A 46,439-nucleotide genomic window follows, 5' to 3' on the forward strand; every position below is an offset into this window, starting at 1 on the left:
CGCTTGTACGGTGGTGTGAGAGGACGGAGGCCGTGAGGCCTCCTCCTACTCGATTATAGAGAAGGGGATTGACCTTAATGAATGTGGTACGCGATCACAAAATCAATAAACAATCTCACTTTCTCTGGTAGATGATCTTTGTGGTTATAAAGCATGTAGATATCACGAGGGTTAGCGCTCCAGTCTTCTAAGACTTGCACTAAGCTGCCATCTTCAATGTATTCACGAATCATCACGTCAGGCATTAGGGTGATACCTAGGCCTTCTGAGCACGCTTGTCTCACGACATTAAGCGCGTTAGCGTTGAAACGGCCTTTCTCGCTATTTACCACCGTCTCTTCATTCGAATTACTCAGCTGCCACTTAATTAGCGGGTAGCCTTTGAGTAGCGAATGGTTCGCTAGCTCTTCAGCATGGCTTGGAGCTGGGTTCTTCGCTAAGTATTCAGGGCTCGCGATAAGAATATCTTTGACTTCACTGATTTTTCGAGCGATTAGGCTTGAATCACGCTGCGGGCCGACACGGAAAATTACGTCCCACTCCGTTGGATCCAGCTGATCCGCTTGGTTGTTCATCATCAGCTCAATATTGATATCAGGGTATTGAGTCATGAATTCACTGAACATTGGCATCATCATGCGCTTGGTCAGGTTTGAGGGTGCCGTAATACGAATCTTACCGGAAGCGCCTTTGCACACGTCAGTTAACTCTTCTGCAGTAGAAGAGAGACGTTGCAATAGCGGAGAGCATTCATTGAAGAAACGTTCGCCTGCCTCTGTTAAAGAAAGTTTACGCGCGTGTCTATTGAGAAGCCTAAGGTTCAAAGAATCTTCTAAGGCTTGGATGCGTCGTGTGATGGTCGCAACCGGAATCATAGTCTTGCGCGATGTTGCGGTGTAGCTCCCATTTTCAACGACGAGTCGAAAGAGGTTTAAATCATCTAATTTCATAAATCCAGACACATTTGTTTACAATCTCATCTAATTTATACGTAACAGTGAGATCAATGTTTGCGTTACGTCAACTCGTTGCACTATTTACAAGTATTCCAACCCTCGTCACGAATTACCAGCAAAGAGTGCAAATTTGTGTATTTAGCATTTTATTACTAAGTTTTATATTAGTTCTTAGAACAGATAACAATAATAATTCGACTTAGTTTTGTGAGGTTATAGATTATGTACAAAACTCACAGTCAGCCAGTAATGACCTCGGCTCAGGAAGTAATTAACCAAAAATGCGTGATGTTGGTTGATGATGATCCTATTTTTCGCCGTATAACCAGCGCGTACCTAGACAAGGTGGGTTATAAAGTGGTTGAGGCTGAAAATGGACTGGACGCTTTGCAGAAACTTAGAGACTCAGCGCCAGATTTAATTGTGTGTGACTTATCAATGCCAATACTTGATGGCATAGAGCTTGTGGAAGAGATCAGTTTAGAGTACCCGTCACTGCCTATGATCGTTGTGTCTGGCACTGATGATATGTCTGACGTGGCGAAAGCCTTGCGATTTGGTATTAAAGACTTCTTGGCGAAGCCGTTAGAGGATCACCGTCACCTAGGAAGTGCGATTGCGAATACATTGACAGATTCGTTCGATAACATTTCAGACCAACGAGATTTTTCGAGCCAATGGTTCTGTGTGGATGATGGGGGAGAGATCCCTGAAGACCAAGAACTGCATTGGCACCTGAATTACCTTCAAGATAACCCAAGCGCAGCAAAAGACTTACTGCATGCGCTGCTTCCAGAGAAAGATACGCGACAAGGCTCATGGCGTTGCAGTTACCGGTTACTGCAATCAACAGAGATGATGCCACTTGTGTTTGACTATGCGTGGATGATGAACGGGCAGTTTGCTTTTTACCTCGTCGACTCATCGTCGTCTGATAATGGCGGCTCCGCGACAACATTGTTAGTGAGAGCGCTGTTCCACGATTACATAAGAAACAGAAAAGATTTTAATGTTGATCTCAAAGATATTGCTGAAATCTTAGAGAAGGGGATTCGTTGCTCTAAATGCTCCACCCCAGTGAATGCCTTGTTTGGTGTTGCTGACCTTGCCGAGGGAACCATCTCCATTTTGCCTGCGGGTCTAGACGGGCAATGGTCGAATGGTGAATTGAATCAATATATTGCAGCAGGTGAGCGCTTGGGTGAGAACTGCAAGAAGAACTTTATTACGCGGGACCTTCCGATCGAACAGGGCTGCCAACTGTCGTTGAGCCTACTTGGAGCGGCAAGTTTTAGTTTAGACATACACCAAGGGTCTACTGATTAACCCTATATTTCCTCGGTTTTTGTGAATAATTGATTAAGGTATAGTTGCGCAAATGGTGTGGCTATGCCTTTTTTGTTAAATGTCGATTTAGCAAAGCGGGTTTGGTTCGCCGGATACTTACCTTCACTAACAAAAACAAGAAGCAATCATGGCAGATAACAAAGACTTTCAAGACCCGTTTAATGTATTCTACTTTTTAGGATTTTTAGCCGCATTTTTAATGATTCCATTGCTACCAGCAACACTTACGTTGATCCGCGTATTCAATGGTTACGCAACATTCTAGTTAAGCTGTCGTCGCCGATTGGTGATAGCTAACTCAAGGAGGCCACAATTAGCGTTCGAGTTTTAAGCCTCAATATTGCTGGTGGCCTTTGTATATTTCTCGCAGTTCTAGGGATAGTTTTGCCCGTTCTGCCAACCACTCCTTTTCTCCTTCTTGCCAGCGCATGCTTCATGCGAAGCAATCCGAAAGTTCATAAATGGATGCATGAGCACAAAACGCTGGGTCCTTTGCTGAACAATTGGTATCAACACGGTGCCGTCACCAAACAAGTTAAAACGCGTGGCGTATTCTTTATCTTGTTGAGTTTTGCGTTATCCATCTACTTTGCCCCTATCATTTGGGTCAAGGCTTTCCTAATTTGTGTACTTGTTATTCTTCTCACATGGTTTATGCGACTTCCAACCCATGAGTTGGTTGCTGACAGCAAAGAAAATCACTACCATTAAGCCAGTGTGCCTGCTTGTATAGCGGGCGTTTATTATTTCAGCAATCAGAGTTATGACTCTCGTTGCAATGAATACCAATCGTACCTTTCCTTAATTCCGAGCGTTGATGTTTGATTCGTTAACGAGAGTTTGGAAAGCGGCCTAATGAAGTGCATAAGATTATGAACACAGAAAAAATCTCTCTGATCAAAGCAAGCATCAAAAGCATTCCTGATTACCCTAAAGCGGGTATTTTGTTCCGTGACGTAACAAGCTTGATGGAAGATCCAGTAGCTTACAAAGCGACTATCGACCTGCTAGCGGAAACATACAAGGACATGGGCTTTACTAAGATCGTTGGTACTGAAGCTCGTGGTTTCCTATTTGGTGCGCCTTTGGCACTTGAGCTAGGTGTTGGCTTCATTCCTGTTCGTAAGCCGGGCAAGCTGCCTCGTCAAACTGTGGCACAATCTTATGAGCTTGAGTACGGCACCGACACTCTAGAAATCCATACTGATGCTATCGTTGAAGGCGATAAAGTGTTGATGGTTGATGATTTGCTAGCAACGGGCGGTACGATTGAAGCAACAACAAAGTTGATTCGTCAGCTTGGTGGTGTGGTAGAACACGCTGCATTTGTTATTAACCTTCCAGAAATCGGTGGTGACAAGCGCTTACAAGGCTTAGGTCTAGAAGTGTTTAGCATCTGCGAATTCGACGGTCACTAATCCTTTTCGGAATTATTCATGAGCTATCTTGCGTTAGCGCGAAAATGGCGACCAACCAAATTCAAAGAAGTGGTTGGTCAAGCCCATGTTTTAACAGCATTAGAGAATGCCCTTAGCCAGAACAGGTTGCACCATGCATACCTGTTCAGCGGTACACGAGGTGTCGGTAAAACGACCATCGGCCGTTTGTTTGCTAAAGGGCTCAACTGTGAAACAGGCATTACCTCAACACCTTGTGGTGAATGTGCAACCTGTAAAGAAATCGATGAAGGTCGCTTTGTTGACCTACTTGAGATTGATGCGGCATCACGTACTAAGGTAGAAGATACCCGCGAGCTTCTGGACAATGTTCAGTACAAGCCTGCACGTGGTCGCTTCAAGGTTTACCTAATCGATGAAGTCCACATGCTTTCTAGGCACAGCTTTAATGCGCTTCTAAAGACCTTAGAAGAGCCGCCTGAGTATGTGAAATTCTTGCTCGCAACAACGGATCCACAGAAGCTTCCAGTGACTATCTTGTCGCGTTGTTTGCAGTTCCACCTTAAGCCGATCAGCGTTGATAATATTCACGAGCAGCTCGATCATATTCTTGAACAAGAAGATGTGACGTCTGAGTCTCGTGCGCTTGGAATGATTGCTCATGCTGCTGATGGCAGTATGCGTGATGCACTAAGCCTTACAGACCAAGCTATCGCATTAGGTAACGGCAATGTCGTAACAGATACTGTTGCTCATATGCTTGGGACACTGGATACCGACCAAGCTATCCACTTGCTTGAAGCGATTAGCAGTAAGCAGCCGCAACAAGCGATGGCGTGTATCCAAAGCCTTGCTGAGAACGGTGTTGAGTGGGACGGTTTGCTGAATCAGCTTGCGACTCAACTGCATCGTCTTGCGATGTTCCAAGCTTTGCCATCTACACTAGATAAGGCACAGCCTGACGCTGAGAAGCTTGAACTGTTGAGTAAGGCACTAAGCCCTCAAGACATTCAGCTTTACTACCAGATCGTATTGAAAGGTCGTGAAGACTTACCGTTATCGCCAACTGCTCGTGTTGGTATTGAGATGGTAGTTTTACGCATGTTGGCCTTTAGACCTGCTGAACAAGCGGTTGCTACTGCAATCTCGACTCAGTCGGCAAGCCCAGCGCCAGTTCCAGCAGCTCAAGCTCAGAACGTTGCTCAGTCAGTGAGTCAACCTGCGCCAATGGCAGCTCCGAGACAGCCTCAGATGCAACAACAGGCGCCTCAACAGCAAGCTATGCAGCAGCAACCGGTGCAACAGGCTCCGCAGCAGAATCCAGCACAGTATTCAGATTCGCAAGGTTACGCTGATCATTCAGGTAACCAAGGTTATCCAGAACAGGATTACCCGCATAGCCAGTATGACGCGCCTCCTGCTTATGATGAGCGTCCAAGCTACGGTGCAGATCAGCCTCAGCAGCAACAAACGAATTATCAAAACCAGAGCCCGGTTCAACAGCCAAGCGTTGCACCTTCTGCTCCGCAAGAGCAGCCGGCGCGTGCAACTTCGCCTGTGAGTGGTTTACGCCACCAATTACGTTCTCAACGTAGAGGCAGCGCGGCAACAGAAAACAAAGGCTCGGCGCCAAAAAAGGCTAAAGCGACACCAGCTAAAACTTCAGTACTTGATCGAGTTGCTCAGCAACACGGTGGTTCTGAGCGGGTGTCGCCAGCTTCTTTATCAGCCTCTTCGACAGAAAATGTGACCAACGATAATGAACCTTATCGCTGGAAACCGTCTAAACCTGTAGTGAAAGAGGTGAGCAAAGAGCTTACACCTACTCAGATCAAGCGTGCGTTAGAGCATATTAAGACACCAGAAATGGTCGACAAATTGCTTCAAGAGTCGATTGCTCAAGATGAATGGTCCGCCACGATTCAAAAGCTAGAGACAGCCAAGCTTGTTGAACAGTTAGCATTGAACTCAGTGTTTGCTAAAAACGACACATCAATCACTTTAACGTTAAGAGCGAGCCAAGCTCACTTGAATACGGACCGTGCACAGAGTGAATTATTGCAGTCTCTCAATACTGTGCTTGGAGAAGAGTGTCATTTGAGTGTTGAAATCGGTGATGGTGGAGAAACGCCGCTAGAATTACGAGAAAGGTTGTACCAAGGTAAGTTGAAAGACGCGTTTACCGCTTTAGAAAACGATGCCAACGTACAGTTCATTGAAAGACGTTTTGCCGCTGAACTCGACAGAGACAGCGTTCGTCCTATCTAGAACGTTTTCTTGTTTAGTGACCGGCATATCATCCCAGATAAGCAAATCTGAGAACTGAACATCGAGGGGTTGAATCACACTGTTTTAACCCCCATTTAAGCTCGTATAGCTTAATTAATTTTAATAAACCAATTAGACCAGAGAGTATTAACATGTTTGGTAAAGGCGGTATGGGCAACATGATGAAGCAAGCCCAGCAAATGCAAGAGCGCATGCAAAAGCTTCAAGAAGAAATCGCAAATATGGAAGTTACAGGTGAGTCAGGTGCTGGCCTTGTAAAAGTAACGATCACTGGTAGCCACAGCGTTCGCCGTGTTGATATCGATGAAAGCCTAATGGAAGACGATAAAGAGATGCTTGAAGATCTTATCGCTGCTGCTTTCAACGATGCGGCTCGTCGCGTTGAAGAAACTCAAAAAGAGAAAATGGCTAGCGTAACTGGCGGAATGCAACTTCCACCAGGTATGAAGATGCCTTTCTAAGTAACTTATTCTTAAAGGTTAATTCAGGTGGTGGTTTGTGTTGAACAGGCTATTACTTGAACATTAGAACGGTTAAATATGCGTACCAGTCATATGCTGGAGCATTTGATGGAGGCCTTACGTTGTCTACCTGGGGTTGGCCCCAAGTCGGCGCAGCGTATGGCCTTTCATTTGTTACAGCGCGATAGAAAAGGCGGCCTACAATTGGCTGAAGCTCTTAGCCAAGCAATGACCGAAATTGGTCACTGTAATGAGTGCCGTACTTTTACTGAAGAAGATACTTGCCACATTTGTACCAATCCTAAACGTCAGGAAAATGGTCAAATCTGTGTAGTAGAAAGCCCTGCAGACATTGCAGCAATAGAAGCGACTGGCCAATATTCAGGCCGTTACTTTGTATTGATGGGCCACCTTTCACCACTTGATGGTATTGGTCCAAGTGACATCGGTCTCGATGTTTTGGACTACCGCCTGCGTCGTGGTGATATCTCTGAAGTAATCCTAGCGACTAACCCAACAGTTGAAGGGGAAGCGACAGCGCACTACATTGCTGAGCTATGTAATGCCCATGAAGTGAACGCTAGCCGTATCGCTCATGGTGTTCCCGTTGGTGGTGAGCTAGAGCTGGTGGATGGCACCACGCTTTCGCACTCCTTACTCGGTCGTCATAAGATCTAAAAAAGCCGCTTGGTGAAGCATCACTAAGCGGCTTTTTCTTTTATTGCTTTAGACGTTTTTCAGCGCTTAATCTGAACCTCTCACCGCTTTGTATATCATCGCGCCAATCACGGCACCAATAATCGGTGCAACCCAGAATAGCCACAATTGCGAAACGGCCCAATCACCGACAAATACAGCCACGCCGGTACTTCGAGCAGGGTTCACAGAGGTGTTGGTTACAGGAATACTGATAAGGTGAATCAAGGTCAAACAGAGACCAATCGCAATGGGTGCAAACCCAGCAGGCGCTTTTGAATCAGTTGCGCCCATGATCACGAATAGGAATACCATGGTCATGACCACTTCACAGACCAGTGCAGCGGTAAGTGAATAGCCGCCCGGTGAGTGTTCACCATAACCATTGGAAGCAAAGCCAGAGGCAGCTGCATCAAAGCCAGCTTGGCCTGAAGCAATCACAAATAGCACGCCGCCCGCGATAATACCGCCAATCACTTGGGCAATAATATAAGGCGCAACATCCTTGCCATCAAAGCGACCACCACTCCATAGACCGATGGTGACAGCAGGGTTGAGGTGGCAACCGGATATATGACCAATAGCGAAAGCCATAGTGAGTACGGTTAAACCAAAGGCAAGGGAAACTCCGAGTAGACCAATTCCCACATCAGGGAAAGCCGCGGCTAAGACGGCACTACCACAACCGCCTAACACCAACCAAAACGTACCGAACATTTCTGCGATATACTTATTCATAACTATCCTTATTAATCTTTACCAGTATCAATAAGATAGTTTAGATTTCGCAGAAGTGAGAAATCTTGTGTATATAGTTGAAAGAAAGAACAGAGAATCTTATGTAATCACTTCGAACTCGCACTAAAGATCGTTAAGGTCAGTCGTATTCTATCGCTATTTTAGCAAGTAAGAGTGACCTGATAATTAGCCGTATTTGTGTCAGTATTCTTTTTATTTAAACTACGATGAGTTGATAAAAATTAAGTAAGTTCTACTTCTACCAACACCCCAAAGTGATCTGATACAACCGGATAAAAATCGTGATTAAAAATCACCTTATGCTGCTTTACCACTACAGGCTGATTACTAAGTACTAAATCAATGCGTAACGCTTGGCTATTTTGCTCCCAACCATCAATGTTTTTAATGACAGTGGTTCCATCATCTTTGATTTCAGCAACTTCATAACAATCCATCAAACCGCGTTGTAATACGTAATCATAGCCTTCATTACGTATATGGCTTGGGTTGTTGAAATCGCCTAATAGAAAGCTCAACTCTGTTGGTAAAGTTGCCTTGATTCGGTCGAACTGATCCTCAAATGAGTTCTCTGAGTCATTCCACCAGCCACAATGACAATTATAAAGATTAAAATCACCCTGTTGAGAGGTCACTTTAATACGCACTGCTCGCCGATGTTTCCAAAAGCTCACATCATAGTTATCACTTAAATCAATGACCTCATGTTCGACAATCGGTAGTCGCGTTAAAAATGAGAGCCCCTCTTGATATACTTCATAACTTTGATGAACGAAATCCCACGTAAGTTGGTAGTGATGACCGTATTCCATGAGTTTTTTCTGTAATAAATAACCATAGTTATTCGCCAACACAGTGTGATTGGTTAATATATTGGCATCAACGGCCGGGCTATCTTGATGTTGATTCACTTCCTGTAATGCAACCACATCGCACCCTTGCTCGATAATGGCTTGCGCGACCACATCTAACTTTTCTAGCTGTTTTTCTTCTTGCCAACTGTGGGTATTTAGTGTCATTAACTTCATTATTATTCACTTATTTATTCTAGTGAGATAAAACGCAGCGCACGGCTGCGTTTCTCGAGGTTATTTGATCTAAAAAGAATTACGCAGGTTGTACTGAATATTTCTCTATTAACTTAGATTTAATAACATCCACCCCAGGGCCATAAATAACTTGTACACCCTGTTCTTTAATCACAGCACCAAGAGCCCCTGTCGGCTTCCATGACGCATATTCAGCAACCAACTTTGGATCATTAACTGTAATACGCAAGCGAGTCATACAAGCATCAATCTCAGCAATATTGGCACGGCCACCTAAATTCTGAATAATAATGTTCATCTTCTCATCTTCTGACATCGATTCTGAGCTTTCATCCAGGTAGTTACCCATACGACCCGGTGTTGGTAACTTCAATTTCACGATTAGGAAGCGGAACAATCCATAGTTAACCACAAAGAAAACAATAGAAACTAATGCAAAGCGAACCAGATCACCACCGATGCCCGCTGAAACCATCATAGGTATACGAGTGAGTAACTCAATCAAACCAAAGGCATGTACACGTAGGTCCATCACATCGACCAACGCAAATGCAACTCCTGTTAACACAGCATGTGCAACATACAAAACGGGAGCGATAAACATAAACATGAATTCAATAGGCTCAGTCACACCGGTTAATAACACAGCAAGACAGGCAGATAAGAACATTGGCTTATATTGTGCGCGCTTATCACTATCAACACAGTGATACATCGCAAGTCCAATGCCAATCAATGAAGAGGCTGCGATAATAACTTGGCCTGCTTTAAAGCGTGCTGGGTGCACCGTATCTAACAGGTGTTGGTAAGTTGTCGGATCGCTTAATTTAAGATTATTTAAATCGCTGACCCAAGCAAGCCATAATGGATCTTGACCATAAACACTTGAGCCCGCATTCATCCCAGTCAAAAGCTCATAAGTACCACCCAACTCGGTGTAATTCATTGGAATAGTTAAAGTGTGGTGTAAACCAAATGGCAGTAATAAACGCTCTAACGTACCATACAAGAAAGGAGCAGTGATCGGCGCAGTGTCTTTAGAGGTAGCAATCCATTGACCAAAATCATTAAGCGTACCTTGAATTAAAGGCCATATTACAGATAAACCAAACGCAATAATCAGCGAATAGAAAATAACAACAAAAGGTACAAAACGCTTACCGTTGAAAAATGCTAATGCCTGAGGTAAGCGAGCGAAGTCATGATAGCGGTTAAATAAGTTGGCACCTAAATAGCCAGACATAATACCGATAAACACACCCATATTTAGGGCAGGAGCACCCAAAATATTCGTGAAGAATTGAGAGACAGGTAACTCAGAACCAAATAGGCTCATCACAACCGCTTCTGGGTCACTGAGCATAGCGTTATCCACGCCCAATATAACCCCAGTGATACGGTTGATTAAGATGAAGGCAATTAGCGCGGCAAATGCGCCACCTGCACGCTCTTTTGCCCACGAGCCACCAATCGCGACCGCAAATAATAGGTGAAGGTTAACAATGATCCCCCAACCTATGTTTTCCATTATAGCGCCTAGTGTTTCAATGGCACCAAACCCACCCGCATACATTGCGACCACTTTACCTAGTGATATCATGATACCAGCGGCAGGCATCACCGCGATAACAACGATAAGGGACTTCCCAAATCGTTGCCAAAAATCAAACGATAGTAACTTACTCATAAATAGTTCCTTGATTTAAATACAGGCTAACGTTATCAGCGCCTAGCCATAAATATAATTTAGTGCTTTCTTGCAAATATATACGCGGCATAAGCGGGGGCTATTTGCGTTGTTATAAAATCTGAGCGAACGTGTTCATTGTTAATATTCTGATTATCAAGCATTAACTCGCCTAATTGGGTGCAGTCGATATCAACAACGCTCTCTTGTGGACTTAAATTGGTAATAATGGTCCATGTCATATCTTGAGCAACACGTTGATAAACATAGATATTAGGATCGTTAGCTAGCAGTAATTGATAACGGCCAACCACTAAGCTTTCATGTGACTTACGCAAAGCAATCAACTGCTTATAGAAACCTAAGATCGAATTTGGATCTTGCTGTTGTTGCTCAACATTGATATCTGCATACTGTTGATTCACCGAGAACCAAGGTTGCACCTCAGAAAAACCGGCAAAATCCTGGTCATTCCATTGCATTGGCAAGCGACTGTGGTCGCGGGATACTTGATTTAACAAGGCTAAGATATCGGCATCGCTCTGACCTTGTTGCGATAGCTTTTGAATTAAATTTCTCGCAGACACATCGTTAAATTCGTCAAGAGAAGTAAACTGATGATTTACCATACCAATCTCTTGGCCCTGATAAATAAATGGAGTTCCTTTCATCAAGAAATAACAACTCGCTAACGCGGTAGCACTGGCATACCTAGAGTTAGGATCGGCAAAAGTATCAATACTACGAGCTTGATCGTGGTTTTCTAAATAAAGCGCATTCCAGCCTTTACCTTCTAAGGCATCTTGCCAACGCGATAAAATGCGTTTGAACGCCACGAGATCGAAATTCTCGTTGCTTTGTTCTTCCGACCATAGCTTCATGTGTTCAAACTGAAAAATCATGTTAAAAACACCACCTTGATCGTGCTCGGTCGCTTCAGCAACCCAAGGCAATGCGTTGTCGGCCGTCACCCCATTGGCCTCACCAACGGTCACGATATCAAAAGGCGAAAACGCCTGCTCTTTTAACTCATACAGATGTTTTTCAATCCCTGCCACATTCATATGATAATCGAATGAAGAGACATAGTTTTCACCCTTTGGATTGGGTAAAGAGGGTAAACCAGCTTGTTTTTGAATATGGCTAATTGCATCGACACGGAAACCATCAATACCTCGTTCCAACCACCAATGAATCATTTTAAATAGTGCTTGTTTAACTTCAGGGTTTTCCCAATTAAGATCTGGCTGTTTTTTAGAAAATAGGTGCAAATAATATTGTGCAGTTTTGTCATCATATTCCCATGCACTACCATGAAAAATACTTTCCCAGTTATTTGGTTCGCAAGTCGGCTTTTCAGCTGTAGGCTCACAACCATCACGCCAAATATACCAATCACGCTTAGGGCTATCTTTGTTATCTCGCGATTCGATGAACCATGGATGCTCATCGCTAGTGTGGTTTATCACTAAATCCATAATAATGCGAATGCCACGTTCATGAGCAGCAGTGATTAATTTATCCACATCCTCAAGGGTTCCAAAGTCAGGATGAATCGCTTGATAGTCACTGATATCGTAACCGTTATCATCATTCGGTGATGCGTAGAATGGGCAGATCCATATTAAATCAATGCCCAAATCAGCAAGATAATCTAGCTTAGCAATGATCCCATTGATGTCACCAATACCGTCCTGGTTTGTATCATAAAAACTACGGGGATAAATTTGGTAGGCAGTTGCTTTCTTCCACCACGCGAGTGGTTTTGAGTGTAGATTATTAGCGAGTGTCATCGGTTATACTATGTGTGTTATCGTTAACACATAGTGTTAAATGGAACCTATTTGGACTCAATACAATTTCAGAGAAACTGTGAACTTTCTCTCATTCTTATGTCGAATGTGCCTTCAACGGAACTGAAATCGCGCTTGAGCAATTTTTTGACAGCTTGGTAGCCCACTTGATAGTAGTTAAAAGCGACAGTAGTCAGGCTTGGGACTAACAAATCGCTGTAGTCATAGTCACCCATGCCTACAATCCATAAGTTATGACCAATCTTGAGTTGCTGTTCTTTGGCGCGACGATATAAACGAATAGCAATATTATCGGTGGCACAAAAGTAGACATGATTAGGCTGTAATTGAATTGCCTGGTAGCCGGCTTTGTCCTCCGAGTTGGCTAGAGCTTGTAGTGAAAAATTCAACTCAGGGACGGTGTCAGTAATGGTGGCTTGCATCAACTTAGTACGGCTGGAAAGCATACGCTCATCATAAATATAATGTACGGCTGCCAGCGGTGCCTGCTGTTGTTTTAACTGAGTGATGGTTTGGGAAACGAGTGCTTTAATTGCAGCATGGTCGGGGTAATATAAACAGCAATGGTGGGGGGTGTTTTTACCAATAAATAACACATTGTCTAAGGTTTGATAAAACGTCTCTTCGACACTGTGCTTTGAAGCAATAATAATAGTGCCCAATGCATTTAAGCCATTAAACTCTCTCACAGCTTGGCATTCTGACTCATGGTTAAACCCTGAGGCATGAAAAAGCATTCGTACTTGTGATTCATTGGCAGCCGCCAGTGCCCCTTTGATTACTAAACTAGTTGTATATGACTCAATGCGAGGAGCAACGAAACCAATAATATTAGATTGGCTACGAATGGAACGAGCAAATATATTAGGGGTATAATGATTTTCTTTGACGATAGCATCAATTTTAAGGCGATTTTCAGCCGAGACATAACCGTCATTAAAGTAACGTGACACGGTCATTGTTGAAATTCCAAGCTGTCTTGAAATCTCCGCCATGGTCATTTTTTTACTCATCACATTTTCCTTCCATAATGTATTATTGCCATATTATCCAATATATTGGCTGACAACAAAGTAAATAAAAACGCTACCTGATGATATACACATAGTACTTCAAGTTTATAAGATATTGTCCACTTCTTGACCTGAACTGAATACCCGTAGTTACGGCCTTGCTCGCTCAGGTCTTCAGTGCAACGACTGCTAATTTAAAAATGGGCAGGAGATATCACCGACGTAGCTACAAACAAATATTGGCTATAATTAGTTGCCATTATTGACCTTTATTCAAGGCAAGTTATTGGTTGGTTTATGGGTACGAGAATAAAGGCCTCATTGATCTGTGATGTCTTATCGATGGCTTTATTTCGCCGAGAGTTTCCTGAAACGGTTATTACTCATAGCGAGGTAGTCAGTATTGTTTGAAAGACTATTGAGGCCTCATAAGCACCTATAACCTAAAGCAAAGTATGAGTAGGAAAAGAAATTGCTGGGATATAGAAAAGGGCTAATACGCTTAGGTAATAGCTTCTAACTCGATCAGGTTATCAAGGGCTTCTTGGTCGGTTTTACCACAAATGACAGGGCAAGCTTTGAATTGGTGACATACCTTCGGGCGTGAAGGTTGACCAAATAATTTGCAGAGATCTTGCTCATTTAATTGGATGCAGCGTACCCCAGCAGGCTTACCATTAGGCATTCCAGGAATAGCAGATGTAATACTTGGAGCGATACAGCATGCTCCACAACCTAGGCGACATTCCATCAAATTAAACTCACTAAATAACAGGGTGCGCGATAGTAGCAAAAAATGATGAGAGTGACAGCTGTTGATTGAATCAAAGAATGAACAATTATTATCCTTGAACTTTTTATGGGCTAGCGGTATAACACGCACCCCAGTAAAAGAGTAAGAAGTAATCCTATGACGAATCCATTTTGGCAAGAAAAGACACTAGAACAGATGACCGAGAATGAGTGGGAATCACTTTGCGACGGTTGTGGTAAGTGCTGCCTACATAAACTAATGGATGAAGATAGCGATGAAGTTTACTACACCAATGTGGCGTGTAGCTGGTTAAACGACAAAACATGTTCGTGTAAAGATTACCCGAACCGCTTCACTTCAGGTGAAGAGTGTTTGAAGCTGACTCGTGACAAGATCGATGAGTTTCACTGGCTACCAGACACTTGTGCTTACCGCCTTTTATCAGAATCTAAGCCGATTCCTGAATGGCACCCGTTGATCACCGGATCAAAAACAGAGATGCATGCAGCAGGTGAAAGCGTTCGTAACAAAGTGGTATACGAAATCGATGTTGTCGATTGGGAAGATCACATCTTGAACCACCCGAACCGCTAGTTAACGAAGACTAGTCAATCACCCGAATAAAAAAAAGGCTCACATTTCTGTGAGCCTTTGTCGTATTTAGGAGGGTCCAAATCAATGGACTGTGTCATGGCTAATGTCAAGCAAGCGGTAAGTCTGCAACCACCTGATTGAACGTGATACGAGCATTCTGAGCTTGCTCAGATAACTCGATCTTTTTCGCTTGTGCGGCACTAAGATTACTCTCGGCCTGCTCAAGTGCTTGTTGTAGGTTCTCTGGTAACTCGTGAGTTTCCATTTGTGAACCTTGTTCTAACACATAAGCGCGAATTTCTTTCTTCACTGCGGCAAGTTCTGTGTAAGCAACACGCTCAAGTTCTGCGGCTTCTTGTGCTGCATCTCTTTCTTTCTCAAACTGAGCCAACGCCATACCTTCAGCAGACCAAGGGTCCATGTCTGGCAGTTCTTCGATGTTGATCGTTGGCTCGATATACGCATCTTGATGGCGTAGGTCGAGGTTAGTCGCACGAACCGCTGAAATCATCAGCATCACAGAGATAGCAAGCAGTGGTAAGCCACCAACAATCGCCGCCGTTTGTAGCGTACTTAGACCGCCTAAGAACATTAGAATCGTTGGTAAGAACGACAGAGTAAATGCCCAGAACATACGGTTCCAGCGCATTGGCTCTTCGGTCACGTTATTTTGTACAACAGACGCTAGGATGTATGAGATAGAGTCAAATGTTGTTGCCGTGAAAATGATACACAGCATTGTAAATACAGCGATAACCAGCGTGCTCATTGGCAATTGTGCAAGCATCGAGAAGATAGCTTTGGTTGCGCCTTCCGCATTCAAAATGGCAACGACATCTAGCTCACCAGAAAGCTGCAGTGATAGGCCGTAGTTACCTAAGATCATGAAGAACAGGAAACAACCTAGAGAACCAAAGAAGATCGACCCTGACACCATTTGTTTGATGGTTCTGCCGCGAGAGATACGCGCAACAAACAGACCCATACTCGGTGCAAATACTAGCCACCATGCCCAGTAGAAAATCGTCCAGTCTTGTGGGAAGTGAGTGTTTTCGAATGTACCGTAACCACCAAATGGTTCAGCCCACGTTGCCATCACGAAGAAGTTAGACAGTAGACGACCAATTGAGTCTAAGCCTGTTTCTAACATGAAGATTGTTGGACCCGCGATCAGAACGAAAGCCAGTAGACCCATCGCACCCCAGAAGTTGATGTTACTTAGGATCTTGATGCCTTTTTCCAATCCAGCATAAGATGAGTAAGCAAAAATCGCAGTACACACTAAAAGCACCATCACTTGCGTTAGGTTATTTTTAGGTAGACCAAATAGATGATTTAGACCTTCAGTGATCAGAGGAGCGGCTAAACCTAATGTTGTTGCAGCGCCGCCTAATAGACCGAAAATGAATAGGATATCAACGATCTTTCCTGGTACGCCTTTACTACGGTGTTCACCAAGAACAGGCATTAATGCGCTTGAAATCTTTAGAACAGGTTGTTTACGTACGTAGAAGAAGTAAGCGATAGGAATTGCCGGGATTAGGTAGATAGACCATGCGATTGGTCCCCAGTGGAATAGGCCGTAGGTCGCAGCCCAGCGTACTGCTTCTTCACTGCCAGGTTCTAGTTGGAAAGGCGGTGATTGGTAGTAGTAAGCCCACTCAATACAGCCCCAATACAAGATACTTGCACCGATACCGCCACAAAATAGCATGGCAGCCCATGATGCAGTTTTAAACTCAGGCTCTTCATCAGCTTCGCCCAGTTTAATTTGTCCCATATCACTGAATACTACGTACACCATAAATGCACAGGCTGCGAGACCTAGAGCAAGATACAGGAATCCGAGTTGATCAGTCATGAATGTTTTCGCAACCGCAATCCAGTCTGCGCCCTGTGCAGGGAACAAAATGAGCGGGAAAACTATCGTGAGTAGGAGTGCTATAGCACCAAAAAAGGTTGGCTTATCGATAAGCTCAAAAGTGTTTTTCACGAGTATTATTCCATTAAAATGAGAGCGGAATTATGGAATGAACTCGTTTTTTAGACCTAATCGGGTCTATTGTCGTAACGATAAATCGCTTTTATTCTAGAGAATACGATAGGTTGGCAAGGCTAAATGAGTGCGAGAAGAATACCGCCTACGGTTGCCGCTGCGGACAGGTATTGCCCCGCTGAATAAGAACCATCATCTTCTTCTTCAATCTTATCTGGGTGATCCATACCCAAGGCACCATGAGCGAATGACTCAACTTTATCGGTAACTGTCGCGTTTTCTGCTTCGACTTTCTTCGCTTCTTTATCAATTTCTTTTAGGACAGATAAGAGTGCTTTGCCTTCATCAGAAAGCCTAACCGTATTTTGCTCAACCTTAAGCGGTGTAGGCTTTTCAGCTTCGTTAGCTGAACTCTTAGCGTTCATCTGCGAAGGCGAATACAGCTGAGTATTACTCGTTCCTACTGGCGTCATATAGCTCTCCTTACCTATCCTTAAATATAGTATCGGCAGAGGTGTGAAAAACTTGTGCAATTAATCATCGATAGTGATGTTTTTTTATTCGCACATTACATTTTCGTCTGCTTGGTTAAATCGTCTATTTACTAAGCAAGTCTTGTGCCGATAAGAATGTTTGATTTTAGATAGAGTTAGGATGAATGACGGGAACGTGATCAAGTTGTGACGATGGGCTAATTATCTAGGATTAGCCCATCGACTCTTTAGCTTAGAAGAGTGGATCAACAGATCCTACTCACACTCTAGGCTAGCGCTACGTTTTGACAGATGCTTGTATGCCTTCATTCGGTTCTCTTTCTTTACAAAGCGAGCCGGCGGCGAAAGCACTTCAAGCTGATAATCACCGCTATCCGATGAGATCGCTTCAACCGGGCTGATGATGGCGATTTTTAAATCAGGGTTACGACGTAGAATTGATGCCGCCGTCCCTAAACCACCCTCGGTGTGGAACTTGCCAGCCACGTGAATCACTTGTTTATCAGGGTTTGATGCTAGGTAATCCACAATCGACTCAGCCATGGTTTCGTCCCAGGTAACCTGAGCGGCAAACTGCTTTTCTGTTTGCTCTGGCGTACCGTGATGCATAGAAGCCATGAACTTTTCTTTGTAAGGGCTATCGCCAGTATCCACTTCGGTAGCAATCCATTGGCGTTGCTCGGTCGATAATTGGTCTAGGTAAGGCAATCCTTTACGGCCAATACACTGCACGAATGGCTTTGGTGCATTTGCCGCAATAACATCGACGTCGTTGGCTTTTGCGAACTCAACTAACGCGCGGTAATCACTTTCGTAATTTGGCCAAGCTGCCGCTTGAGACATGAGAATTTGTTCGCCAATTTCGCCGTTTAAGTATTGGTCAAGTGTGGCTTGGTGCTCTCGAGTGAACTGTTCCATTGAAAGCGCAATGTTTGATGTTGCGTTGCGGCGCGCTTTTAAGAAGTCGGTTTGGAAGCGGTGAATGGCAGAATGCGTGTGCCATTCGCCAATTAGAACCACATCAGCGTCAATCAGCTGCTCGGGTAATGCATCGAGAGAAAGTGTTTCGCCTTGTGGAGAAGCGAACTGGTAGTCATAGAATGTGGAAACGGATTCCGTTTGAGCCACTTTTTGAGAAGTGTCTTTTGCAGGTTGACTAGCACAAGCCGTGAGAAGAGTAGCTAATCCGATAAGAATAATACGTTGCATGAAATGCCTCCTTGAAGAACACGCATACTAAAGGAGGCAAGATAAGATTTCAATGCAAACGATAATCAATATCAATTAAATTTGTTTGCGGTACACTCGCAGCATAAAGTCAGCTTCACAGTTGAATTGCTCTGCCTCGGTGAGTTGTAGTTTAAACTCTTCACTCGCCTTCCAAGCAAACGGCGTCATCTGTAGCAGGTCGAATGCATCTGACCCCGATAGTTCCATCATATAGTTTAGTTGCTCTTGATGCTCAAGCGTAAAACCTTCGATCACTTCTGGATCTTCGTCGTGCAAGCGAACGCCATCATAAATTGCATCACGCAGTTGATACAGGTGTCGGCTAGCTGGTGTCACGGTGATCACCACACCATTATCTTTGATGGTGCGTTGTAACTCTTCAGCCTTGCAAGGCGCGTAAATGCGTAGAATTCCGTCTAAGCTGTTTTCAGCAAAGGGTAGGCGATGGCTTGATGCAACTGAGAAGTCGACAGCAGGGTAGCGTTTAGCGGCGTATTTGATAGCAATCTTAGAAATGTCTAGGCCAAAAGTAGCCCCTTTCTTTTCTTGAAGATTCACAGCAATTTCGTTGGTGTAATAACCTTCGCCACAACCAATATCCAATAGGCTAGGCGTCTCTTCTGGTAGATAGCGAGAACACAACGTCACCACCGCTTGGCGCATTGGGTCATAGTGGTTACCTTCAAGGAAGCGACGACGTGCCTGCATCATCTCTTTGTTGTCACCTGGATCTTTTGAGCGTTTGTGGTGCGCAGGCATCAAATTGACGTAGCCTTCTTTCGCTAGGTCGAACTGATGGTTCTTTTCACACTTAAACGTACGATCGTTTTGAGATAAAGGTTGGTGACACAAAGGGCATTGGTAAGTCATGGAGACCTCTAAAGGAGAATAGACAGCGCAAGTGTAACGAGCTAAAACCAAAAAGTAAAAGAGCGACATAAAGCCGCTCAAAAATCGTTTTTATAACTGTATTTATACGGTTATTGGGCACTAATCACAGTGATCAGTTGGTGGTTTTCACCCGGCCGGAGCGTTTTACCGGCTTCTAGGCTTGGTGCGTGCAGTGTTGATTCAACACATAGCATGGTTAGGTAACCGTCGTCTTGCATGTCGCCCATACTTGCAGCGCCTTCTGCCCACGGGTTCCACAGTACTGCAGAGTTATGACCGTGGTTTTCAACTGTTAGCGTGCGATCCAGCTTCTTGTCAGCAACAAAGATTTGCGCTTCTGGTTGCGTGTAAACGCGGTCAATCGTGTCGGTCAGTACCAGTTCAGATCCACCTTGGCAGATCTTGCCACCTTGCAGGCTATCAATGTACTCAGCACCCATACCAGTGGTGGTTGTGTTGTGGATATCGCCAACGTTTAGGTAAGTGTGTAGTGCACCAGAGAAAGTCCATGGCTGAGAATCAGTGTTCTTCACGTCCAGCGTTACTTTTAGTTGTTCGCCGATCTCAACATTCAAGCGAGCATCAAACTGATGAGGCCATACTGCTAGCGTCTCTTCGCTTGGCTTCAGACCTAAGCTAACAATCACGCCAGCTTCGCTTTCACGGTGTTCAACCAATTGCCATTCACTTGAACGGGCAAAACCATGTGCTGGTGCTGCAATGCGACCAAACCAAGGCCAACATACTGGAATACCACCACGCAGAGCCGTTTTACCATCGAACTTAGCTTGTTGGCTCATCCAAATTAGGTCTTCTTGACCTTGCGGTTGGAATGACACCACATGGCCGCCAAACAGTGAAATCGCTGCGTTTGCTTTATCGTGGATAACGCGAACCAGTTTTACACCTTCGTGTTCAACGATAGTGACGTTGTCAGAAAGTACCGCCAGTGCAGGTAGAGTAGATAAATCCATTACATGATCCTTCTAAGGAAATTGAATTCAAATGCTGACTAGAGTGATGCTTGTGTTTTCATGAGTAACAAGCAGAGTCAGTATTAGAATTGAATTTTGCGTTTGGGCTATCTTGATGAGCTTAGACAGACGCGGTTTAAAAGATAGCAGGCATTAAAAAGGCGACACTAAGGTCGCCTTTTTCAAAGTCTGCTCAAAACAGTCTTTGCTAATGCTTATCTAAAGCGATTTCTAAAAAGAAATTACTTAGAGATGTGAGCGATTAGGTCTAGAACTTTGTTTGAGTAACCGATTTCGTTGTCGTACCAAGATACAACTTTAACGAATTTGTCAGTTAGAGCAACACCAGCTTTAGCATCGAATACTGAAGTTTGAACTTCACCGATGAAATCTTGTGATACTACTTGGTCTTCAGTGTAACCAAGAACGCCAGCCATTTCGCCTTCAGAAGCTTCTTTCATTGCAGCACAAATTTCTTCGTAAGATGCAGCTTCTTTTAGGTTAACTGTTAGGTCAACTACAGATACGTTAGCAGTTGGTACACGGAAAGCCATACCAGTTAGAAGGCCGTTTAGTTCTGGAAGAACAACGCCTACAGCTTTAGCAGCACCAGTTGAAGATGGGATGATGTTTTGAGAAGCACCACGGCCACCGCGCCAGTCTTTAGCAGAAGGGCCATCTACAGTTTTTTGAGTTGCTGTAGTAGCGTGAACTGTAGTCATAAGACCAGACTCAATGCCCCACTTATCGTTAAGTACTTTAGCGATAGGTGCAAGACAGTTAGTAGTACAAGAAGCGTTAGAAACGATGTCTTGACCAGCGTAAGATGCTTGGTTAACGCCCATTACGAACATTGGAGTTGCATCTTTAGAAGGACCAGTAAGAACTACTTTCTTAGCGCCAGCAGTGATGTGCTTACGTGCAGTCTCGTCAGTTAGGAAAAGACCAGTTGCTTCAGCAACTACGTCTACGTCGATAGCATCCCACTTAAGGTCTTCTGGGTTACGCTCAGCTGTAACACGTACAGTTTTACCGTTAACGATTAGGTTACCGCCTTCAACTTCAACAGTACCGTTGAAACGGCCGTGAGTTGAGTCGTACTTAAGCATGTATGCCATGTACTCTACGTCGATTAGATCGTTAATACCTACTACTTCGATGTCTGCACGCTCTTGAGCTGCGCGGAATACGAAACGGCCGATACGGCCAAAACCGTTAATACCTACTTTGATAGTCATTGTAGTTGCTCCACAACTTAATTTCTGATTAAAGATAACTGGTAGTAAAATTACAGAATCCAGTATACATCTGCAATAGATAATCCGACTTAACTTGTTTAATGTCAAAAAAAAGCGACGCTTTTCTTAACAATTGGGTGTAAGTGGTTGAAAATTGACCATTGCAAGTGGCTCTGTACCCTTCCAGTTGGGTAAAATACCCCTAAATGATGATTCACTTATGAGTGTATATGTACAATGTTTCCTGGTGAGAAAGTATGTGCTACAAAACGACTCATATGCAAGCCTTTATAGAAAAAAGTAAATATAATAACTGAGAATGTGGAGAGATATTAACGTGATTCAAAAGGGAGGAAATATGATAAAGCCTGATGAATACTGGCGTGAGCGCCTAACGGACGACGAATTTTCAGTGTGTCGTGAGCGTGGTACTGAAGCCCCATATAGCGGCAAGTTACTGCACAACCATAAGACAGGCGTCTATAGCTGCACATGCTGTGAAAGCCCTTTGTTTCTGTCGGATAACAAATATGACTCTGGGTGTGGTTGGCCAAGCTTTGATGCCCCAGTGAATGATGAAGCAGTACGCTATATAGAAGATCTAAGTCACGGAATGAAGCGTGTAGAGATCCGTTGTACCGCCTGTGATAGCCATTTAGGTCACGTTTTTCCAGATGGCCCGAAGACCACAGGTGAACGGTTCTGTGTTAATTCAGTGTCGTTAATTTTCAACAAAAATGACGAAAGTACGAAATAACTTGTAACTATTGTCTAATCCTTACAGGTCGCATTTGTCGATTTAGGAAGGCTGAAACGCCCAAGGTTTCAGATTTAACTCTAGTACAAATAAAAACAGCTACTAAAAAGGTAGCTGTTTTTATTTGAAAGCAGGTGAATAACAAGCTTAAGTAAGAACACTATAAATGAAGCGATCAGTAACTCGGGACGATTGAAGGGCTGTAAATTCCATCCTCAATCGCTTCGACGATGTTATCTGCGTCTTTATTTAGCTTCTTATAGGTTGCCTTGTCGAAATGGTACAACACCGTGAGCTCGGCTTCAGAAGCAATCGGCACGTCAAAGTCTTTGGCTACCATTGCCCATACGTACGCCTTTTCTCTATGGCCTAAGCTGTGATTGATGCTAGCCATGGACTTAAATATCTCAGTATTAACAACCGAGTTATTCGACAAGGTTAGCGCATTATTGAGTAGCTTCAATGTCTTGGCATGATCTCTCGTGGTATAGAAAGTCGCTAGAGCATATTGCATCTCCGCCGTATTTAATGCTTCAGTTCCTTCTAACTGTAAGAAGCTGCGTCTTGCATTAGTATCACCAGTTTGTGACCACAAGAAGTAGAGTGTTTCTGGTGTGTCTGATTGAGATAGCTCACTAACGATTCGTTCTGACTCTTCAATACTGTGCATTAATGCCGTAAAGCGACGCTCTTGCAGCTTAGATTGATCGATCGTTTCGATCTGTGCCGCGAGCTCTAGGCACTTTTTGTAGGCAGTGACTAATTCGAATTCTTTAATTTTGTTGATTTCGGTGGGTTGCTTCTGAACTTCAAATCGATGCCAGATGAGGTCGGTACGTGCGACACGACATTGCCCATCGTTCATGTTCAATTGTTCACACTGAAGACCCGGATTGCTTTGGCACAGTTGATCGGTATTTTTGTTCCCTTCAAGACACCCAACCAGAGTGAAAGGCAATAGGCTAATCGCCAACCATTTCATAATTTTCATATTCCTTCACTTGTGATCAGATGCACTTATTATTGGTCAGGTTCTTGACTCAATTCTGTTACGGGTTATTTTCTGGTGAAAATTGTTAAAACTAAGGCTTTACCATGGATGCAGAACAACTTCTTAGCGCAATGACACCCGAGGTCTACGAACGTTTAACCTACGCAGTTGAAACGGGTAAATGGCCAGAAGGTACGGCGCTCTCAAAAGAACAGCGCGACTCGTGTATGCAAGCGGTTATGTTATACCAATCTAAACATAACTCTGAAGCTCAACATATGACAATTGCAGCTGGTGGTGAGATTAGCTTTAAATCTAAGTCTGAACTAAAGAAACAGTTTAAGTCAGATCAAGAAGACATTGTTAGGGTTAACCCGAATCATTAAGCTTAAATTACAACAAAGGGGTGGCAATGTGCCACCCCTTTTAGTTTAACTCGTTTATTTATAAGCAATAAAACGATTTAGTTCACGTTAAGCCGCCGTTACTTTCATAGAATAACTGGCTTTAACGTGAATCCTTGAACAGGTTATAAGCTCATCTCACCGCGCAATACTTGTTGCATCTGAGCCTTCACTTCTTCGTAGCCTAGGTTTTGGCTTAATAGATAATGCAATTTCGCCAGTGCCGCTTCTGGTGTCATATCGTAACCACTCACCACGCCCGCTTCTGCTAGTGCACAACCTGTCGCGTAACCACCCATGTTGACTTTACCAGCCAAACATTGAGTTAGGTTCACCACAATAACACCGCGCTCTGAGGCATCTTTCAGGTGCTGAAGCAGTTCTGGGTTTTGTGGTGCGTTACCCACACCGAAAGTAAGCAGAATCATCGCGTTAACAGGTTGTAATAGCGTGTTACGGATAACTTCGTGTGAGATGCCTGGGTACATTGTGATTACGCCGATAGGTTGCGGAGTAATGTTATGAACCTTGAAAGCACCTTCAGGTTGTTCGTTTACTTTTACATTATTGCTAAGTTGGATATTGATACCCGCTTCTAGCAAAGGATTCAGGTTTGGAGACGTAAACGCATTGAAGCCATCTGCGTGTGATTTTGTGCTGCGATTACCACGCATCAACTTGTTGTTGAAGAACAGTGTCACTTCGTTGATTGGGTAGTTTGCTGCAATGTGTAGCGCATTCAGCAGGTTTGCTTGTCCGTCTGAACGAAGCTCTGCTAGTGGGATTTGAGAGCCCGTAACAATCACAGGTTTGCCGAGGTTTTCAAGCATGAAAGACAGTGCAGAGGCAGTGTAAGCCATAGTGTCTGTGCCATGCAGGATAACGAAACCATCGTACTTATCGTAGTTCGCGCGAATGTCATCAGCGATAGTCTGCCAATCAAGTGGCGTCATATCTGAAGAGTCCATTAATGGAGAGTATTCGTGAATGGTGTACTCAGGCATCTCTGGGCGATGGAATTCAGGCATGCCAGCTAGCTGCTTATCCATGAAACCTGCGACAGGAACATAGCCGTGGTCAATAGACTTCTGCATGCCAATTGTGCCGCCGGTGTACGCGATATAGATGTGTTTTCTTTCCATGGCGATTAATACTTAGTGTGATGTAGGGAACAGGGGGGCGATTATAGCGAATTATCATGCAATAAAAAGAGGCACCTCACACAGAGGCACCCCTTAGTTATTGAGTTATTGGCTCAACTTATTGAACTTGGCAATTTAAGCAGAAAGCGTATCGGCCTTGTGGGTCGTTAAAGTTGCCTAACAGCTGGCTATCTTGAGCTAACTGCTGAGTAACAGGCTGTAAACTGCTTGGTATCATCGATTGAATATCTAGGCCTATCGACATCTGAACTTGGTTCATAAATTCTTGAATAAATTGTTCAGTGGCCGAAAGTGGCTCTTCAACCCAGTAGATGTTGTAGCTTTCAAGCTCTGCAAGTGAAGCCGCAGCTGCAACCGCATCATCGAAATCACCAATCTCATCGACTAAGCCTTTCTGAATCGCATCTTGACCTGTCCAAACTCGACCTTGAGCAATCTTGTCGACAGCATCGACTTCCAGACCGCGATTTTCTCCAACTAGGCTGATGAATCGGCGGTATCCGTTTTCAATGCCCATTTGGAACGCGTCTTTCGCGCCATCGCTAAGTCCAGTTGTAATACCAAGACCTGAGAAAGGTGAGGTGCCAACGCCATCAGTGTAAACACCAATATCGTTCAACCCTTTTTCGAAGGTGGTGATAACACTGAAGATACCAATTGAACCCGTTAGTGTGGTTGGCTGAGCTAGGATCTTATCCGCACCCATCGAGATCCAGTAACCACCCGAAGCAGCAAGGCTCGACATCGACACAACAACCGGTTTACCCGCTTGCTTGATCGCTTCTATTTCATTACGGATAACTTCAGAAGCAAAGGCACTGCCACCTGGGCTATCGACACGAAGTACAACCGCTTTCACTTTATCGTCGTTACGTGCTTGGCGCAGTAGGGCTGCTGTGGTATCGCCGCCAACGGTGCCACGTGGTTGCTTGCCATCCATAATTGCGCCGCTCGCTACAATCACGGCAACGTCGTGTGATTCACTAGTCATGTTTGGAAGCATGGTTGTACGGTATTCGTAGTAACCAAACGCGTTGTAGCTGTCTTGGCCGTCACTGCCGAAAACATCGGCAAGCTCTAGTCGAACTTGCTGGCGTGTCGCTAGCTCATCCACTAAGCCAAGTTTCTCGGCCAGTTTTGCAATGTCACCGTCCACAGACTCAAGTTCTTTCAAGAAGGTGTCCATGCTTGGGTTCAGTGTCTTAGCGTCTATTTGACGGTTGTTGCTGACGTCATCAACGTACGCACCCCATAGTTGGCTTAACCAACGAGAAGCGGACTCTTTCGCTGCGTCTGACATGTCATCACGAATGAAAGGCTCAATAGCTGACTTATAAGTGCCCACACGGAACACGTGCGTGTTTACGTCTAGTTTCTCTAACAACGTTTTGTAGTAAAGCGAGTAAGCGCTATAGCCTTTAAGAAGAACCCCACCATCTGGTGATAGGAAGACCTTAGTTGCGTAGCTGGCTAGGTAGTATTGGCTTTGGTTGTAAAAGTCACCCACCGCATAAATCGGTTTGCCTGTTGCTTTGAACTCATTCAATGCTTTAGCAATGTAGCGTAGCTTGGTCAGGTTGGTTTCTGGCAGCTCTTTGAGAGCTAAAACGATACCAGTAACCTTGTCATCGTCTTTTGCGTAGCGAATCGTTTCAACGATATCAAACAGGATGTTCTCTTTTGGAAGGTCTTTGCCAAGTAGTGAACCTGTGACCGAATCCATCGGATTGATATAGCGGCTTTGTTCCACAATAGGGCCAGACAGATTAAGCACTAAAGCCGAATCCTGAGGAACCGTCGGTTGAGCCGTATCTGAATGGAAGTACACAAAGTAGATGATGGCGATACTGAGTAAAAAGACTAGGTTAACCAGCGCAAGACGTACAAACGTAATGAGCTTCCAAATCCCTTTAAAGAACATGCCTATAAATTTGAATATTTTTTTCATTCTGTCTCCGCAGTGAGATCACGTCGCTTTAACAAGCCGTAGTACCATTAATCTCAATAATATGAACTGCTTAGTATCCTACGATAATTCCCAAGCTCAAACTACACCAAGAATTGTTAATCGATATATATTCTCATTAAGTGTAGTCAAATTAAGGGCTTCTGAACGATTAATACGTGCAGCATTATGATCGGTGTTACAAAAATGTAAACGGTTGTTTGAACTTTTGGTGATTGAACTATACTGTGGTCAGACCACAAGGATAAAATAATAGAAGTGATGTCTGCCATGTACCCACATTTACTTGAACCACTCGATCTTGGATTTACCCAGTTACGTAACCGTGTATTGATGGGATCAATGCATACAGGTTTAGAAGAAAATAAAGAAGGTCTCCACAAACTCGCCGCGTTTTATGAAGAGCGAGCAAAAGGAGGCGTTGGCCTTATTGTTACTGGTGGTTTCTCTCCTAATTTACGTGGCAGATTAACCCCATTCAGTGCTGAATTCAGTAAAGTAAAGCACGCTAAAGCGCACCAAGTTGTTACCGAAGCCGTCCACAAGCACGGCGGTAAAATTGCGCTTCAATTGTTGCATGCAGGTCGTTATGCGATGCACCCATTTGCGCAAAGTGCGTCTGGCATTAAAGCGCCTATCGCTAAGTTCGCTCCAAGTGAGATGAGCCCTCGTCAGATTAAAAAGACCATTGGTGCCTTTGCCAACAGTGCCGAACTCGCCCAAGTCGCGGGTTACGACGGCATTGAGATTATGGGATCTGAAGGTTACTTGATTAACCAATTCATCTGTAAACGTACCAATATGCGTTACGACGAATGGGGCGGTTCTTATGAGAAGCGCATGCGTTTCCCGCTGGAGATTGTTAAATCGATTCGCGAAGCAGTGGGTGACGACTTCATTATTATTTTCCGACTGTCGATGCTGGATTTGGTTGAGCAAGGCAGCACCTTTGAAGATGTTGTTCTATTGGCTCAAAAGCTGGAAGAAGCAGGCGTGACTATTATCAATACCGGCATCGGTTGGCATGAAGCGCGTGTTCCGACTATCGCGACACAAGTACCACGTGGTGCATTCTCTTGGGTGACGGAAAAAGTGAAACCATACGTGTCGATCCCAGTGGTGACATGTAACCGAATTAATACGCCAGAAGAGGCCGAACGTATTCTTAGCTCTGGGCAGGCTGATATGGTGTCTATGGCGCGTCCATTCTTGGCAGACCCGGATTTTGTTAATAAAGCAGCTCAAGACCAAGCTCAGTTCATCAATACCTGTATCGGTTGTAACCAAGCTTGCCTTGATAACGTGTTTAAAGGTAAACGTGCGAGCTGTTTGGTGAACCCACGCGCTTGTTACGAGACTGAAATTGTTGTTCAGCCAGCGCAAGCGACTAAGACCATTGCGGTTGTTGGCGCAGGCCCAGCCGGTTTAGCTTGTGCGACGACACTAGCCCAGCGTGGACACAAGGTTGACTTGATTGAGAAAAATGACCGTATCGGCGGCCAGTTTAGATTAGCAATGCAGATACCGGGCAAAGAAGAGTTCAGAGAAACGATTCGTTATTTTGCTAACCAAATCGATGCATCCGGCGTGAATCTGAAACTGGATACGGAAGCAACGTTTGAGATGTTGTTGAAGTACGATGAAGTGGTGATGGCTGCTGGCGTAGAGCCAAGAAAGCTCGATATTGAGGGCATTGACCAAGAAAACGTGGTCGATTACCAAACCTTGATTCGCGAAAAGACACCAGTAGGCGAAAAGGTCGCGATTGTTGGTGCTGGTGGTATCGGTGTCGATGTGGCAACCATGCTCACCGAGCCGGCGTCACACAGCCTAGATGATTGGCTGCATGAGTGGGGCATCGATAAGAACATGGAACACCCAGGTGGTTTGTATCCTTACCCGGATTCATTCAGCGACAAAACGGTTTGGGTGATGCAGCGTAAAGCGGGGCGCGTTGGTAAAGGTCCGGGCAAAACAACGGGCTGGATTCACAAACGCACGCTAGAGAAACGAGGTGTGAATCTACTGGGCGGTGTAAGCTACAACAAGATTGATGACCAAGGTCTGCATATCAGCGTTGGTAAGAAAGAGCAGGTGCTGGATGCTGACTCGGTTATCGTATGTGCAGGTCAGGTGTCAGTTCGTCCATTCGAAGACATGTGGCAAGAGTTTGGTGGCAAACTGCATGTGATAGGCGGCGCCGATTACGCGGGTGAATTGGATGCAGTACGCGCAATTCGTCAAGGTGTTGAGCTAGCGATTAAGTTATAGAATCAGCTATCAAACTGTAATCTTATCGGTAGATATTGTTACTTAATTTGCTGAGTTAGATTTTGAACAAGGCTCCTAAGTCATAGATTTAGGAGCCTTTATTGTTTCTAATCTAGCCTAAATGGACAGCCGTTGAGATTTATTATCGTTTGTATTCTGTGCTAAAGTTCAAGTATACAAATAATAAAGAAATAGTAAGGACTTCAAATGGATGCTTTGGATCTATTGCTCAACAGACGCTCAATCGCAAAACTCTCTGATCCGGCACCTGAAGGTGTGGCGTTAGAAAACATCATCAAAGCAGGGCTGCGTGCTCCAGACCACGGTGCACTAACACCATGGCGCTTTGTTATCGCGCAAGGTTCAGGCCTACAAAAGCTTTCAGACATCTTGGTGCGCGCCGCTGAAGCGGATGACAGCGAAGAAGCGGTTATCGAGAAAGTAAAAAAAGCGCCGTTCCGAGCTCCGATGGTGATTACTGTGATTGCCAAAGTAACTGAGCACGAGAAAGTGCCTGCTATCGAACAACATCTGTCTGCGGGTTGTGCTGCACAGGCGATGCAAATGGCCGCAGTCGCACAAGGTTTCCAAGGCTTTTGGCGCTCAGGTAAATGGATGTTCCACCCAGAAGTACACCAAGCATTTGGCCTAGAAGGCGACGATGAAATTGTTGGCTTCCTATACCTAGGCACTCCAGGCTGTACACCAATGAAAGTGCCAGAGCGCGACTTCTCTAAGTTCGTTGAGTTTTTATAAAGAAAGCTGAAGCTTGAATAGTTGAATGCTAACTGTATAAACAACCAGTTTTTCTTGATTTATTAGGGCCACATTAGATAATGTGGCCCTAATTGTTTGTAGCATCTGGAAAAACATGTCTCGTCTTATCATTGCTGAAAAACCAAGCCTAGGCCGCGCGATTGCCGCCGCACTACCGAATCCACAGAAGAAAGACCAAGGGTTTATCAAATGTGGTAATGGGGATGTGGTGACTTGGTGTATTGGACACTTATTGGAGCAGGTTGAGCCGGATGCTTATGACGACCGTTATAAGAAGTGGAATTTAGCCGATCTTCCTATCGTGCCGGAGCAATGGCAGCTAAGACCGCGTAAGACTTCAAGCAAACAGCTCACGGTGATCCGAAAGCTATTGAAGGACGCCACTCAAATTGTTCACGCCGGAGACCCGGATAGAGAAGGGCAGTTGCTGGTTGATGAAGTGATTGATTACTGCAAAGTCTCTAAGGCTAAGAAAGAGTCGATGGACAGGCTACTGATCAGCGACTTGAACTTACCTGCCGTAAAACGTGCACTTTCTCAAATGCGCAGCAACCGTGACTTTATTCCGCTTTCTATTTCCGCATTAGCGCGCTCTAGAGCCGATTGGCTGTATGGCATGAACATGACTCGTGCTTATACCTTACTCGGTCAAAAGGCTGGCTACCAAGGTGTGTTGTCGGTCGGGCGAGTACAAACGCCTGTACTTGGTTTGGTGGTAAGGCGCGATGAAGAGATCGAAAACTTTATTCCGAAAGATTACTTCACTTTGCACGCTTTGATCCCTTATCAAAATCACGGCCAGAGCTTTGATATTCGTGCGCGTTGGAAGCCAAGCGAAGCATGTAAACCATGGCAAGATGAAGAAGGGCGCGTGCTCAATCGAAAGCTGGTTGAGAATGTGGCTAACCGAATTGCGAATCAACCCGCGACGGTGACGGAATCAGAGCAAAAGCAAAGTAAACAAGCTGCGCCACTGCCTTACTCGCTGTCAGCCTTGCAGATTGATGCGTCTAAGCGTTTTGGTATGAGTGCTCAACAGGTGTTAGATACGTGTCAGTCATTGTACGAGAAACACAAACTCATCACTTACCCACGTTCTGATAGCCGCTATCTACCTAAAGAGCACTACTCGCAGCGAGAATCGATCGTTGATGCTATCGCTAACAATGCGAAAGAGCTGCAAAGTGGCGCTCAAGGTGCGGACCTTTCTCTTAAATCAAAAGCATGGAACGACAGTAAGGTCGATGCTCACCACGCGATTATTCCTACTCCGAAGAAGTCATCGGTGAACGGCCTGTCTGCCAACGAGATGAAAATCTATCAGCAAATCGCTCGTCAGTATCTAATGCAGTTTTACCCACCTGCGGTTTTTGCTGATGCTAAGCTGGTCTTTGATATCGCTGGTGGCGTGTTCATCGCAAAAGGGCGTCAGCTTATCAACCCCGGTTGGAAGGTGTTGATGGGTAAAACGGATACCGAAGAAAAAGGGGATGGCACGGATACGGTTCCTCCATTGGATAAAGGTACGGTGTTGACGTGCCGTGAAGGCGTGATTGGTGATAAGAAAACTGAGCCACCAAAACACTTCACGGAAGCGACATTGCTTCAAGCGATGACAGGTATCGCGCGTTTTGTTGCGAACAAAGATCTCAAAGCCATTTTGAAAGAAACCGATGGCCTTGGCACAGAAGCAACCCGTGCGGGTATTCTAGATACTCTATTCAAAAGGCAGCTGCTAACGCGCCAAGGTAAGAGTATTCACAGTAGCCCTGCGGGCAGAGGCTTGATTCATGCCTTACCTGAGGATTCTACCTTCCCAGACATGACGGCACATTGGGAGCACCAGCTGCAAGGCATGGCAGAACGAAATCAAGCGTATCAGCCTTTCATGCAAGCGTTAGAAAGCAAGATTGATGGTTTAATGGGTAAAGTAAAAACGGGAGAAGTTCCTGAATCACTCCGCCACCTTCCTAAAGTCGAGAGACCTGCCTTCAAACGCCGTAAAGGCGGTGGGGCGAAGAAGTCTTACGCCAAGACAGGTACGTATGCTAAGAAAGGTACTTCCGCTAAAAAGAGCACTAAAAGCTAAGACTTATTGAGGTTAGGATTAGCGACCGACTTTACGGCCACAACGTTTAAACAGTTGCTGCCAATAGTCAACATGGCGACGAGTGGATGATCGAAAGGCTTGATGTGCATCTTGGATGGGAAAGTAATAACTGTGCAGTTCAGGTTGCGCGTCAAACATTCCTAGTTGCGGGGCTATGTGCTGATAGTAGCCATCCAGTTGCGCCATGTAAGGCTGAACCTTACCTATGTATTGTTGCTCGAACACATTGTTGAGATAGCGGAACTTAGTGGTGTCTCGTTGTTTACCACAGATGATCTTGTCATCAAAAGTTGTCAGCTGTTTGGTGATGGTATCAAGCTCAACTGACGCCCGAGCGAGCGAGTAGTATAAATCCCCAAGGGTCGAACTCTTCTCTAATACTTCTTGAACTTCAGTAGTCTTGCCCGAGACGAGCGGAACGTTTAACGCTTGGTTGATATGTTCTAAAGCATCACTGGTTTGTCGTACCTGATCGCCGATATCAGTGCGTAACCACTGACTACCACGCATCTGAGACTGCATAGCATCGCTGGCATAGATGAGATTCCATTGATGCAGTGGAAACTGTGCGAGTTTCTGTTGCTCAATTTCTCTTAGTAATTCTACGATCTCTGGGTCTAATTCATTACTGGATAAACATTTGCCCACGCCTTCAAGTAGCGCGACTTGATAATCGTAATTACGAAACTCATCCGCGACCTTGCCCAGAACCGAATTTCTTTCTGCAATCAGATTGAACAATCCACACTGACGAAGCTGGTAGCTGTCGATGAGGCCGATAGAGAGTGAGGGCACGTCAAGCAGCAGTTCTCGTTTTCTCGGTAGGCTTTCAAATTCCCATTCCTCTATTATCTCGTCAGCATCTTGTACTCTGGCTATCTTTGTTTGATAGTCGTCGAACAAGTCGCCGGGGCCATCACTGAAACAGCCAGCTAGCATCACTGTTAGACAAAACAGCGTTGAGTGCTTAACTAGGTTTGAGAGATGCCCTGCATTCATCTGTGGATTACCAGTCAATTTCGCTGCCATCGAAATTGAAGAAGTGACCACTCACTTCGGTATTCGCTGACTCGATGACTTCAATCAGGCCGGAAGCTGAAGTGTCGGTGTCGATCAGAGCATTAGGGCCACCCATTTCAGTCTGCACCCAACCTGGATGCAGTGCTAACACCGTAAAGCCATCATCGGTTAAGTCGTTGCTTAGGCTCTTCACCACGGAGTTTAGAGCGGCTTTAGAGGAGCGATAGATGTAACCGCCGCCTGAGGTGTTCTCTGACATACTGCCGACTCTAGAGGATAAACAAGCGACCTTTTTGATATCGCTGTCTTTGAGTAAAGGCAATAGCGTTTCGACAAGCTTTAGTGGAGCGATGGTGTTGACTTCGAATACACGACGCCACTCTTCAACATCGGTATTACCCAGCCCGTAGCCTTTAGGGCCATAGTAGCCAGCGTTGTTGATCAAGATATCAATCGACTCTATTTGCGAAGGGAGTTGGCTTACTGCTTGGTAATCGGTTATCTCTAATTGAATGCAGGTAAGGTTGGTGTTGTGGTCTGCGAGTGAGAGCAGTTCTTTTGCTGAATTGTCATCACGATAAGTCGCGTACACCTTGTGATTACTTTCCAAGTATTGTCGAGTCAGGCTTAAGCCAATGCCGCGGTTCGCTCCAGTAATAAAAATAACGCTCATGGTGATTCCTTTTCAGTTCAATTAGTTAAGTTTGATGGCTTAACACGAGAAAATCAACGCTCCACCAACTGGCCATTAGCATTCCTACAAAAATCATTACTGCTGCCGCTGAGCCGCAGATCACCCCAAAGATGAGTATTACGTTTTTCATTATGGTCTCTACTTTATAATTAATAACAATGATAACCATTATCATTAATTAAGGTTGTCGCCAAGTTTGAGACTGTTATGATTTTGAGAAAGATACGCAATTAGCCTGATTATGATTCCTTTAATTTACCACCCAATCTATTCACAGTTACCTTTACCAGAAGGTCATCGCTACCCAATCAACAAATATCAGTTGTTGCATAGTGCTGTTGAGGCGCTGATGAATAGCGAACCTCGATGGAAGTGCAAGTTTGAAGTGTGCCAACCAACGCTGGTTTCGGTTGAGCAAGTAAAACAGGTACATGATAGCGAATATGTTGATTTGCTCGTGTCTGGTAAGTTACCTGCAGCAAAGATGAGACGTATCGGTTTCCCGTGGAGCGAGCAACTTATCGAAAGAACACTCTACTCAAGTGGTGGAACCTGCTTGGCCGCTGAAATGGCAATAGAGAGTGGTTTAGCGATTCATTTGAGTGGTGGTTATCATCATGCGCATCATGATTTTGGCAGTGGCTTTTGTTTGTTGAACGATTTGGTTTTAGCGGCAAAACACGCGCTGACCTTTGAACATATCGATAAAGTGCTGATCGTTGATAGCGACGTTCATCATGGTGATGGCACAGCAACTCTTTGCCAAGACAACGACGACATCATTACTCTGTCGTTCCACTGCGATAAAAACTTCCCTGCACGAAAGCCGCTATCCGATTTAGATGTGCCATTAAGTCGTGAAACAGAAGATGAAGAGTTCCTACGTTGTTTTGAACAAGTCACTAAGTTAGCGATTGCTCACCATCAACCTGATCTGATTATTTATGATGCGGGGATAGATATTCATCAAGACGATGAACTGGGTTATTTGAATGTCTCGACACAAGGGATATTTGAACGCGACTGTTTCATGATTGAATTAGCGAAATCAGAGTCTATTCCGATGGCTTGCGTAGTCGGTGGCGGGTACCGCACTAAACACCAAGATCTGGTGCCGATTCACATGCAGCTGTTAAAAGCGGCCTATCATGTTCACGGTTAACCTCTCAAATTAGCGGCTGATAGTTCATTGAAATGATGGTGTGAAATAAGCGCCTTTTGCACCATAAAAGACACAGCTGCACCATTATGGATCATTTAAAGTTCTTTTTTATTAATTAGTTACGTATTTGTGTGATTAATTGTGGTCTGTAAATTGCTTTACCCATGTGTCTATAAAAACACAAGGGATAAAAATGAACCTGACGGACAAGGAACGTAGTTGGCTTAATTGGTTTGGCGCAACAGGAAAACTGGCTATGCGCAGAGCTTGTTTCCTCAATAGAAGTAGGACGGAAGAGCTTGAACAAGCTTTTGAAAGTATTGCTCACACGCGAGTTCAACTTCTGCATAATTGGGTCAAGAATCAATGGGATTTTTTAGAAGACTCTGCGGTTTATTTAGCAAGTCGAACGGAAGAACAAGCTCAGGGGACGTTAGCTAGTCTTCTTAAACGCAGTACGGATTTTTCTGAGTTGGCGATCGTCGATGCCAAGGGGATCGCACAAGCATCGAGTTATCATGAACATATAGGGGTTACTCTTGGAGACAAGAAGGCTTTAGTTGAAGGGGCTTCAAAGCGTTATCTTCATGGGCCGTATATGGATCCACGCACGTTGAACGTAGGGGCCTCGAGTTCATCGTTTCATGACCAAGTGACGTTGATGTTTTATGTCCCATTTTCTCGGGATGAAGGGCCACAACAATTCTTATGTGGTCGTGTTCCAAATGATGTTATTGGTGACATTATTCAGAGAGAAGCGGGGCATATTTATAGCGAGTCGGGTGATAACTATATCTTTATGGTCGACTCCATTCATGATCCTCATACTCAGCCGGGTGTTGCGCTCTCTCGTTCTCGCTTTGAAGATAATACCTTTTCACACGGCGAGAACTTAAAGCAAGGGATTCATACTGATTGGGGAACGGTTAAGATCCAGCACCACACCGAATTTGAGATTCGCTTTACAGACCCAGCCACTAATCAGCTTCACCCAGGCGTAAGAGAAACCATTAAAAATGGCAATAACTTGTTTATTGGTTATCCGGGGTATTCTGACTATCGCCACATACCCGTTATTGGCAAAGGTATCACTTTTCAATTGGATGGTTCACCAGATACCTTTGGCATGATGTGTGAGTCCGATTTAGAAGAGGTCTACAGAGACCGAAGTCTAAGTTATACCTTATCTAAGCACTTTATCAGCTGCATGCTACTGCCTCTATTTGTTCCATTACTGTTTGCCAACCTTTATACACTCACACCTTTTATGCAGAGTGGCATTATGTTCGCTTGCGCGTTGCTTTCATTGGGCTTATTCCGTTTAGTTAGCGCCAAACCACTAGCGAAGAAGATTCATGAAATGACCGGGGTAATGCAGACCTTAGCTGAAGGTGATGGCAACTTAAGTCGGAGACTTGATCCCACCACATTCAGTCATAATGAACTTGGCAACTTAGGGCGCTGGACTAACAGTTTTATCGACAATTTAGATAACACGGTGAGTGAGTTGATCCATGCGAGTCACGAAGTTAGAGAGGTTTCGGAATCGATGTTTCGTCGCAGTGTCGTGATGAAGCAAACCAGTGATGATGCATCACAAGCGTTAAGCAATATGCTTCAGTTGAGTCAGTATCAACAGAGCGAAATTACTCATGCGAGTGTCTCAGCAACGCAAATGGACACGGTGATGAAACAAGCCGTCCTGAGCGCAGAGAAGGAGTACAATCAGTCCGTCGAAGGCATGGAGATTGTTCGCAATATCGTAGAAAGCTCGGCGCATAGCGTGAATGAGGTGAATAATGAAATGACTAAGGTGTCTGACATTATAGATATCATTACTGACATTACCGCGCAGACTAACCTTTTGGCCTTGAATGCGGCCATTGAGTCGGCAAGAGCAGGTGAACACGGGAGAGGGTTCTCTGTCGTCGCTTCTGAAGTAAGAACTCTGGCTGACCGAACTTCACAAGCTGCTAACCATATTAGTGACCTAATGAAAGAGCTGCATAGTAAGTCTCGCAGTGCTGTTGAGTCCATGGAGCGAGGTGTCGAGAATGTGAGTAAAGGAAACTTAACAGTCGACTCAAATGCTCGCAGTGAGCAAATTCAATCAGCGGTGAGTGACCTCTTTACCACGATGTCTAACTTAGATGAAAACAGTCAGAAAAATGGACAAACGGCAGATAAAGCCCAACGTTCAATATCTGACTTACAACTGTCTACTAAGCAACTCGCACGTCGAGTGTCCTTGATGGGCAATGCATTGAGCCGTTTAGACCAATTGATTGGGCGTTTTGAAGTGAGCCGAAAGGTGGCGTAGTGGAAAATACGTAAGTTCTTTACGCAAACGCCAGATACAAAAAAGCCGCTGATTTCTCAGCGGCTTTCTTTAATGTGGTGGAGGGATAGGGATTTGAACCCTAGAACCGCTATTAACGGTTGCCGGTTTTCAAGACCGGTGCTTTCGACCACTCAGCCATCCCTCCAATGGCGCGTATAATATAAGGGTGGCTTTCGCTTGTAAATACCCTTATTAACTGACTGCTTTTTTTATGAACGCTTTTTGGTATTTTTGTTCTGAATGATTATTTATTGTTCGGTTTATTAAGAATCCGACAAAATCTAATATTCAATAAGCCAAGTATTCCCAACTTTTGTTATACGTGAAGTGTTTCTGTGTCATAAAAAAGAAAGTATCTAATTGGTTCGCAGGCAAAGTTATGAGGGGAGTGGCTTAGGCATAAGAACTTTCAGCTAGGGACTTTTAACTAAGAGCTTTTAACTTAGAACTCTGAGCTCGGAATTTAAAACTAGGCATAAAGTGAATAGGCTTAAAATGAGGGTGGGTAGAGTCTTGTTAGATGAGCTTTATATTTTAAAAAGCTTCAGATGCAAAAAAGCCGCTGATTTCTCAGCGGCTTTCTTTAAAGTGGTGGAGGGATAGGGATTTGAACCCTATCTAGCCTGAACTCTTTTAAAAACATCCTTAATTTTTTCAGGATGTTACCCGATAACTAGAAAAATCGGATTGAACAAATGTGATTCACATACATCAAATCACAAACCAGATCGTTAATCAAATACTATTTGGCCAATAGTGCAGTGAAGAGGTTTATTTTCGACGTTCTGAAATCACCTTCTTCAGTACATACAACAATGCTAAAACCATCCCAGTAAAAATACCTCCTCCTACACCAATAAGAATGGCAATGTTGCTTTGAATAAAATCGACCATATGTCTTTACTCCTGAATTAGTAGTGCTTAAGCTGAATTTATCCATACCAAGTGTCTGCTATTGCTAAGAGAAGTCACCAAGCTTAATTCGTTGTATCGCTTCAACGACTCGATTAGCTCCACAAGGCGTAGTGAGAGCATCTAGAGGCGTCTCATGGTTGAGGAAATATTTAGGGGTGCAGAGCCATTCCTCCGCCATATCCATATCACTGGCACGCTTTTGGGCAAACACTTATCTGAACCTAATCACATCACAGTTTCTATTTGCGAGCGGACAGTCTACGCACACAATCAAAATCAAACATTTTTTAAAGTTCAATCGGCTAAATTAATACTTTTTTGGGGGTTACGAGCCTGTAATTTAATTATGTTTCTACAGCGACCAAAACCACACAACGATGAGACTCTAGAGAGTTTCCTTATTCGGGTCGCGAACAAAAACGGCTATGAAGACGTACACTGTTTTTGTAATGATCTAGTATATTACTAAATGTACGAAGATAACTGCTAGATGACCAAGAGGGACAAAGGATGAAGATTGCTGTTACTGCCGCAAGTGGGAAGTTGGGCTCTGCTATTGTAGAAGCCACCGTCAAATTAACCTCGAAAAATCAAGTCGTTGCTCTAGCAAGAACACCAGAGCGCGCTTTCGGCTTGGGTGTCGAAGTGCGTCCGGGCGATTATGAGGATGCTGAGCAGCTAGAACAGTCATTGCAAGGTGTGGATGTTGTGTTGCTAGTGTCTGGTATGGATGCTCCGGATAAACGTATTGGACAGCATCGTAATGTGATTGAAGCTGCCAAAAAGGCTGGCGTGAGAAAGATTGTTTATACCAGCGTACAAGGGGCCGAGGAGAACACGGCATTTTCCCCTGTTATTCAAAGTAATCGTCAAACAGAGCGAGATGTTCGTGAGAGCGGACTTGAATGGGTGAACGGCCGTAATGGCATCTATATCGAACCTGACATCGAATACATTGATAGTTATAAGAAAGCGGGGGGCATCTTTAACTGCGCAGGTGAAGGCCAGTGTGGTTATACAACCCGAGAAGAGCTAGGTTACGCTTACGCCCGCATGCTTGTTGAAGATATACATAACGGCAATACCTACAATCTACACGGCGATGCCATTACTCAAGCACAGCTCACTGATTACATGAATAGTGCGTTTGGGACGAACCTTACATTCACGTCGATGAGCGTTGAAGAGTATCGACTAGACAGAGTGGCTGAGTTGGGTGACTTTATTGGAACGGTTATCGCTGGTATTTATCAAGGCATCCTTGAAGGGAAGTCAGATAACCCGAGTCATTTCGAACAAGCTGCAGGACGCAAGCATGTTAGCTGGCAAGATTACTTTTCAGAGCTTAAATCTCATCAATAGTTTCTGAACGCCCTCATTTATGGCGTTCAAAAGATAGAAAGTCTGGCAATTGACCAGACTTTCTCGTTGTTGGAATAACCTTTATTAGCTTTGATAAGCCTTATAGGGCTTCTTCTACCTTGGTGGCGACACTTGCTGATACCCAAGGCTTCCATACCTGTGGTGAGCTTTCTAGAAAGTAATACATGGCTTCTTCGGCGTCGGCTTGGTTGTCTTCCATCCAGGCTAACAACTCGCTCATTTGTTTATTGGTAAAACCACGTTTTTCAAAGTATTGGTAAGCAAGATGCTCATTATTAGCAAAGGCTTCTGTGGTGATAGTGTGAACCGGTGCTGGTGGATACATGGTCACTTTAGGAGATTCACAATCGGGTTGTGTCGTACAGTTACGGAATTCCTCAATGTCGGTACCACTTCCGAAATCAACTTTAACCATATCGTATTTACCCAACACAGGTGTTGGTGACCAATAGTAACCAAACCATGGTTTCTCACGCTCATAAGCTTTGGCAATGGTTCCTGCTAGTGCAGCACCTGAACCCGGGTCCACCATTTCAAATCCATGTTTATCTAAACCCATAGCATTAAATAAGTGTTCGGAAGTAATCTGACATGTCCATCCTGCCGGGCAGCTATAGAATGCGAACTTTTCATCGTCTTCTGGGTGTGCGAATAGATTAGCGTGTTTGATGACACCTTCGATTGTCGTCATCTCTGGATATTGTTCAACAAGATAGTTAGGTATCCAGAAACCTTCTTCACCGCCGTTTACTAAAGACTTGCCTGCGTAACGTAGCCGCTTATCCGCCACACCCTTATCTAACGCTTCTTTGATGCCGTTAGTCCAAAGCTCAGGCGCAACATCAGGTTGACCCTTTTCAATCATTGACGTGCCCGTAGGGACGCTATCACCGGGGATTAAATCCGCTGCACAGCCGTAGCCGTTATTCAAAATGAATTGGTCGACATGAGCAATAAGGCTCGCCGAGTTCCAGTTCATGTCTGCAATGGTGATCTCTCCGCATTCGTCAGCACTAGCGTGTACAGAAAACGCAGCAAGTACTGCGATGGAAAGCATGGATTTGTTATTCTGCATTGACGTAATTCCTTTTCTTGTCAGAAGCTTATTCGCTATAGAAACAGAAATGTTCGACGGAGAAAAGAGACTGAGATCTAAATTTAAACGATTTGTGATCCGCACCAGCAGCCCTAGACATTGAGTTAGTGAGCTGGAATCCAGATGATTGACGTACAAGTAACTCATCATCTAGCTCTTCACAAATTTTCTGCATGCTTTTTGAAATCGCACTGATTGTTTTACCCATGCGCCTTGCAGTTCTGGACAAGAAATCATTTTAGGCTCGTTTGTGCTCTTAAAATTTGACTGATCAGCTTTATTGCAAAGCCTATTGCCCAAATTCCCTTATCTACCACAGTACCATCAAGCTCAATACATTTGATTCAGCTCTATTCGACTTCTACTTTTACAGAGGGAGTCGTTTGCTTCATCCTACGTTCAACTAAACGGAGAGACGTAATGTTAAAAACAATTTTAGTGATATATTTCAGCTTATTCGCAGTAATTCAAGCAAGTTACGCAACAGACATGGATAAATCTAAGGCAGAACAATCTGCAAAAACCCTAGAGGTTGCCCAAGCTTTTCTGTGGGCTGCTGGATCTGGGGATATGGAAAAGCTAAGTACTCTAATGGCTGACGATTTTGTTTGGCATAATGAAGGAGATGATTCTATTCCTTGGATTGGTAACTGGGAGTCTAAAGAAACAGTTTTAAATACCTTCTTGCCTCGCTTTGGTGCTGGATTAAAAACAACGAGCTGGACTACAGATTATAGTTTTGCCAACGGTGATCAAGCCGTCTTTATGGGGACCATGAGTGCCACAGCAAACAACACTGGCGCTGACACTGGAAAATTTAGTTGGGCTGTGCGCGTTCAAGTCGTCGATGGGAAAGTAAAGAGTTGGAACTGGTTTGAAGACAGCTTTGCTGTCTCAAAAGCCTATCACACAGAGAAATAACAACTCTAAACATGTTTGATTTTACTAAGAATTGACTTAACACTGAGAGGCTACCTCTCAGTGTGTAAACACATTTCAGGACGGGACATAAACTGGTAAAAAGCCCGATTCTTAAGGCATGAAAAGTCGCTTAATTTGATACTCAATCTATTTGGAGCCGATCACAAATGCCGTGCTATCAAGACGCGCGGCATTTCTAACTGTAAATGACTGTAAAATCAGTTGAATCAAGGTGCCAACTTGATAGTTTATAAGCATGAATTTTTATGGCTTAACAACCTATCAGGCAATTGATCATGCAAACCCGTACATGGAAAGACAGTTTGGTAAAGACTCAGTATGTCATGGACATCCTATTGCTGATCGGCTTTATCTTAGTCTGTATCCCCAAAGCAACAGGTGTAGCAGCTCACGAATGGCTGAGCCTTTTGTTTATTATTCCTTTGATTATCCACTTACTACTGCATTGGAACTGGATGGTATCTCTTCCAAAAAATTTCATCCACAAACAATCTGCTAAAGATCGATTCAATGCGGTTTGGGATGCTTTGTTCTACTTGGTCATGCTGATGGCAACACTCAGCGGATTCTTAGTTTCCGAAGCTTTGCTACCTCAGCTAGGTATGCCAGTAGAGATACTGCCTGTTTGGTCCAAGCTACATCATGACCTAGGAAACCTAGTGATGCCAATGCTTGGTATCCATCTCGCTCTGCACTGGCAGTGGATAAAAGGTGTGAGCAGAAAAATGAGACAGAAACACAACACTAAGGCAGGTGTATAATGAAATATCTCGTTTATCGTTGGAAGCAGCGCTCTGCTATTGTCTTAATCATCTCGCTTATCATCTGCGCAGTAATGTGGACCCTAGAGCTATCAACTTGGGCAGGAACAATAAATAGTGCAGCAACCGAGCTTGCACTCGAAGAAGGAAAACGAAACCTATCTGGGTTAGCGGTTTTCGGCGTCTCATTTGTTAAGCTTACTGTGCTGACCATGGTGCCCGCCTTTTTGTGTTATGGCGTGTTAAAGCTCTCTGCTTTTGTCTTCAAAAAACGTACACACGACAACCAAAACAAGCCTACTCGGCCAGTCCACTAGTCAAGCAATGTCTCAGCCAGTGCGTCTAACATTCGACGCGCGCGCTGTCAGTGAACTAGCTGGGGCAGGTCTGCCTTACGATGATCTACCCAGTCAGCACGGAGTTGGACATTTATGAGTCAGTGATTCTGCTAAATTAGCATTTAAAGGATTAACTCAGGTATTGCAAACCTCTAACTACGTGGGCAAGTTCACTTAGCCACTACAGGAGCCGTTCAAGTCTTAAAAAACATCATCCCAATACGGTAAATCACCATAATAGTCACTGAGAAACTCAATAAAAACACTCAACTTAGTCGCAATCAGCTTACGGTGCGGATACACCGCATATAGCGCCATGGGTTCTGGCTCAAACTCTTTTAGAATAACGTTAAGTTGGCCCTTCTTTACTGCGTCAGACACGATAAAAGTGGGTTGAAAAACATAACCCTCTCCCGCTATAGCGGACTCAACGAGGATATCGCCGTTGTTGCAGGATATACCGGAACTCTCCTCTTTTGACGAGCGCTTCAGCGCATTCATAAGTGGGGACTCGGATTGACTGTAATCCATGTAGCTGTAGCTTAGCAGATGCTCTGGAATAAGCTGTTCCGGATGCTCTGGCGTTCCATGCCGTTCAAGATAGTCTGGGGAAGCACACATAACCAACCGAACCGGAGCAACACGCTTTGCAATTAAGGATGAGCTTTTTAATTGCCCGATCCGTAACGCTAAATCAAAGCCCTCCTCAACCACATCGACTTTCCGATCGTTGAGTTGCAAATCGATACCCACAGCCGGATTGAGCTGCTTAAAATCCCGAATAAGTGAAGCGAGATGCTTGGTAGCAAAAGTCACAGGAGCACTGATACGCAGTAAACCTTGCGCCTCATTCTTTAACTGCCCCATGCTCCCTTCCATGTCTTGAATACTTTCCAAAATGTGCTGAACGTGTTGCACACATCGCTCGCCCGCTTCTGTAAGGTGTACTTTTCTCGTCGTGCGGTTAAGCAGGCGTACCCCGAGTTGTTCCTCCAAATGAGATACGTACTTACTGACCAACTGATTTGACGTTCCCAGTTTCTCTGCTGCCTTGGTAAAACTGCCTTCTCTAGAGACCGTGAGAAACGCCTTCATGGTGTCAATCCTATCCATTAAACAAATCCTTTTAATAAGTCAATTACCAACAATACATTGGAAATCATTCAATGATAATGCCATTTATCATCTAAAGGAGAAAGATTAATCTTATTCCCAAGTTAAGACTTACTTGAATAAATCAACTCTGAGGGAAATACCATGAACAAGCACATTTTTAACAAAGTAATTCAATCCAATGCTGGCTTTGCGGCACTAGTACTGAGAGTTCCGGTAGGAATCATTTTGGCTGCACATGGTGCGCAAAAGCTGTTTGGCTGGTTTGGTGGCTATGGACTTGAAGGTACTGGCCAATGGATGGCAAGCATTGGGCTAGCACCCGGTTACCTAATGGCATTGATGGCTGGCAGTGCAGAATTCTTCGGAGGTTTAGCCTTGATATTTGGCCTTTTGACTCGCCCAGCAGCACTGGTCAATGCATTTGCCATGTTAGTGGCAATCTTCAGCGTTCACATCAGCCATGGCTTATTTATCAGCAATAACGGTTACGAGTTTGCTTTGGCGTTATTCGCTGCCACTTTAGCGCTAGCCATTCAAGGTGGCGGAAAGTTTGCCATTGATAACCGCTTACTTGGTGCAACCAAAACCGCTTAATAAAAGCTATTGGACTCGAAACAAATTAGACAAACAACAGACGCCCATGGCGTACGCTCGCAAGGGGCTCTTCGAAATAAGGAAAGATTATGTTGGTAAATGGTAAGTGGGAACGCAAGTGGGATCCCGTTCAAGAGAAAGACAGTGAAGGCCGCTTCATCCGCCAAAGCAGCGCATTCACAAATCGCATTGACGATGCACAGTCAGCAGTCGATAAAGGTTTGCGACTCTATGCTGCTTACATTTGTCCTTGGGCAACACGCACATTAATTGCTCGCTCGTTGTTTAACTTAGAAGATGTAATTGACGTAAAAATCTTAGACCCAGTACTAACAGATTTCGGTTGGCAATTTGGGGGTGAATCTGATTCAACGGTAGGCTCTACAGAGAGTGGCATTGAGGGAGTGGAATACGCTCACCATCTTTATACGATGACTGATGACCAATACACTGGTCGAGCGACTGTGCCTGTACTTTGGGATTGTGGTGATAACAAAATCATCAACAACGAGTCTGCTGATATTCTTCATATTTTGAACGAAGACTTAAGACCGATTCATAATTCAAACATCAATTTGTACCCGACTGAGTTGCAATCACAAATTGAAGAGTTTAATGCCAGTATCTACGACAGCTTAAACAATGGCGTGTATCGCGCAGGATTCGCTTCAAGCCAGAAAGCTTACGACGAAGCCATGGTTGATATTTTCGCTCGCTTAGAAGAACTGGAAACACATTTTGCGAATAACGATTTTGCCGTTGGCAACCAACTAACCGAAAGCGACATTCGGTTATTCGTTACCTTGATCCGATTTGATGTGGCCTACCATGGCCTATTTAAAACTAACATCAAAGCCATCTCTGACTACCCTGCGTTGTCAGCGTATTTGGACCGCTTATTACAAATCGAAGCCTTTGCGAAAAACACTCGTGTCGATCATATTAAAGCGGGCTATTACTCGGTAACTGCGCTAAATCCATCTGGCATAATTCCTCAGGGGCCGTACTTGGATTGGTTTAAATATTTACCGGAGGGAGTATGAAACTAGCACCTCTGATGTTCGTTGGTCACGGTTCTCCGATGTTTGCGTTAGGCGCAAGCATCGAGGCTCAACAACAGGCGACCGATAATTTAACCCATCAAGTAGCTAAATTTGATGATGTGGAAGCTATATTAGTGATATCACCACATTGGGTTGCCCGCGGTAATGTCGTTATCACCAACGACCAACCAGAAACCATTCACGACTTTGGTGGCTTTCCACCTGAATTGTACGAATTGAACTATCCTGCGATGGGCTCACACATTGTTGGTAATAAAGTCATCGACTTATTAACCAACAATGGTTTCGAAACTAAGGCGGACAATTACCGAGGCTGGGATCACGGTGTTTGGGTACCGCTGTATCACCTGCGCCCAAATGCAGACAAGCCAATAGTGCAATTGTCGCTGAATGTTGATCTGTCACCAGATGAACTAGAAAAGCTCGGTAATACCTTGAAACAATTGCGTAAGCAGAATATTGCGGTTATCTGCTCAGGTAGCCTGACGCACAATTTATATGACATTCGAATGAGTCACGAGCGCGTCGCAGATTATGCAAACAAATTCCAAAATTGGGCACGGAAAATCGCTCTTGAAGGCAATTTAGCGGAGGCAAAACAGCCTCACGTTAAGTCTGTTCACTATGCGAAGTCACATCCTACCTCTGAGCATTATTTGCCGTTAGTTATTGCTATGGGAGCAAAAGATGACGCTGATAATCTTACGGTGTTGGAAAGTCCAATCTTGCATCACTCCATTTCAATGGAGAGTTATGTTTGGTCTCAGTGAGCAATAACATTACTTTAGTTTAGAAAAACAGCATCAACCAAGATAAGTATAAACTGCAAGGCTAACATGATGTATGGAATCCACTCCCTCCTTAGCAATCTAGACTTAGGAGTGTGAGAAAAAACCGAGGGTTCCAATATGTTGACTAAAAATGTTATCGCTATC

The 46,439-nt window shown here is 44.4% G+C and carries 44 protein-coding genes, 1 tRNA gene and 1 pseudogene; 23 read left to right on the plus strand and 23 right to left on the minus strand.

The genetic code is table 11. The features are described 5' to 3' along the window. Positions 1-74: 74 nt before the first annotated feature. Positions 75-950, minus strand: coding sequence for a LysR family transcriptional regulator (locus AB6E52_RS14730; protein ID WP_017067604.1), 876 nt, complete (start codon positions 948-950; stop codon positions 75-77). 228 nt (positions 951-1,178) lie between these two features. Between AB6E52_RS14730 and AB6E52_RS14735 the strand changes: the two genes are divergently transcribed. The 7 genes from AB6E52_RS14735 to recR all read left to right on the plus strand — a co-directional run bounded on the left by AB6E52_RS14735 (position 1,179) and on the right by recR (position 7,128). Next, complete coding sequence (locus AB6E52_RS14735) at positions 1,179-2,282, plus strand: response regulator (RefSeq protein WP_102320049.1); 1,104 nt, start codon at positions 1,179-1,181, stop codon at positions 2,280-2,282. Between the two features lie 148 nt (positions 2,283-2,430). Next, positions 2,431-2,568, plus strand: coding sequence for a hypothetical protein (locus AB6E52_RS14740; RefSeq protein WP_017067606.1), 138 nt, complete (start codon positions 2,431-2,433; stop codon positions 2,566-2,568). A gap of 74 nt (positions 2,569-2,642) precedes the next feature. Next, positions 2,643-3,014: a YbaN family protein gene (locus tag AB6E52_RS14745; protein WP_029225617.1), complete on the plus strand. Its 372-nt coding sequence runs from the start codon at positions 2,643-2,645 to the stop codon at positions 3,012-3,014. Between the two features lie 161 nt (positions 3,015-3,175). After that, positions 3,176-3,721, plus strand: coding sequence for an adenine phosphoribosyltransferase (apt, locus tag AB6E52_RS14750; protein WP_017062340.1), 546 nt, complete (start codon positions 3,176-3,178; stop codon positions 3,719-3,721). A gap of 18 nt (positions 3,722-3,739) precedes the next feature. After that, positions 3,740-5,968 carry a DNA polymerase III subunit gamma/tau gene (gene dnaX, locus AB6E52_RS14755; protein ID WP_102320048.1) on the plus strand — a complete coding sequence of 743 codons (2,229 nt, stop codon included), beginning with the start codon at positions 3,740-3,742 and terminating at the stop codon, positions 5,966-5,968. A gap of 152 nt (positions 5,969-6,120) precedes the next feature. Beyond that, positions 6,121-6,450: a YbaB/EbfC family nucleoid-associated protein gene (locus AB6E52_RS14760; RefSeq protein ID WP_017062338.1), complete on the plus strand. Its 330-nt coding sequence runs from the start codon at positions 6,121-6,123 to the stop codon at positions 6,448-6,450. A gap of 78 nt (positions 6,451-6,528) precedes the next feature. After that, positions 6,529-7,128 carry a recombination mediator RecR gene (gene recR / locus AB6E52_RS14765; protein WP_019823189.1) on the plus strand — a complete coding sequence of 200 codons (600 nt, stop codon included), beginning with the start codon at positions 6,529-6,531 and terminating at the stop codon, positions 7,126-7,128. Positions 7,129-7,194: 66 nt separating this feature from the next. Here recR and aqpZ read toward each other — a convergent pair whose 3' ends face one another. The 5 genes from aqpZ to AB6E52_RS14790 all read right to left on the minus strand — a co-directional run bounded on the left by aqpZ (position 7,195) and on the right by AB6E52_RS14790 (position 13,468). Further along, positions 7,195-7,884 carry an aquaporin Z gene (gene aqpZ / locus AB6E52_RS14770; RefSeq protein ID WP_017070317.1) on the minus strand — a complete coding sequence of 230 codons (690 nt, stop codon included), beginning with the start codon at positions 7,882-7,884 and terminating at the stop codon, positions 7,195-7,197. Between the two features lie 242 nt (positions 7,885-8,126). Continuing rightward, complete coding sequence (locus tag AB6E52_RS14775) at positions 8,127-8,933, minus strand: endonuclease/exonuclease/phosphatase family protein (RefSeq protein WP_019823193.1); 807 nt, start codon at positions 8,931-8,933, stop codon at positions 8,127-8,129. Between the two features lie 79 nt (positions 8,934-9,012). Then, on the minus strand, positions 9,013-10,641 hold the full coding sequence (locus AB6E52_RS14780; RefSeq protein ID WP_102320047.1) for a PTS transporter subunit IIBC: 1,629 nt from the start codon (positions 10,639-10,641) through the stop codon (positions 9,013-9,015). Positions 10,642-10,700: 59 nt separating this feature from the next. Continuing rightward, positions 10,701-12,434, minus strand: coding sequence for an alpha-glucosidase (locus AB6E52_RS14785; RefSeq protein ID WP_102320046.1), 1,734 nt, complete (start codon positions 12,432-12,434; stop codon positions 10,701-10,703). Between the two features lie 68 nt (positions 12,435-12,502). Continuing rightward, positions 12,503-13,468: a LacI family DNA-binding transcriptional regulator gene (locus AB6E52_RS14790; protein ID WP_017070321.1), complete on the minus strand. Its 966-nt coding sequence runs from the start codon at positions 13,466-13,468 to the stop codon at positions 12,503-12,505. A 140-nt stretch (positions 13,469-13,608) separates the two neighbouring features. Between AB6E52_RS14790 and AB6E52_RS14795 the strand changes: the two are divergent. Beyond that, positions 13,609-13,950, plus strand: a pseudogene (locus tag AB6E52_RS14795) (DDE-type integrase/transposase/recombinase); the annotation flags it as partial. A gap of 20 nt (positions 13,951-13,970) precedes the next feature. Here the strand turns inward: AB6E52_RS14795 and AB6E52_RS14800 are convergent. Next, positions 13,971-14,219, minus strand: coding sequence for a YkgJ family cysteine cluster protein (locus AB6E52_RS14800; protein ID WP_017059389.1), 249 nt, complete (start codon positions 14,217-14,219; stop codon positions 13,971-13,973). A 159-nt stretch (positions 14,220-14,378) separates the two neighbouring features. Between AB6E52_RS14800 and AB6E52_RS14805 the strand changes: the two genes are divergently transcribed. Beyond that, positions 14,379-14,816: a YcgN family cysteine cluster protein gene (locus AB6E52_RS14805; protein WP_017059388.1), complete on the plus strand. Its 438-nt coding sequence runs from the start codon at positions 14,379-14,381 to the stop codon at positions 14,814-14,816. A gap of 106 nt (positions 14,817-14,922) precedes the next feature. Here AB6E52_RS14805 and AB6E52_RS14810 read toward each other — a convergent pair whose 3' ends face one another. The 6 genes from AB6E52_RS14810 to gap all read right to left on the minus strand — a co-directional run bounded on the left by AB6E52_RS14810 (position 14,923) and on the right by gap (position 21,639). Then, positions 14,923-16,809 carry a BCCT family transporter gene (locus AB6E52_RS14810; protein WP_017063436.1) on the minus strand — a complete coding sequence of 629 codons (1,887 nt, stop codon included), beginning with the start codon at positions 16,807-16,809 and terminating at the stop codon, positions 14,923-14,925. Between the two features lie 122 nt (positions 16,810-16,931). Beyond that, positions 16,932-17,285, minus strand: a complete 354-nt coding sequence (locus AB6E52_RS14815; RefSeq protein WP_065584854.1) for a hypothetical protein — start codon at positions 17,283-17,285, stop codon at positions 16,932-16,934. A 276-nt stretch (positions 17,286-17,561) separates the two neighbouring features. Next, positions 17,562-18,515, minus strand: coding sequence for a ChaN family lipoprotein (locus AB6E52_RS14820; protein ID WP_102320045.1), 954 nt, complete (start codon positions 18,513-18,515; stop codon positions 17,562-17,564). A 75-nt stretch (positions 18,516-18,590) separates the two neighbouring features. After that, a complete protein-coding gene (rlmA, locus tag AB6E52_RS14825) occupies positions 18,591-19,406 on the minus strand; it encodes a 23S rRNA (guanine(745)-N(1))-methyltransferase (protein ID WP_017059384.1) in 816 nt (271 codons plus the stop codon). A 110-nt stretch (positions 19,407-19,516) separates the two neighbouring features. Continuing rightward, entirely contained in the window at positions 19,517-20,401 is an 885-nt protein-coding gene (locus AB6E52_RS14830; protein ID WP_017070751.1) for a D-hexose-6-phosphate mutarotase, read from the minus strand. Positions 20,402-20,643: 242 nt separating this feature from the next. Further along, positions 20,644-21,639, minus strand: coding sequence for a type I glyceraldehyde-3-phosphate dehydrogenase (gene gap / locus AB6E52_RS14835; RefSeq protein WP_017059382.1), 996 nt, complete (start codon positions 21,637-21,639; stop codon positions 20,644-20,646). A gap of 319 nt (positions 21,640-21,958) precedes the next feature. Here gap and msrB point away from each other — a divergent pair, with 319 nt between their 5' ends. Then, positions 21,959-22,396 (plus strand): peptide-methionine (R)-S-oxide reductase MsrB, encoded by a 438-nt coding sequence (gene msrB / locus AB6E52_RS14840; RefSeq protein WP_080582205.1) that lies wholly within the window; start codon positions 21,959-21,961, stop codon positions 22,394-22,396. A 175-nt stretch (positions 22,397-22,571) separates the two neighbouring features. Here msrB and AB6E52_RS14845 read toward each other — a convergent pair whose 3' ends face one another. Next, complete coding sequence (locus AB6E52_RS14845; RefSeq protein WP_102320044.1) at positions 22,572-23,378, minus strand: DUF2989 domain-containing protein; 807 nt, start codon at positions 23,376-23,378, stop codon at positions 22,572-22,574. A gap of 113 nt (positions 23,379-23,491) precedes the next feature. Here AB6E52_RS14845 and AB6E52_RS14850 point away from each other — a divergent pair, with 113 nt between their 5' ends. Further along, entirely contained in the window at positions 23,492-23,773 is a 282-nt protein-coding gene (locus AB6E52_RS14850; protein ID WP_010437067.1) for a YeaC family protein, read from the plus strand. Between the two features lie 143 nt (positions 23,774-23,916). Here AB6E52_RS14850 and ansA read toward each other — a convergent pair whose 3' ends face one another. Both ansA and sppA read right to left on the minus strand, forming a co-directional pair. Further along, a complete protein-coding gene (ansA, locus tag AB6E52_RS14855; RefSeq protein ID WP_019823767.1) occupies positions 23,917-24,933 on the minus strand; it encodes an asparaginase in 1,017 nt (338 codons plus the stop codon). A 118-nt stretch (positions 24,934-25,051) separates the two neighbouring features. Continuing rightward, the gene (gene sppA / locus AB6E52_RS14860) at positions 25,052-26,902 is read right to left on the minus strand and encodes a signal peptide peptidase SppA (protein WP_102320043.1); all 1,851 of its coding nucleotides are present in this window, start codon (positions 26,900-26,902) and stop codon (positions 25,052-25,054) included. A gap of 279 nt (positions 26,903-27,181) precedes the next feature. Between sppA and AB6E52_RS14865 the strand changes: the two genes are divergently transcribed. The 3 genes from AB6E52_RS14865 to AB6E52_RS14875 all read left to right on the plus strand — a co-directional run bounded on the left by AB6E52_RS14865 (position 27,182) and on the right by AB6E52_RS14875 (position 32,057). Beyond that, the gene (locus AB6E52_RS14865; protein WP_170967980.1) at positions 27,182-29,191 is read left to right on the plus strand and encodes an NADPH-dependent 2,4-dienoyl-CoA reductase; all 2,010 of its coding nucleotides are present in this window, start codon (positions 27,182-27,184) and stop codon (positions 29,189-29,191) included. Between the two features lie 207 nt (positions 29,192-29,398). Further along, positions 29,399-29,947, plus strand: a complete 549-nt coding sequence (locus AB6E52_RS14870) for an NAD(P)H nitroreductase (protein ID WP_017059376.1) — start codon at positions 29,399-29,401, stop codon at positions 29,945-29,947. A 115-nt stretch (positions 29,948-30,062) separates the two neighbouring features. Beyond that, the gene (locus AB6E52_RS14875; protein ID WP_017063444.1) at positions 30,063-32,057 is read left to right on the plus strand and encodes a DNA topoisomerase III; all 1,995 of its coding nucleotides are present in this window, start codon (positions 30,063-30,065) and stop codon (positions 32,055-32,057) included. 18 nt (positions 32,058-32,075) lie between these two features. Here AB6E52_RS14875 and AB6E52_RS14880 read toward each other — a convergent pair whose 3' ends face one another. Both AB6E52_RS14880 and AB6E52_RS14885 read right to left on the minus strand, forming a co-directional pair. Continuing rightward, the gene (locus AB6E52_RS14880) at positions 32,076-33,107 is read right to left on the minus strand and encodes a DUF3080 domain-containing protein (RefSeq protein WP_102320042.1); all 1,032 of its coding nucleotides are present in this window, start codon (positions 33,105-33,107) and stop codon (positions 32,076-32,078) included. Then, positions 33,085-33,771, minus strand: coding sequence for an SDR family oxidoreductase (locus AB6E52_RS14885; protein WP_017059372.1), 687 nt, complete (start codon positions 33,769-33,771; stop codon positions 33,085-33,087). The genes AB6E52_RS14880 and AB6E52_RS14885 overlap by 23 nt, the downstream gene beginning before the upstream one ends. A 262-nt stretch (positions 33,772-34,033) precedes the next feature. Between AB6E52_RS14885 and AB6E52_RS14890 the strand changes: the two genes are divergently transcribed. Next, positions 34,034-34,954 carry a histone deacetylase gene (locus tag AB6E52_RS14890; RefSeq protein WP_102320041.1) on the plus strand — a complete coding sequence of 307 codons (921 nt, stop codon included), beginning with the start codon at positions 34,034-34,036 and terminating at the stop codon, positions 34,952-34,954. Positions 34,955-35,147: 193 nt separating this feature from the next. Further along, entirely contained in the window at positions 35,148-37,274 is a 2,127-nt protein-coding gene (locus tag AB6E52_RS14895; protein WP_102320040.1) for a methyl-accepting chemotaxis protein, read from the plus strand. A gap of 75 nt (positions 37,275-37,349) precedes the next feature. Here the strand turns inward: AB6E52_RS14895 and AB6E52_RS14900 are convergent. Together AB6E52_RS14900 and AB6E52_RS14905 are read right to left on the minus strand one after the other, a co-directional pair. Further along, positions 37,350-37,440: transfer RNA gene (locus AB6E52_RS14900), tRNA-Ser, on the minus strand. An 813-nt stretch (positions 37,441-38,253) separates the two neighbouring features. After that, positions 38,254-38,394, minus strand: coding sequence for an MbcA/ParS/Xre antitoxin family protein (locus tag AB6E52_RS14905; protein ID WP_081325182.1), 141 nt, complete (start codon positions 38,392-38,394; stop codon positions 38,254-38,256). A 326-nt stretch (positions 38,395-38,720) separates the two neighbouring features. Between AB6E52_RS14905 and AB6E52_RS14910 the strand changes: the two genes are divergently transcribed. After that, entirely contained in the window at positions 38,721-39,572 is an 852-nt protein-coding gene (locus AB6E52_RS14910; protein ID WP_017068687.1) for an SDR family oxidoreductase, read from the plus strand. A 100-nt stretch (positions 39,573-39,672) separates the two neighbouring features. Here AB6E52_RS14910 and AB6E52_RS14915 read toward each other — a convergent pair whose 3' ends face one another. Together AB6E52_RS14915 and AB6E52_RS14920 are read right to left on the minus strand one after the other, a co-directional pair. Beyond that, positions 39,673-40,668 carry an ABC transporter substrate-binding protein gene (locus AB6E52_RS14915; RefSeq protein ID WP_102320038.1) on the minus strand — a complete coding sequence of 332 codons (996 nt, stop codon included), beginning with the start codon at positions 40,666-40,668 and terminating at the stop codon, positions 39,673-39,675. 28 nt (positions 40,669-40,696) lie between these two features. Further along, positions 40,697-40,918 carry a LysR family transcriptional regulator gene (locus AB6E52_RS14920; RefSeq protein WP_372055728.1) on the minus strand — a complete coding sequence of 74 codons (222 nt, stop codon included), beginning with the start codon at positions 40,916-40,918 and terminating at the stop codon, positions 40,697-40,699. Positions 40,919-41,109: 191 nt separating this feature from the next. Here AB6E52_RS14920 and AB6E52_RS14925 point away from each other — a divergent pair, with 191 nt between their 5' ends. The 3 genes from AB6E52_RS14925 (at position 41,110) to AB6E52_RS14935 (ending at position 42,709) form a co-directional block, all read left to right on the plus strand. Continuing rightward, the gene (locus AB6E52_RS14925; protein ID WP_017068657.1) at positions 41,110-41,610 is read left to right on the plus strand and encodes a nuclear transport factor 2 family protein; all 501 of its coding nucleotides are present in this window, start codon (positions 41,110-41,112) and stop codon (positions 41,608-41,610) included. A 296-nt stretch (positions 41,611-41,906) separates the two neighbouring features. Beyond that, the gene (locus tag AB6E52_RS14930; RefSeq protein ID WP_032546226.1) at positions 41,907-42,392 is read left to right on the plus strand and encodes a DUF4405 domain-containing protein; all 486 of its coding nucleotides are present in this window, start codon (positions 41,907-41,909) and stop codon (positions 42,390-42,392) included. Next, on the plus strand, positions 42,392-42,709 hold the full coding sequence (locus AB6E52_RS14935) for a hypothetical protein (protein WP_017068659.1): 318 nt from the start codon (positions 42,392-42,394) through the stop codon (positions 42,707-42,709). Before AB6E52_RS14930 ends, AB6E52_RS14935 begins: the two co-directional genes overlap by 1 nt. Before the next feature lie 222 nt (positions 42,710-42,931). On the opposite strand, the gene AB6E52_RS14940 is transcribed toward AB6E52_RS14935, so the two are convergent. Then, entirely contained in the window at positions 42,932-43,843 is a 912-nt protein-coding gene (locus AB6E52_RS14940; RefSeq protein ID WP_102320037.1) for a LysR family transcriptional regulator, read from the minus strand. 144 nt (positions 43,844-43,987) lie between these two features. Between AB6E52_RS14940 and AB6E52_RS14945 the strand changes: the two genes are divergently transcribed. The 3 genes from AB6E52_RS14945 to AB6E52_RS14955 all read left to right on the plus strand — a co-directional run bounded on the left by AB6E52_RS14945 (position 43,988) and on the right by AB6E52_RS14955 (position 46,274). Next, on the plus strand, positions 43,988-44,440 hold the full coding sequence (locus tag AB6E52_RS14945; RefSeq protein WP_017037256.1) for a DoxX family protein: 453 nt from the start codon (positions 43,988-43,990) through the stop codon (positions 44,438-44,440). Positions 44,441-44,529: 89 nt separating this feature from the next. Continuing rightward, complete coding sequence (locus AB6E52_RS14950) at positions 44,530-45,483, plus strand: glutathione S-transferase family protein (RefSeq protein ID WP_017039294.1); 954 nt, start codon at positions 44,530-44,532, stop codon at positions 45,481-45,483. Continuing rightward, positions 45,480-46,274, plus strand: a complete 795-nt coding sequence (locus AB6E52_RS14955; protein WP_017068662.1) for a class III extradiol ring-cleavage dioxygenase — start codon at positions 45,480-45,482, stop codon at positions 46,272-46,274. The genes AB6E52_RS14950 and AB6E52_RS14955 overlap by 4 nt, the downstream gene beginning before the upstream one ends. Positions 46,275-46,439: the final 165 nt, after the last annotated feature.

It is taken from the genome of Vibrio sp. 10N.247.311.13 (assembly GCF_041467595.1).
In the GTDB taxonomy this organism is placed as follows: domain Bacteria; phylum Pseudomonadota; class Gammaproteobacteria; order Enterobacterales; family Vibrionaceae; genus Vibrio; species Vibrio crassostreae_C.

Coding starts and splice junctions, on each gene's coding strand:
- AB6E52_RS14730 (WP_017067604.1), bottom strand. CDS start 950: ATGAAATTAGATGATTTAAACCTCTTTCGACTCGTCGTTGAAAATGGG.
- AB6E52_RS14735 (WP_102320049.1), top strand. CDS start 1,179: ATGTACAAAACTCACAGTCAGCCAGTAATGACCTCGGCTCAGGAAGTA.
- AB6E52_RS14740 (WP_017067606.1), top strand. CDS start 2,431: ATGGCAGATAACAAAGACTTTCAAGACCCGTTTAATGTATTCTACTTT.
- apt (WP_017062340.1), top strand. CDS start 3,176: ATGAACACAGAAAAAATCTCTCTGATCAAAGCAAGCATCAAAAGCATT.
- dnaX (WP_102320048.1), top strand. CDS start 3,740: ATGAGCTATCTTGCGTTAGCGCGAAAATGGCGACCAACCAAATTCAAA.
- AB6E52_RS14760 (WP_017062338.1), top strand. CDS start 6,121: ATGTTTGGTAAAGGCGGTATGGGCAACATGATGAAGCAAGCCCAGCAA.
- recR (WP_019823189.1), top strand. CDS start 6,529: ATGCGTACCAGTCATATGCTGGAGCATTTGATGGAGGCCTTACGTTGT.
- aqpZ (WP_017070317.1), bottom strand. CDS start 7,884: ATGAATAAGTATATCGCAGAAATGTTCGGTACGTTTTGGTTGGTGTTA.
- AB6E52_RS14775 (WP_019823193.1), bottom strand. CDS start 8,933: ATGAAGTTAATGACACTAAATACCCACAGTTGGCAAGAAGAAAAACAG.
- AB6E52_RS14780 (WP_102320047.1), bottom strand. CDS start 10,641: ATGAGTAAGTTACTATCGTTTGATTTTTGGCAACGATTTGGGAAGTCC.
- AB6E52_RS14785 (WP_102320046.1), bottom strand. CDS start 12,434: ATGACACTCGCTAATAATCTACACTCAAAACCACTCGCGTGGTGGAAG.
- AB6E52_RS14790 (WP_017070321.1), bottom strand. CDS start 13,468: ATGAGTAAAAAAATGACCATGGCGGAGATTTCAAGACAGCTTGGAATT.
- AB6E52_RS14800 (WP_017059389.1), bottom strand. CDS start 14,219: ATGGAATGTCGCCTAGGTTGTGGAGCATGCTGTATCGCTCCAAGTATT.
- AB6E52_RS14805 (WP_017059388.1), top strand. CDS start 14,379: ATGACGAATCCATTTTGGCAAGAAAAGACACTAGAACAGATGACCGAG.
- AB6E52_RS14815 (WP_065584854.1), bottom strand. CDS start 17,285: ATGACGCCAGTAGGAACGAGTAATACTCAGCTGTATTCGCCTTCGCAG.
- AB6E52_RS14820 (WP_102320045.1), bottom strand. CDS start 18,515: ATGCAACGTATTATTCTTATCGGATTAGCTACTCTTCTCACGGCTTGT.
- rlmA (WP_017059384.1), bottom strand. CDS start 19,406: ATGACTTACCAATGCCCTTTGTGTCACCAACCTTTATCTCAAAACGAT.
- AB6E52_RS14830 (WP_017070751.1), bottom strand. CDS start 20,401: ATGGATTTATCTACTCTACCTGCACTGGCGGTACTTTCTGACAACGTC.
- gap (WP_017059382.1), bottom strand. CDS start 21,639: ATGACTATCAAAGTAGGTATTAACGGTTTTGGCCGTATCGGCCGTTTC.
- msrB (WP_080582205.1), top strand. CDS start 21,959: ATGTGGAGAGATATTAACGTGATTCAAAAGGGAGGAAATATGATAAAG.
- AB6E52_RS14845 (WP_102320044.1), bottom strand. CDS start 23,378: ATGAAATGGTTGGCGATTAGCCTATTGCCTTTCACTCTGGTTGGGTGT.
- AB6E52_RS14850 (WP_010437067.1), top strand. CDS start 23,492: ATGGATGCAGAACAACTTCTTAGCGCAATGACACCCGAGGTCTACGAA.
- ansA (WP_019823767.1), bottom strand. CDS start 24,933: ATGGAAAGAAAACACATCTATATCGCGTACACCGGCGGCACAATTGGC.
- sppA (WP_102320043.1), bottom strand. CDS start 26,902: ATGAAAAAAATATTCAAATTTATAGGCATGTTCTTTAAAGGGATTTGG.
- AB6E52_RS14865 (WP_170967980.1), top strand. CDS start 27,182: ATGTCTGCCATGTACCCACATTTACTTGAACCACTCGATCTTGGATTT.
- AB6E52_RS14870 (WP_017059376.1), top strand. CDS start 29,399: ATGGATGCTTTGGATCTATTGCTCAACAGACGCTCAATCGCAAAACTC.
- AB6E52_RS14875 (WP_017063444.1), top strand. CDS start 30,063: ATGTCTCGTCTTATCATTGCTGAAAAACCAAGCCTAGGCCGCGCGATT.
- AB6E52_RS14880 (WP_102320042.1), bottom strand. CDS start 33,107: ATGGCAGCGAAATTGACTGGTAATCCACAGATGAATGCAGGGCATCTC.
- AB6E52_RS14885 (WP_017059372.1), bottom strand. CDS start 33,771: ATGAGCGTTATTTTTATTACTGGAGCGAACCGCGGCATTGGCTTAAGC.
- AB6E52_RS14890 (WP_102320041.1), top strand. CDS start 34,034: ATGATTCCTTTAATTTACCACCCAATCTATTCACAGTTACCTTTACCA.
- AB6E52_RS14895 (WP_102320040.1), top strand. CDS start 35,148: ATGAACCTGACGGACAAGGAACGTAGTTGGCTTAATTGGTTTGGCGCA.
- AB6E52_RS14905 (WP_081325182.1), bottom strand. CDS start 38,394: ATGGATATGGCGGAGGAATGGCTCTGCACCCCTAAATATTTCCTCAAC.
- AB6E52_RS14910 (WP_017068687.1), top strand. CDS start 38,721: ATGAAGATTGCTGTTACTGCCGCAAGTGGGAAGTTGGGCTCTGCTATT.
- AB6E52_RS14915 (WP_102320038.1), bottom strand. CDS start 40,668: ATGCAGAATAACAAATCCATGCTTTCCATCGCAGTACTTGCTGCGTTT.
- AB6E52_RS14925 (WP_017068657.1), top strand. CDS start 41,110: ATGTTAAAAACAATTTTAGTGATATATTTCAGCTTATTCGCAGTAATT.
- AB6E52_RS14930 (WP_032546226.1), top strand. CDS start 41,907: ATGCAAACCCGTACATGGAAAGACAGTTTGGTAAAGACTCAGTATGTC.
- AB6E52_RS14935 (WP_017068659.1), top strand. CDS start 42,392: ATGAAATATCTCGTTTATCGTTGGAAGCAGCGCTCTGCTATTGTCTTA.
- AB6E52_RS14940 (WP_102320037.1), bottom strand. CDS start 43,843: ATGGATAGGATTGACACCATGAAGGCGTTTCTCACGGTCTCTAGAGAA.
- AB6E52_RS14945 (WP_017037256.1), top strand. CDS start 43,988: ATGAACAAGCACATTTTTAACAAAGTAATTCAATCCAATGCTGGCTTT.
- AB6E52_RS14950 (WP_017039294.1), top strand. CDS start 44,530: ATGTTGGTAAATGGTAAGTGGGAACGCAAGTGGGATCCCGTTCAAGAG.
- AB6E52_RS14955 (WP_017068662.1), top strand. CDS start 45,480: ATGAAACTAGCACCTCTGATGTTCGTTGGTCACGGTTCTCCGATGTTT.